Raw genomic sequence first — 51518 nt, 5'->3', positions numbered from 1 at the left:
CAGCAGTCGACTCGACTGCCCGCCCCCGGCGTCCGTGGTCTCGGTCGGCGTTGCGGCCCGACGGCTCAGAAGCCGCCGGTCTGCTCGTCCCGGCGGCGCTGCCAGCGCTGCTCGACCCGGTCCATCATCCCCGCCTTGCGGCGCGGAGCGGCGGCCTGTCGGGGCCCGGAGCCCTGGGACGCGGGCCCGCGGCGCCAGCCGGTCACGGCGAACACCGCGCACCCGAGCATCACCAGGAAGCCCACGACGCTGACCCAGATCTGGTCCGGAACGACCATGCCGCCCATCAGGAGGCCGATCCCCACCACGAAGCCGGCGACGGCGAGGTAGACCCGCCGACGGGTGAAAGTGCGCAGCCCGGTTCCCTCAAGCGCTGACGCGAATTTGGGATCTTCGGCATACAGCGCTCGCTCCATCTGGTCGAGCAGTCGCTGCTCGTGCTCCGAGAGCGGCACGGAGTCCTCCTACTCGTCGGTCGCGGGTGCGACCGGTCCGCCCACCCCGGTCGGGGAGGCAAGTCCAATCAGCCATGGGGCACACGGTCGGACGCCTGTGCGGGGGACCCGGCCCGTGTCGTCCATATGCCCCACGCATCCGGCTGTCATGCTTTCCGGCTTTACCCAGATCATACGGTCCGTGGGCCCGTTACGGGGTGGTCTGCGCCGCGTGGGACGGGCCACTTCGACCGGCCACCGCCGCACCGGTGTCAACGCGCCACGCCACGGACAAGTGCCCGAACGGATGGAATCGGTCCGGACCTGGGGAGCTTCGCCTCCGGTGCGCGGAAACCGGTCGGCCGACCGGGCCGGCGTACGGACGGCGTCCGGGCGGCGGCCGGAACGCGAACCGCCGCCGTACGGTGTGCGAACCGTACGGCGGCGAAAGGTCTCGCGACGGCTCCGCGACGGCCGCCGGCAGCTCAGCGACAGCTCCGTGACAAGCCCGCCGGCGGCTCCGCACGGGCCGGCTCAGGCCAGGGTGGCCAGCAGGTGCAGCTGGGTCGCCACGGCGTGGAAGGCGGGCTGCTCGGCGGCGGCCTCCTCCAGCCTCAGCAGCGCCTCCAGCGCGCCCGGCTCGGTGTCCACCAGCACGCCGGGGACCAGGTCGGCGAAGACCCGGACGCCGTGCACCGACTCCACCCGCAGGCCCGCGGCCTCGGCCAGCCGGCCCAGCTCGTCGCCCGTGAAGCGGCGCGGCATCGGGTCCTGCTCGCCCCAGCGGCCGTCGACGGCGGAGAGCACCGTCCGGGCCTCGTTGAAGTGGCCGGCCAGCGCACGGGCCAGCACGGCACCGTTGCGGTTGGCGGCCAGCAGGCTGACCAGGCCGCCCTCGCGCAGGGTGCCGGCCAGGCTGCCGAGCGCCTCGGCCGGGTCGTCCACGACCTCCAGCACGCCGTGGCAGAGCACCGCGTCCACGGTGCCGGGGGCGACCAGCTCGGGCAGCGTCTGGGTGTCGCCCTGGACGGCGCGCACCAGGTCCGTCACGCCGGCCTCGGCGGCCCGGCGCTCCAGGGCGAACAGCGCGTCCGGGCTCGGGTCGACCACGGTGACCCGGTGGCCGAGCCTGGCCACCGGCACGGCGAAGTTGCCGGTGCCGCCGCCGGTGTCGACCACGTCGAGCACCGGCTGGTCCAGCTCGGCCGCCCGCTTCTCCAGGGCTGCCCGAACCACCTCCCACACCACGGCGGTACGCAGGGCACTGCGGGGACGCGTCGGGTACACGGTGGGGCTCCTTGGCACGTGCAGTTCGATCAGGATGCCTCCACCTTAAGCCTGCGGGCCGGGCGGCTCGTCGCCGTCCAGTGGCAGCCGCGGCGCGGGCGGGACCACCCGCAGGCCCAGCAACCGCTCCACCAGGCGCAGGAACAGCGCGGAGTTGCGGATCAGGTCGTCGGCGTCGCGGGCCGAGGCCGCGCCCCGGATCCCCGCCTCCGCGGCGGCCCGGCGGCGGGCTCCGGCGCCGTAGTAGAGCGCCCACTCGGCCAGCTCCGGGGCGACCTCGGGCAGCACCTCCCAGGCACTGCGGATGGCCTTGCGGCGGCGCGGGTTCTTCTCCGGGCGGCCGCGCACCGCCAGGACGGCCGCCACCGTGCGCAGCGCGGCCAGGTGGGCGGTGGCGTAACGCTCCAGCGGGTCCTCCAGGGCGCGGGCCCGGGCGAGGGTGCGGTGGGCGTCGACGAGCAGGTCGAGAGCGGCCGGCGGCGCGCCGACCCGGCGCAGCACCGGGTGGACGTCCGAACCGGCGGGGCGGCCGGCGGCCGGCCCCGGGGGGTGCGGCAGGGCGGCGCAGTGGAGGCGGGCGGTGACGGGCTCAGGACGGCTGACGGTCATGGTCTCCCCCGTTCCGAGGCAGCGCGCGGACCGGGTGGTCCGTGCCCCTCCATCGTGAACGGCACCACTGACAATCCGGCCGCCACCGGAAAGGGCGGCCGGGAAATCCGGAAAGCAAAGCGGCGGCGGGCGCGGATCCTCCCCCGGTTCCGCGCCGCCGCCGTGTGCCGTCGCTCCGCCGTTCCCCCCACAGGCGGCGGTCGCGAACTTCCCCCGTGGCCGGTCTCCCCCCGGGCCCGCTCCGCCGCCCCGTGTCGGCGGTGCGGGGACCGTGACCAGCCCCGCGGCGGGTCCTCCTCCTCCGCCCCGGCCCTGACGGCCGGAGGGACGGAAGGATCCGCCTCCCGGGCGGGGCCTGCGCCCGACGCGCCGCCCTCCCGGTGCCACTACTCTCCCGTCTCCGCAGGTCGGAGACCATCCGCTGACGTACTCAACCGCGCGACTGAGTATCCGTACTCAGTCCCCGCCGCCCCGGAACCGGGGCGTGCGCCCGCGGCGTCCCGGGTCCCGGTACGGTACGGCGGGACCGGGCGGAACCGGCCCGGTCCGCAACGAGGGGGAGGCCATGACGATCCTGCCGCTGATCTTCACCAGCGGACTGGCCAGCGGCATCAACGCGTACGCGGTGGTGCTGCTGCTGGGACTGCTGGGCAGGTTCGCCGACGCGCAGTCGGTGCCGCACGCGCTGGAGCGCACGGACGTGCTGATCGCCGCCGCGGTGCTGTTCACCCTGGAGGCGGTGGCCGACAAGATCCCGTACGTGGACAGCGTCTGGGACGTCGTGCACACGGTGATCCGGCCGATCGCCGGTGCCACCGTCGGCGTGCTGATCGCGAGCAACGACCCCGGCTCGCTCAACGAGGTCGCGGCCGGCGCGATGGGCGGCACCACGGCGCTGGTCAGCCACCTGGTGAAGGCCTCGCTGCGGATGGCCGTCAACACCTCCCCCGAGCCGGCCAGCAACATCGCGGTCAGCATGGCGGAGGACCTCTCGGTGGCCGGCCTGGTCACCCTGGCGATCTTCCACCCCTGGCTGGCCGCCTCGATCGCCGCCGTGGTCCTGGCCGTCGGCCTGCTGCTGGTCTGGCTGGCGGTCAGCAGGATCCGCGCCTTCCGGGCCCGCCGCCGCGAGCGCAGGGCCGCCCGGGCCGCGCAGACCCCGGGCGCCGCCTACGCCCGCCCACCGGGGGCCTGAGGCCCGGACCCGGGCATCTAGGATCGGGTCCCATGGCACGGATCGTCATCATCGGCGCAGGAATGAGCGGGCTCGCGGCGGCCTCCCGGCTGGCGACCCTCGGCCACCGGGTGACGGTCTGCGAGGCGACCGGCACCTACGGGGGCATGGTCGGCCGGTACGAGCGCGACGGCTTCGCCTTCGACACCGGCCCCGGGCTGCTCGCCCTCCCGGCGGTCTACCGCGACCTCGCGCTGAAGACCGGCAAGGAGCCCCTGGAACAGCTGGTGGAGCTGGCCCCGGTCGACCCGGAGAGCCGGCACCTGTTCCCCGACGGCACCGCCGTCACCCTGCCCAACGCCTCCCGCGGCGGCGTCAGCCAGGCCCTGGACACGGCCTTCGGGGCCGGTTCCGGGGCCCGCTGGAGCGCCGTGATGAACGACGGCCGAACGGTCTGGGAGGCCACCCGCCGCCCGCTGCTGGAGGAGCCGCTCCCGGCCGACCGGGCCTTCCTGGGCACCGACCCGTACCCCGTCCCGCGGCGCACCGGCCTGGCCCGGCTGCGCCGCGCGGCCCCGTGGACGCTGCACGACGTGGCGGCCCGCCGGCTGGACGGCCACCCCGGCCTGACCGCCCTGCTGTTCGAGTCCGCGGTCCGGTACGGCTTCCTCCCGGGCCGGGCCCCCGCCGGGGCCACCGTGCTCCCGTACATGGAGCAGTCCTTCGGCGTCTGGTACGTCCGGGGCGGGCTGCGGGCCCTGGCGGAGGCGGTGCACCGGCGCTGCGAGCTGCGCAAGGCGGAGTTCCGCTTCGACACGCCCGTCACCCGGGTCGTGGTCGAGGACGGCCGGGCCCGCGGGGTGGAGACGGCGGACGGCCGGATCGACGCCGACCTGGTGCTCTCCTCGATGGACGCCGGCGCGCTGTTCGGCGGCGGCCTGGCCGAGTGGCCGGGCCGGCCGGCCGGGACCTGGCGGCCGTCCGGCGCGCCCGGCCGGTTCAGCGTGCTGCTCGCCCTGCGCGGCCCCCGGCCGGAGGGCACCGCGCACCGCACGGTGGTGCACGCGGCCGACCTCGCCGCCGAGGAGCGCGCCCTGGCCCTCGACGCCCCGCTCTGCGAGCGCCCCACCGTGCAGGTGCTGCGCCCGGACGACCCGGCGCTGCGGCCCGACGACGCGCACGAGAGCGTGGTGCTGACCGCGACCGTCCCGCCCCAGGGCGCCGTCGACTGGACCGCGCCCGGCGTCGCCGACCGCTACGCCGACGCGCTGCTCGCCCATGCCGACTCGGCCGGCCTGGGCCTGCGCGAGCGGCTGCTGTGGCGGGTCGTGCGCACTCCGGAGGACACCCGCCGGGAGACCGGTGCCCCGGGCGGCTCGGTCGCCCTGCCCGTGCTGGCGGGCGCCGACGGCGACTGGCTGAAGGCCGCCAACGAGTCGCCCGTCCCCGGCCTCTACCTGATCGGCGGCACGGCCCACCCCGGCGGCGGGCTCGCCCGCGTCGGCATGTCGGCCTGCATCGCCGCCAACCTGCTCGGCCCGGCGTAGCCCGAGGGCCCGGCACGGCCCGAGGACCCGGCACGGCCCGAGGACCCGGCACAGCCCGAGGGCCCGGGGCCGGGCGACGGCCCCCGGAGCGGGCGGGTCAGCCCTGGTGCCAGGTGTTCTGCTGCTGGTAGCCGTAGTTCTGGTCGTACACCGGCTGCTGCGGGATGCCCTGGGTCTGCGGGTCCGGCTGCGGCTGCCACTGCTGCTGGGCCTGCTGCGCCTGCTGGTGCTGGTGGGCCTGCTGCTCCTGGGCGTTCGGGTCCCAGGCCTGCTGGTGCTGGTGCTGCGGCTGCTGCTGGTAGCCCGCGTACGGGTCCTGCTGCTGCTGGCCCTGCTGCGGGTAGCCGTACGGGTCCTGGGCCTGCTGCTGGTAGCCGCCGTAGGACTGCTGCTGGTCGTAGGCGAAGGCGGGCTGCTGCTGGGTCTGCCACTGCTGCTGGTCGTAGCCGCCCTGGTAGGCGGCGGCGTACGGGTCCTGCGCCTGCTGCGGCTGCTGCTGCTCGTGCTGCTCGTAGTACGAGGGCGCGTAGACGCCGTCCTGGGCGAGCTCCTGCATCCGGAAGGCGGCGGTCTGCTCCACCTCCGGCAGCTCCTCGGGCTCCGGCCGGGCGGCCGGGGGCTCCTCGACGGGGCTGACCTCGCCGATCCGGTCCTCGGCGGCCGCGGCGGCCGCCACCGCGGCCGCGCCGCCGGTGAGGGCGCCGAGCAGCGGCACCTTGGCGAGCGGGCCGGGCAGGCTGCCGTCGGCGTTGCGCAGCGACCAGCCGCCGCGGTAGCCGCGCTTGACCGAGAGGGTGACGAAGGTCTGGCCGGCCGCGAACAGCACCGCGCCGGCCCCGATCACCACGACCGACTGGAGGCCCATCCCGACGGCCACGCCCAGGAAGCCGACCAGGGCCAGGGCCCGCCAGTGCAGCGGCGCCCGGTTCTGCAGCAGCACCTCGGCGACCAGCCAGAGTGCCACCACCGCCAACGCGGCGTACAGCAGCAGGTATCCGATGCCCATCCGCCCGCTACCTCCAGTCGCGTACCCGCGCGTCCACGCCGCGCGTGTGCGGCGACTGTACCGGTTCAACGGCCGGGGTACCGCATCGCGTTCCCGCCGCCCCGGCACCGGCCGCACACGACCGGGCCCGCCACCGCGGCTACGGTGGCGGGCCGGTGAACTGCCGCCGTCGGTACGGCGGTCGGTCCCGCCTCAGCGCTGGTGCAGTCCCAGGTTCTGGTAGATCTCCAGCGTCGCCGTCGAGTGGTTCAGCGTGATGAAGTGCAGACCGGGCGCGCCCTCGGCGAGGAGGCGCTCGGCCATCGCCGTGGCGTGCTCCATGCCGATGGCCCGCAGCGCGGCCGGGTCGTCGATGGCCCCCCGCAGGCGGGCCTCCAGGTCTGCGGGGAAGGCCGAGCCGCTGAGCTGCGGGAAGCGCTCCAACTGCTTGGCGTTGGTCACCGGCATGATCTCCGGGATGATCGGCGTCTCGCAGCCGGCGGCCGTCACCCGGTCACGCAGCCGCAGGTAGTCGTCCACCTCGAAGAACATCTGGGTGATCGCGTAGTCGGCCCCGGAGCGGATCTTCGCCACGAAGTGCCGGATGTCCTCGTCCCAGTCGGTCGAGCGCGGGTGCATGTTGGGCGAGGCCGCGACGCCGACGCAGAAGTCGCCGATGCCCTTGATCAGTTCCACCAGCTCGTAGGCGTAGGTGACGCCCTCGGGGTGGCTGACCCACTCGCCCAGCGGGTCGCCGGGCGGGTCGCCCCGGACCGCGAGGACGTTGCGCACGCCCTGGTCGGCGTACTGGCCGATGATGTTGCGCAGTTCCGCGATCGAGTGGTCGACGGCGGTCAGATGGGCGACCGGGGTCAACGTGGTCTCGGTGGCGATCCGGCCGACCATGTTGACGGTGCGCTCACGCGAGGAGCCGCCGGCGCCGTAGGTCATGCAGACGAAGTTCGGGTCGAGCGGTTCGAGGCGGCGGATGGCGTCCCAGAGCTTCTGCTCGCCGGCCTCGGTGCGCGGCGGCATGAACTCGAAGGAGAAGGAGCGCTTGCCGGCCGCCAGGAGTTCGCGGACCGTCAGTGCGCGATCCGTTCGCGTTGATGCGATACCGAGTGCCATGCTGGCAGGCTATCGGGCCTTCGTGGCGGCCGGACAACCGTGTTCCACGGATTGAGACAAGCGGTGGACGGCATTCCGCTTCGCCCCGCTCCGCCCGGGCGACCGGCGAAAACACCGCACCGATCGTGCGACGACCGCCCGGCACCGCCCCGGGGCGGTGTGCCGCCGGGGCCCGATCGCACGCCCGTTCCCAGTCGCCCCGCTACGCTTGCTGCACCCCAGACAACCAGCGGAGCCCCATCGTGACCTCGTCCAGCACCCGGCCTGCCAACCCCATTGACGTGGAGGACGTCCGCACACGCGTCAACACCGCGCTCGCCGCGTTCATGGACGGCCAGTGCGCACTGCTCGGCGCGATCTCGCCCCAGCTGGTCCCGGCCGCCGACGCCCTGCGCGACTTCCTGCTGGACGGCGGCAAGCGGCTGCGCCCGGCCTTCTGCTACTGGGGCTGGCGCGCCGCCGGCGGGCCGGCCGACGGCGAGGGGATCGCCAACGCGGCCGCCGCCCTGGAGCTGCTCCAGGCGAGCGCCCTGGTGCACGACGACCTGATGGACCGCAGCGACACCCGCCGCGGCCTGCCCTCGATCCACCGCCGCTTCGAGGCCCTGCACCGCGACAGCGGCTGGCGCGGCGACCGCGAGCAGTACGGCGCCTCGGCCGCGGTGCTGCTCGGCGACCTGCTGCTGATCTGGTGCGACGAGCTGTTCCTGCGCTCGGGCCTGGAGCCCGCCGCCGTCCTGGCCGCCAAGCCCGCGTTCGACCTGATGCGCACCGAGGTCATGCTCGGCCAGTACCTGGACGTGCTGGAGCCGGTGGCCGGCGACTCCGCGGACGAGGGCGCGCTGGACCGCGCGCAGACCGTGCTGCACTACAAGTCCGCCAAGTACACGATCGAGCGGCCGCTCCAGGTCGGCGCGCTGCTGGCCGGGGCCGGGCCGGAGCTGGTCCGGGCACTCGGGGCGTTCGGGCTGCCGCTGGGCGAGGCCTTCCAGCTGCGGGACGACCTGCTGGGCGTCTTCGGGGACCCTGCCGTCACCGGCAAGCCGGCCGGGGACGACCTGCGCGAGGGCAAGCGCACCCTGCTGGTCGCGCACGCGATGCGCGGCCTGCCCGCCGCCGACGCCCGGCACCTGGACCGGCGGCTCGGCGCGCCGGACCTGGCGCCCGAGGAGGTCGAAGGGCTGCGCGGGCTGGTCGCCCGCAGCGGCGCGCCCGAGCTGGTCGAGCACCGGATCGAGGAGCTGATGCGGCAGTCCCTGGCCGCGCTGGAGGCGGCGCCGCTCGCGGACGGGCAGGCCCGTGGGGTGCTGCTGGCACTGGCCGAGGCCGCCACCGTCCGCAAGTACTGAGGGACGGCGACGGCCTCGTGGGCAGTGCTCGCGGGCGGGGCCCGGGGTGTCCCTGAGGGCGGCCTCCGGGGCCGCCCCTGGGGAGGTCAGAGCGCCGCGCGCACCCGGCGGGACAGCTCGGCGGCGGCGGCCCGCGGGTCCGCCGCGGCGGTGAGGGCCCGGACCACGACGATCCGGCGGGCGCCGGCGGCCAGCACCTCGTCCAGGTTGCCGAGGTCGATCCCGCCGATGGCGAACCACGGCCGGTCGGTGGCCTGCTTCGCCGCGTACGAGACCAGGCCCAGGCCCGGCGCCGGGCGGCCCGGCTTGGTCGGGGTCGGCCAGACCGGGCCGGTGCAGAAGTAGTCCACCCCGGGCTCGGCGAGCGCCGCGTCCACCTCGGACTCGGCGTGGCAGGACCGGCCGATCAGGACGTCCTCGCCGAGGATCGCCCGGGCGGCCGGCACCGGCAGGTCGTCCTGGCCGAGGTGCAGCACGTCCGGCCGGGCCGCGTGGGCGACGTCGGCACGGTCGTTGACGGCCAGCAGCTTGCCGTGGCGGCGGCAGGCGTCCGCGAAGACCTCCAGGGCCGCCAGCTCCTGCTTGGCCTCCAGGCCCTTGTCACGCAGCTGGACGATGTCCACCCCGCCCGCCAGCGCCTCGTCGAGGAACTCGGCGAGGTCGCCCTGCTCCCGACGGGCGTCCGTGCACAGGTAGAGGCACGCGTCCGCCAGGCGGGCGCGCAGCGTGTCCGCCGCCATCAGATCAGCATCGCCTGGGCGCGGCGCTTGACCTCGGTGCCCCGGTTCTCCTGCAGCGCCTGGATCGGGCTGCCGGGCAGCGACGGGTCCTCGGTGAAGAGCCACTCCAGGATCTCCGCGTCGTTGTACCCGCAGTCGCGCAGCACGGTCAGGGTGCCGGACAGGTGCTTGACCAGGCCCGGACCGTCGATGAATGCCGCAGGGACCTGCAGCGACTTGTTCGGGCCCCGACGGACGGCGATCAGGCCGCCGCTCTTGACCAGGTCACGCACCTCGGTGACCCGCACCCCCCACTGCTCCGAGATGTCGGGGAGGTACATCCACTCGGTGACCAGGGCTTCAATCTTGCTTTCGATCTCGCTCACCCCACCAGACTGCCACCTCCGCGGCCCGCCGCGCACCAGACCTACCCCGCGACCGCCGACTTCAGCGGCACCGAGGGGTCCGCCGCCCGGGCCGGGTCCAGCGCCGTACCACTCCCGATCAGCTTCCGCCCCTGGGTGAGGTCGCGCGGCCGGTCCACGGTCAGCAGCGCGCTCGGCACCCCGTCGCGCAGCCACAGCACCGTCCAGGAGGCGTCCTGCGGGCCGCCGCGCCACAGCGGTTCGTCGCCCTCGGCGTGCCGGCCGGCGTACTGGACCATCCGCCCGAACTGCTCGGACCAGAAGTACGGCACCGGGTCGTACGCGGGGGCGTCCGCGCCGAGGACGGCGGCGGCCGCCGCCTCGCCGGACTGCAGCGCGTGATCCCAGTGCTGGACGGCCAGCCGGGCGCCGGAGCGGGCCGAGGGGTAGCCGACGCAGTCGCCGGCCGCGAACACCCCGGGCAGGCCGGTGCGCAGGTGCGCGTCCACCACGACGGCGCCGGTCCCGTCCAGCTCGACGCCGGAGCCGGCCAGCCAGCCGGTCGCGGGCCGGGCCCCGATGCCGACCACCACCTCGTCGGCGGGCAGGTGCGAGCCGTCCGCCAGCAGCACCGCGCCGGGCTCCACGGCGGCCACCCCGACCCCGCAGCGCAGGTCGACACCCGCCTCGGCGTACCAGGCGGCCATCGCCGAGCCGATCGCGGTCGGCAGCGCGCCGGGCAGCGGCGCCGGGCCCGCCTCGACCACGGTCACCTCGCAGCCCGCCTCGCGGGCCGCGGTGGACACCTCGGCGCCGATCCAGCCCGCGCCGACCAGCACCAGCCGCAGGCCCGGGCGCAGCAGGGCGCGCAGCGCCAGCGCGTCGTCCAGGGTGTGCAGCAGGTGGGCCCGCTCGGCGCCGGGCAGGGCGCGCGGGACGGCACCGGTGGCGATCACCAGCGAGCCGTACGGGAGGTCCCCGCCGTCGGTGTGCAGCACGCCGGGGGTGAGGCCGGTCGCGCGGCAGCCGGTGCGGACCTCGATGCCGAGGTGCCCGTAGTCGATGTCCAGGGTGGTGCTGTCGCTCTTGCCGAGCAGGACGTCCTTGGAGAGCGGCGGGCGGTCGTACGGCGCGTGCGGCTCCTCGCCGACCAGCACGATCCGCCCCCGCCAGCCGCCCTGCCGCAGCTTCAGGGCGCACTGCGCCCCGGCCAGCCCGGCTCCGACGACGACCACCTGATCCGTTGCGTTCAGCTCTGCCACGCCCGTCACTGTACTCAGCGCCGCCGGGCCGCCCGGGGGCCGTCCACCCCTCGTACCGCCCTCCTCCGCCGCCCCGCCCGCAGCGGGCGCCGCCCCTGCCCCGCCGCGCCCCCGGCCCTGCCCCGTCCACCCTTCGTACGGCCCTTCGGCCCCGCCGGGCCACGGCGTTATGGTGGGGGCACCATCACGGGAGCCCGGCGGACCGGGCTGAGAGGCGGGCTGGCACGGCCTGCGACCGTCCGAACCTGATCCGGGTCATACCGGCGAAGGGAGAAGAGCGGCTTTGACACGCTTGCTACCAGACGCCCGTGCCGACGTCCTGGTGATCGGCGGGGGCATCATCGGCCTCGCCGTCGCCTGGCGGACGGCGCAGCGCGGGCTGCGGACCGTCGTGGTCGACCCCTCCCCCGGCGACGGGGCGGGCCGGGTCGCGGCCGGGATGCTCGCCCCGGTCACCGAGCTCCAGTACGGCGAGGAGCCGCTGCTGCGCCTCGGCGTGGCCTCCAACCGGCGGTACGCGGACTTCGCCGCCGAGCTGGCCGAGGCGAGCGGCGGACTGGACACCGGCTACCGCGCCTGCGGCACGATCGCCGTCGCCCTGGACTCCGACGACCGCGCGGAACTGCGCGAACTGCACGCCTTCCACCTGCGGCTGGGCCTGGACTCGACCTGGCTGACCGGCCGGGAGGCCCGCAAGCTGGAGCCGATGCTGGCCCCCGGCGTCCGCGGCGGACTGCACGTCGCGGACGACCACCAGGTGGACCCGCGGCGGCTGCTGACCGCGCTGCTGCCGGCCGGCGAGCGCGCGGGCGTCACCGTCCGCCGGGCCGGGGCGGTGGAGCTGCTGGTCGAGGGCGGCCGCGCGGTCGGCGCCCGGCTGAGCACCGGGGAGTCCGTCGGCGCCGACCAGGTGGTCCTCGCCGCCGGCCCGCACAGCCACCGGCTGCCGGGCCTGCCCGAGGGCGTGCTGCCCGCGGTCCGCCCGGTCAAGGGGCAGGTGCTGCGGCTGCGCGTCCCCGATGCCTACCGGCCGTTCCTCTCCCGCAACGTCCGCGCCGTCGTGCGCGGCGGGCACCTCTACCTGGTGCCCCGGGAGAACGGTGAGCTGGTGATCGGCGCGACCACCGAGGAGCAGGGCTACGACACCACGGTCACCGCCGGCGGGGTCTACGAACTCCTGCGCGACGCCCATGAGTTGGTCCCGGGCATCACCGAGCTCCCGCTGCTGGAGACCTCGGCCGGCCTGCGCCCCGGCTCGCCCGACAACGCCCCGCTGCTCGGCCCGACCGCACTGCCCGGACTGGTCGCCGCCACCGGCCACTACCGCAACGGCGTGCTGCTCACCCCGGTCACCGCCGACCTGGTCTCCGAGTACCTCGCCACCGGCGAACTCCCGGAACTGGCGCAGCCGTTCAGCCCTACCCGGTTCTCCCCCGACTCCGCCCGCTCCACCACGAAGGCCCTGGCATGACCGAGACCGCACCGACCGAGCCCACACCCGCCGAGACCGCACCCGCCGCACAGACCGGGGCCGCGCCCGCCGCACCGGCCGGGATCGCGCTGACCGTCAACGGCGAACCCCGCACGCTGCCCGCCGCGACCACCCTCGCCGAGCTGGTGGCGACCGTGAGCCGGGCCAACACCGGCGTCGCCGCCGCCCTCAACGAGGCCGTGGTGCCCCGCAGTTCGTGGTCCGCGACACCGCTGGCCGGCGGCGACCGGGTCGAGATCCTCACCGCCGTACAGGGAGGCTGAGATGGCCGACGACCTGCTGACCATCGCCGGGACGACCTTCTCCTCCCGGCTGATCATGGGCACCGGCGGCGCGCCGAGCCTGGAGGTCCTGGAGCGCGCGCTGCTCGCCTCCGGCACCGAGCTGACCACGGTCGCGATGCGCCGGGTCGACGCCGGCACCCAGGGCTCCGTCCTGGACGTGCTGACCCGCAACGGCATCCGCGTCCTGCCCAACACGGCCGGCTGCTTCACCGCCGGCGAGGCCGTGCTCACCGCCCGCCTGGCCCGGGAGGCGCTCGGCACCGACTGGGTGAAGCTGGAGGTGATCGCCGACGAGCGCACCCTCCTGCCGGACCCGATCGAGCTGCTGGACGCCGCCGAGACCCTGGTCGACGACGGCTTCACGGTACTGCCGTACACCAACGACGACCCGGTGCTGGCCCGCAAACTGGAGGACGTCGGCTGCGCCGCGATCATGCCGCTGGGCTCGCCGATCGGCTCCGGCCTGGGCATCCGCAACCCGCACAACTTCCAGCTGATCGTGGAGGGCGCGGGCGTCCCGGTGGTCCTGGACGCGGGCGCCGGCACCGCCTCCGACGTCGCGCTGGCGATGGAGCTCGGCTGCTCCGCGGTGATGCTCGCCTCCGCGGTGACCCGGGCTCAGGACCCGGTGCTGATGGCCGAGGCGATGCGGCACGCCACCGAGGCCGGCCGGCTCGCCCACCGGGCCGGCCGCATCCCGCGCCGGTTCCACGCCGAGGCCTCCTCCGCGATGGCCGGCCGGGCCGACCTGGACACCCGGGAGCGGCCCGCGTTCTGACGCCCGCCCTCCGCGGCCCGGCCGTGCCCGGCGTGTCACAAGCCGGGCACAGCCGGGCCCGGCCCGGGGCCGTCCGGGTCCGGCCGCACGGCCCGGCACTAGACTCGCCCGGGTGGACATGGCACTGCACGACCCCCTGATCGGCGCCCTGCTCGACAACCGGTACCGGGTCGAGCAGCGCATCGCCACCGGCGGGATGTCCACCGTCTACAAGGGCACCGACACCCGGCTGGACCGGGTGGTCGCCCTCAAGGTGATGCACCCCGCGCTGGCCGGCGACGAGGGCTTCACCGCCCGATTCATCCGCGAGGCCAAGGCCGTCGCCAAGCTGGCCCACCCCAACGTGGTCAACGTCTTCGACCAGGGCGCGGACGGCGGGAACGTCTTCCTCGCCATGGAGTACGTGCCCGGCCGCACCCTGCGCGACCTGCTGCGCGACCGCGGCGCGCTGTCCGTCCGGGCCGCGCTGGACGTCCTGGAGCCGGTGCTCGCCGCCCTCGGCGCCGCCCACCGGGCCGGGCTGGTGCACCGCGACGTCAAGCCGGAGAACGTGCTGATCACCGAGGACGGCCTGGTCAAGGTCGCCGACTTCGGCCTGGTCCGGGTGCTCGGCACCGCCGACGGCGCGCCGACCTCGACCAGCACCGCCACCGGCGGCACGGTCATGGGCACCGTCTCCTACCTGGCCCCCGAGCAGATCCTCCCGGACGCCCCCACCGACCAGCGGGTCGACGTCTACGCGGCCGGCATCCTGCTGTACGAGATGCTCACCGGGCGCCGCCCGCACACCGGCGACAACCCCGTCCAGGTCATGTACAAGCACCTGCACGAGAACGTCCCCGCCCCCTCGCTGACCGCCCCCGCCGTCGGCCCCGAGCTGGACGCCATAGTGGCCGACGCCTGCGCCCGGGCCGCCGACGCCCGTCCGTACGACGCGGTCGAGCTGCTCGCCGTCCTCCAGCGGGTCCGCCGCACCCTCACCCCGGCCGAGCTGGACGCCGAGCCGCCGGCCTCCACCCGGCCCAGCCCGCGCTACCCGACCAGCGAGCCGACCTCGGTGATCCGGTCGCTGCCGCGGCCCGCCGACGCCCGGGAGCCGGAGCCCACCAGCGTGCTGGACGTGCCGCCGGAGCTGCTGGACCAGCTGCTCACCGAGCCGCGCCCGTACGACGAGCCGGCCCCGGTGCGCGAGCGCCGGCCCGGCCCGCTGCGCCGGATCCCCCGCAGGGCGCTGATCTGGGCCGCCGCGCTGACCGCGCTGCTGCTGGCGGTCGGCGGCGCGACCTACGGCCTGTCCGAGGGGCTGTACGGCTCGGTGCCCGGGGTGCTCGGCAAGGACCGGGCCGAGGCCCAGCGGATCCTGGACAAGGAGGGCCTGCACGGGAAGTTCGTCGACGCGTTCAGCGAGTCCGTACCGTCCGGGCAGGTGGTCTCCACCGACCCCGGGGTGGGCGCGCGCACCCGCCGCAGCGACAGCATCACCGTCACCGTCTCCAAGGGCCCCAAGCGGATCGCCGTCCCGGACCTCACCGGCAGGACCGCCGCCGACGCCGCCGCGGCCCTGGCCGGCGCCCAGCTGACCAAGGGCGGCGTCACCGAGACGTACGACGACGTGGTGCCGCAGGGCTCGGTGATCAGCAGCTCACCGGCGGCCGGGCAGCAGCTGCAGGAGAACTCCGCGGTGTCGCTGGTGGTCAGCAAGGGCATGGTGCCGGTGCCGGACGTCACCGGGCTGACCAAGGACGAAGCGCAGAAGGCGCTCCAGGCGGCGGGCTTCACGATGCAGACCACCGGCTGGGACGTGTTCGGCGCGGTCAAGGTGTCCGGCCAGTCCCCGGCGGCGGGCGAGCGGCGGCCGCAGCGCAGCGCCGTGACGGTCAGGTTCTCGCTCTTCTAGGACCGACCGGCCCGGGCGGGGCGGGGCGGGGCGGGGCGGGCGGGCTCTACCGCAGCGGCCCGTCGCCCGGTTCCTCCTGGTAGGAGTAGCGCTGTTCGCGCCAGGGGTCGGCGAGGTTGTGGTAGCCGCGCTCCTCCCAGAAGCCGCGCCGGTCGGCCCGCATGTACTCGACCGCGCGGACCCATTTGGGGCCCTTCCAGGCGTACAGCTGCGGCACGACCAGCCGGACCGGGAAGCCGTGCTCGGCGGTCAGCGCCTCGCCGTTGCGGTGGGTGGCGAGCAGGGTGCGCGGGTCGGCGAAGTCGGCCAGTCGGAGGTTGGCGCTGTAGCCGTACTCGGCCCAGACCATCACATGGGTGACGCCGGGGGCCGGGGGCACCAGGTCGAGCACGGCGGCGGCCGACACGCCGGTCCACTCGTTGCCGAGCACCGTGAATTTGGTGACGCAGTGCAGGTCCGCGACGACGCTGGTGCGCGGCAGGGCGCCGAAGGACTCGAAGTCCCAGCTGTGCTTCTCCGCCGAGGCGGTGGCGCCGAACACCTGGAGATCCCAGGTCAGCGGCTTGAAGCGGGGTACCGGACCGTAGTGCAGGGCGGGCCAGCCGCGCTGTACGCGCTGGCCCGGGGGGAGCCTCGGGTCAGACGACGGAAGTGGTTCGTGATTGGACTGACCCATGGATCCATGGTGACAGACGGCGGACAGGCCCCGGCGCGCGCCCCTTTGGCGCGCGTTCACGCCCCGCCCGTACGGGCCAACGGTCGATCGTGCACCCGTACAGTTCCGCCTAAATCGGGTATTCCGACACATGTCCTAGTGAGTGTGAACTTACTGGAAATTCTTCCCGTCACGGTGCCAGGATGCCCAGCGCAGGCCCCACCCCAGGACGAGCGCAGGAGGCACCACCATGCAGGGCGATCCCGAGGTCATCGAATTCCTCAACGAGCAGCTCACCGCCGAGCTGACCGCGATCAACCAGTACTTCCTGCACGCGAAGATGCAGGAGAACTTCGGCTGGACGAAGCTCGCCAAGTACACCCGGCACGAGTCCTTCGACGAGATGAAGCACGCCGAGACGCTCACCGACCGGATCCTGTTCCTGGACGGGCTGCCCAACTACCAGCGGCTGTTCCACGTCCGGATCGGCCAGACGGTCAAGGAGATGTTCGAGGCCGACCGCCAGGTCGAGGTCGAGGCGATCGACCGGCTCAAGCGCGGGATCGTGGTGATGCGGGCCAAGAACGACGTCACCTCGGCGAACATCTTCGAGGACATCCTGGCCGACGAGGAGCACCACATCGACTACCTCGACACCCAGCTGGAACTCCTGGAGAAGCTCGGCGAGGCGCTCTACCTCGCCCAGCTCATCGAGCAGCCGGAGTCCTGAGCCGCGCGGCGGCGGACCTCAGGCCACCCGCAGCGGGAGCACCGGGGCGATCGGCGCGACCGGTGCGGTCGGCGCCGCGACCGGGGCCGCCGCCTGGTCGGCGGCCGACCCGGGCTGCGGCTGGAGCTCGGGCTCGGCCAGGCCGAGCTTCGCGGCCAGCCGGGCGGTCGGGCAGGGCCGGGCGCCGTGCTCGCCGAGCAGCGCCTGGATCCGGCGCACGCAGGACCCGCAGTCGGTGCCGGCCTTGCAGCCCTTCGCTATCTGGCGGGGGGTGTCGGCACCCCCGTCGATCGCCTTCTTCACCTGGTCCTCGGTGACCGCATGGCACATGCACACGTACATCGCGGTATCTCCCGGGGTGAAGCGCGGAGTGGATCTTGACTAAGGCTTGCCTTAGTTCACTAAGCCTCACCTTACCCGGCGATCCGGGTACGAAAAAGCCCCTCCGGGTTCGGGGACCCCGAATCCGGAGGGGCTTTCGTCACATCAGGCCCGGCCCGAGGGCCGGCGGAGGCTCACTGCCCCCGGTACATCTCCGCGACCAGGAACGCGAGGTCCAGCGACTGGCTGCGGTTGAGCCGCGGGTCGCAGGCCGTCTCGTAGCGCTGGTGCAGGTCGTCCACCAGGACCTCGTCGCCGCCGCCGACGCACTCGGTGACGTCGTCACCGGTCAGCTCCACGTGGATGCCGCCCGGGTGGGTGCCGAGCGCGCGGTGCACCTCGAAGAAGCCCCTGACCTCGTCCAGGACGTCGTCGAAGCGGCGGGTCTTGTGCCCGCTGGAGGCCTCGAAGGTGTTGCCGTGCATCGGGTCGGAGATCCACACCGGCTTGGCGCCGGAGGCGGTGACCTTCTCCACCAGGGCGGGCAGGTGCTCGCGGATCTTGCCGGCGCCCATCCGGGTGATGAAGGTCAGCCGGCCGGGCTCGCGCTCCGGGTCCAGCTTCTCGATCAGGGCGAGCGCCTCGTCGACCGAGGTGGTCGGACCGAGCTTGACGCCGATCGGGTTGCGGACCTTCGAGGCGAACTCGATGTGCGCGTGGTCCAGCTGGCGGGTGCGCTCGCCGATCCACACCATGTGGCCGGAGACGTCGTACAGCTCGCCGGTGCGCGAGTCCACGCGGGTCAGCGCGGTCTCGTAGTCGAGGATCAGCGCCTCGTGCGAGGAGAAGAACTCGACCGCCTTGAACTCCTCCGGCACCACGCCGCAGGCGTTCATGAACGCCAGGGCGTTGTCGATCTCCCGGGCGAGCTGCTCGTAGCGCTGGCCGGCCGGCGAGTTCCGGACGAAGTCCTGGTTCCAGGCGTGCACCTGGCGCAGGTCGGCGTAGCCACCGGTGGTGAACGCGCGCACCAGGTTGAGCGTCGCGGCGGACGCGTTGTACATCCGCTTCAGGCGCTCGGGGTCCGGGAGCCGGGACTCGGGGGTGAAGTCGAAGCCGTTCACCGAGTCGCCCCGGTAGACCGGCAGGGTCACGCCGTCGCGGGTCTCGGTCGACTTGGAGCGCGGCTTGGAGTACTGGCCGGCGATCCGGCCGACCTTCACCACCGGCACCGAGGCGGCGTACGTGAGCACGGCCGCCATCTGCAGCAGGGTCTTCAGCTTGTTGCGGATGTGCTCCGCCGAGACACCGTCGAAGGCCTCGGCACAGTCACCACCCTGGAGGAGGAACGCCTCCCCGCGCGCCACGGCTCCGAGCCGGGCGCGCAGCTGGTCGCACTCACCGGCGAAGACGAGCGGCGGATACGAGGCGAGCTCGGCAAGGGTCTTGCGCAGAGCCTCTTGATCCGGCCATTCAGGCTGCTGCGCCGCGGGCAGGGACTGCCAGGAGTGGGCAGTCCTCGATGTCTCAGTCGTAGCGGTCACACCGCCAAGGCTACGGGGTGACACGGCCGCTCCGTGACCATTGCCCGATGGGTGAGACACATCTCGGACAAATGCGTGACCAGCCTCACCCGTCCCGCCTGATCCGCTACTCTCGAACCCATGCACGCGCACCACAACCACTCCTGGTGGTGGGCCTCCCCCGATGGCGGCCCACCGATCGCGCGTTCCTAAACGAACACGACGGCCGCCCCCCGGGGCGGCCGTCGGCGTCTGAGCAGACGGCCCTCCGGGAGCGGATCCTGCACCGCCCCCGCCATCCATCCGGAAGGAAGCCGTCCTCATGGCCACCGCCATCGACCTGCTCACCCGTCTCACCGCCCCCGGCGCCCCCGCCTTCGCCCTGCTGCACCGCCGCACCCCCCGGCTCGCCCCGGACACCGTCGAGGTCCTGCTGGGCAGCGTCGACAGCTACGAGCGCCTCGCCGACCTCCCGGTGCGCAGCGGTGTCCCAGCCGACGGCACACCGGTGCACGACCTGCTCGCGCTCGTCCCGTACCAACAGATCCGCGAGCGCGGCTTCGAGGCGCACGACGACGGCACACCGCTACAGGCCCTCTCGGTCGCCGAGCAGCACGTCCTCCCGTTGGCCGAATTCACCGCCGCCCTGCCGTACCTGCCGGTCGCACTCGCCGGCGGCGCGTTCGACGTGGACGACGACGCGTACGCCGCGATCGTCCGCCGGGTGATCAAGGACGAGATCGGCAACGGCGAAGGCGCCAACTTCGTGATCCGGCGCGACTTCCACGCCACGCTGGAGGACTACTCGCCCGCCCTCGCGCTGACCCTCTTCCGGCGGCTGCTGGAGCAGGAGCGCGGCGCCTACTGGACCTTCCTGGTGCACACCGGCGAGCGGGTGCTGGTCGGCGCCTCCCCCGAGGTGCACGTCCGGCAGAGCGGCGGCACCGTCGTGATGAACCCGATCTCCGGCACCTACCGCTATCCGGCGGGCGGCTCCGACCTCGACTCGCTGCTCCAGTTCCTCCAGGACCCGAAGGAGTTGGAGGAGCTCACCATGGTGGTGGACGAGGAGCTCAAGATGATGTGCACGGTCGGCGACCTCGGCGGCCAGGTGCTCGGGCCCCGGCTCAAGGAGATGGCCCACCTCGCCCACACCGAGTACGAACTGCGCGGGCGCACCTCGCTGGACGTCCGCGACGTGCTCCGCGAGACGATGTTCGCCGCCACCGTCACCGGCAGCCCGGTCGAGAACGCCACCCGGGTCATCAAGCGCTACGAGCCCACCGGGCGCGGCTACTACTCCGGCGCGCTCGCCCTGATCGGACGCTCCGCCAGCGGCGGGCAGCTGATGGACTCGCCGATCTGCATCCGCACCGCCGACATCGACCCGGCCACCGGCCGGCTGGTCGTCCGGGTCGGCGCCACCCTGGTGCGCCACTCCGTCCCGGAGTCCGAGGTCGCCGAGACCCACGCCAAGGCCGCCGGCGTGCTCACCGCGATCGGCGCCCGGCCCGCGCCCGCCCGGCTGCCCCACCCCATCGGCCCCCGGCTCGCCGACAACCACCGGGTCCAGGCCGCCCTCGACGCCCGCCGGGCCGGCCTCGCGCCGTTCTGGCTGCGGATGCAGCAGCCGTCCCCGGTCACCGAGGCCGAGCCGACCCTGGTCGTGGACGGCGAGGACACCTTCACCTCGATGCTGTCCCACCTGCTCGGCTCGCTCGGCCACCAGGTGACGGTCGCCCGCTACGACGAGCCCGGGCTGCGCGCCCGGGTCGCCGCGCACCGCGGCCCGCTGGTGCTCGGCCCCGGCCCCGGCGACCCGGCCCTCGCCGACGACCCCAAGATGGCCGTGCTGCGGCCGATCGTCGCGGACGCCCTGGCCGCCGCCCGCTCCGGCGCCCGCACCGCGCCGCTGCTCGCGGTCTGCCTGAGCCACCAGCTGCTCTCCGCCGAGCTCGGGCTGGCCCTGGGCCGCAAGCCCGTCCCGTACCAGGGGGCGCAGGAGACCATCGACCTGTTCGGCAGCAAGCAGACGGTCGGCTTCTACAACGCCTTCACCGCGCGCTGCTCGGAGGCCGACGCGGCCCGGCTCGCCGCCGAGGGCGTCGAGGTCGCCCGGGACGCCGCCACCGGCGACGTCCACGCCCTGCGCGGGCCCGGCTTCGCGGGCCTCCAGTTCCACCCCGAGTCGGTCCTCACCCACGAGGGCGTGGACATCGTGGCGGGCCTGCTGCGCGCGGCGGCGGCCGTGCGGCGCTGAGGACGCGGGACGCTGATCGACGGGCCCCGGGCGGCGCGAACCGCCCGGGGCCCCGTCAGATCCCGTCGTCCAGGCCCTGCTCGATCGCGTACCGGACCAGCTCCACCCGGTTGTGCAGCTGGAGCTTGCCGAGCGTGTTCTGCACGTGGTTCTGCACCGTGCGGTGCGACAGCACCAGCCGGTCCGCGATCTGCCGGTACGACAGGCCCTTGGCGACCAGCCGCAGCACCTCCGTCTCCCGGGCGGTCAGCTGCGGGGCCGCCGGGGCCGAGGCCGGGGCGGGCTCGGAGGCCAGCCGGCGGAACTCGCCGAGCACCAGGCCGGCCAGGCCCGGGGTGAACACGGCGTCGCCGACGGCCGTGCGCCGCACCGCGTCCAGCAGTTCGTCCCGCCCGGCCGACTTCACCAGGTAGCCGGTCGCGCCGGACTTCACCGCCTCCAGCACGTCCTGGTGCTCCCCGCTGGCCGACAGCACCAGCACCCGTACCGCCGGGTCCTGCGCGACCACCTGGCGGCACACCTCGGCACCGGACAGGCCGGGCAGGTTGAGGTCCAGCACGACGACCTGCGGCGAGCAGGCGCGGGCGCGGCGGACGGCCTCCTCGCCGTCGCCCGCCGTGGCCACGACGTCCAGCCCGGCCTCGGCGAGGTCGCGCGAGACGGCGTCCCGCCACATCGGGTGGTCGTCCACGACCATCACCCGCACCGGCCGGTCGGTGGTCGGCTGATCCGTCATCAGTGGCCCTTCCTCGGAACGCGCAGTTCGACCTCGACGCCGTCCCCGGGCGCCGAGTACAGCTCGGCCGTACCGCCGAGGTCCAGCAGCCGGCCGCGGATGGACTGGGAGACGCCGAGCCGGCCCGCCCGCTCCGCCTCGCCGAGCCGCGCCGGGGCGAAGCCGGGGCCGTCGTCACGGATGCTGACCGTGACGGCCTCCGGCTCGTCCTCGACCAGGATCCAGGCCCGGGCGTCCGGCCCGGCGTGCCGGCGGACGTTGTCGACGGCCGCGCCGACCGCGGCGGCGAGTTCGCCCGCCGCCGGGGCGGACAGCAGCACCGGGGTGCCGGGGGCGGAGAGCGTGATCCGCTCGTCGGCGTACGGGCGCAGCAGCACGGTGAGATCACGCGGCTCGGCGGCCTCGGGGCCCTGCTGCCGCTGGGCCGGGATCGGACCGCCGGTCATCAGCGTCCGCAGCGCCCGCTCCTGTTCACCGGCCAGGCGGCCCAGCTCGGCGAAGTCCGCGCCGCCACCGGCGCCCCCGCCCCCGGGTCCGCCCAGCTCGGCGCCGCGCCGCTGGACCAGGGCGAGCACCTGCAGCACGCCGTCGTGGATGTCCCGGGAGAGCCGCTCGCGCTCCCGTCCGGCCGCCTCGACCTGGAGCGCCCTGGTGAGCGTCGCCTCGCTGGCCCGGGCCAGCTCGATCACGTAGCCGATCGCGCACCCGGCGACCAGCAGCAGCACGATGTTGTGGATGTTGTCGCCGGTCGGCCCGCCGTGGCCGAGGATGTTGGCGACGCCGATCACCGAGCCCGAGGCCGCCGCCGGGCGCCAGCCGCCCTTCGCGGCGCAGCCGAGGACCGTGCCGGCCGCCCAGATGGTGGGCAGGGTGGGAGCGCCGTGGCTGATCCGGGCCGGGGCGTCGGTCAGGCCGCTCATCACGATGCCGGTGACGACGAGGGTGAGGTCGACGGCCAGCAGGGACCAGGTCAGGCGCTGCGGGTTGGCGAAGGCCCGGACGGTGGCGACGGTCCAGAGGGTGAGCGCGCCCATGAAGATCCACCCGGCGACCGGGTGCAGGAAGTGCAGGTACGAGTTGGCGTACCGCAGCAGCGCGTAGCACAGGGCCAGCACCCGGAAGTAGGAGATCGCCTTCCAGAGCGGCAGCTCGACGGACATGCCGCCCGCCGCCACCGTCCCGCCGACCGCGCCGGATCCGCCGCCGTCCGCCATCCGCCCCTCCCCCGGGCCCGTCCGGGCCGTCAGGCCGACCCGGTCTCCTTGTCCGCGTCGGCCGGCTTCCCGGCCTTCCCGTCCTTCTCGGCGTCGGCCGGCTTCCCGTCCTTCTCGGCCTTCTCGGCCTCGGCGGCTTCCGCGGCCTCGGCCTTCTCCGCCTTGGCCGCCGCCCGGCGCTCGGCGTCGGCCTTCTTCTTGTCGTCGGCGATCTGCCGCTTGGCGGCGGTCGCGTAGATGTCCACGTACTCCTGGCCGGAGAGCCGCATGATCTCGTACATCACCTCGTCCGTCACCGAACGGAGGATGAAGCGGTCGTTCTCCATGCCGTGGTAGCGGGAGAAGTCCAGCGGGCGGCCGATCCGGATGCCGGGGCGGGTGCCGAAGTTCGGCACCACCTGGCCGGGCGGCTGCACCTTCTCGGTGTCGATCATGGCGACCGGGATCACCGGGGCGCCGGTGGCCAGCGCGACGCGGGCCAGGCCGCCGACCTTGCCGCGGTACAGCTTGCCGTCGGGCGAGCGGGTGCCCTCGGGGTAGACACCGAACAGCTCGCCGCGGTCCAGCACCGCGATGGCGCTGCGGATCGCGGCCTCGCCGGCGCCGCGCACACCCGAACGGTCCACCGGCAGCTGGCCGACGCCCTTGAAGAACGCGGCGGTCAGCCGGCCCTTGAGGCCCGGGGTGTTGAAGTACTCGGCCTTCGCGATGAAGGTGACCCGGCGCTTGATCAGCGCGGGGAAGAAGAACGAGTCCGAGAAGGACAGGTGGTTGCTCGCGATGATCGCCGCACCCTCGGTGGGGATGTTCTCCTCACCTTCGATCCACGGCCGGAAGAAGATCCGAAGCAGTGGCGCGACGATCATCTTCATCAGTCGGTAGAACAACCCGGGCCTCCTGTTATGCGGACCGGTCGATCCTAATGCCCCGCGGCCGCCCGCTGCGCCCGGCCCCGCCGAAGGGGGTGTACGTCCCGGCGCGGCGCGTGGGACGATGCGGATTCCAGCAGCTCCCCCTCCCGCGTTCCTCCCCCAGCGCCATCAGCCCGCGAAGGAGTCCGCCATGCCGTTGCTGCCCGGTGCCGAACCGTACCGCCACCGCGGCGGGCCGATCGGGGTACTGCTCTGCCACGGCTTCACCGGGTCGCCCCAGTCGCTGCGGCCGTGGGCCGAGGACCTGGCCGCCGCCGGGTACACCGTCTCGCTGCCGCTGCTGCCCGGTCACGGCACCCGCTGGCAGGACATGCAGCTCACCCGCTGGGAGGACTGGTACGCCGAGGTCGAGCGCGAGCTGCTGGCCCTCGCCGACGAGTGCGAGCAGGTCTACGTCTGCGCGCTGTCGATGGGCGGCGGGCTGGCGCTGCGGCTCGCCGCGCTGCACGGCCCGACGGTGTCCGGGCTGGTACTGGTCAACCCGTCGGTGCGCTCGGACACCCCCGCGAGTGTGCTGCTCCCGGTGCTGCGCCACCTCGTCCCGAGCGTGCCCGGGATCGCGAACGACATCGCCAAGGCCGGGGCGGCCGAGGTCGGCTACGACCGCACCCCGCTGCACGCCGCCTGGTCCCTGAGCCGGCTCTGGCGGGAGGTCCAGCAGCGGCTGCCGGAGGTGACCCAGCCGGTGCTGCTCTTCCACAGCCCGCAGGACCACGTCGTCTCCCCGGCCAACTCGGAACTGGTGCTGGCCCGGATATCCTCGACCGACGTGACGGAGCGGCTGTGCCAGCGCAGCTTCCACGTCGCGACGCTGGACCACGACGCGACGGAAATATTCGCGGCCGGCCAGGACTTCATCCGACGGCTGGCTTCCGCGCACACGGCGGGCGTCACCCGGGTCGAATCCGACGATCACCATGGCTGAAGGGCCGGAAGTGCACGAGAGCAGCACGGCGGGCGGCGGGGACGAGGCTCCCCGCGAGGACGGCGCGACGAAGGACGGCAGGGCGACGGGCGGCGGGGCCGAGGAGGCCGCCGCCCCGGGCGGCGCGGGCCCGGTGACACCCCCGCCTGCGAAGGACGCCGCTCAGGAGGCCGCCCAGGGCGCCGCTCAGGACGCCGCCGGGCCCGAGGCCCCCACCGGCACCCCCGCCGAGCCCCGCCCGCGCCGCGCGCCCGAGCGCAGCCAGGCCGAGCAGGACGAGATCTTCGCCGCCCTGGTCGCCCAGTTCGACGACCCGGTCGACCTCAACAACCCCAACTGGCCCGAGGTCGAGAACCTCCGCGCCCAGAACGAGCTCAAGGGCGGCCTCAAGGACGCCGGCGGCGGCCGCACCGACCCGGACGGCCTCGCCGACCTCGCCCCGCAGCCCCGCCCCCGCGCCGGCGGGCCGGTGCTGCCCGCCGCCGCCCCGGGCCCGCGCGACTTCGAGCTCGCCGAGGAGACCGACGAGGGCCACTTCGTCCCGCCGGAGCCCCCGCCGCTGCCCGAGGCCGACGTGACGGCCAAGTTCGCCTGGCTCGCCGTGCTCGGCGGCCCCGCGCTACTGCTGATCGACGCGGTGGTCTGGCGGGAGATCTCCGGCTGGCCCGCCTGGGTCGGGGTCACCGCCTTCCTGGGCGGTTTCGTCACCCTGGTCGCCCGGATGCGGGACCGCGACGAGGACGAGCCGGAGGACCCTGACAACGGCGCGGTCGTCTAGGACCTCTGGCCGCGGTCGTCCGGCCCGGGCGTTTCGCGGTCCTCGGGGATCTCCAGCACCGCGAGCACCGGCAGGTGGTCGGTGGCGGCCCGGAGGTCGGCCCCGGTGACACCGGGCAGCCCGTGCGGCACCCCGCAGCCGAGGACGGTGATCCCGGGCGTGGCGAAGACGGCGTCGATCCGCTGGTAGGGGCGTTCGGGTACGGAGGTGAACTCGCCGCCCCAGGGGGCGGTCGGGTAGCCGTCCTGGAGCCGCGAGGCCAGCAGCTGCCACCCCGGCCCGTCCGGGTGCTCGTTGAAGTCCCCTGCCAGGATGCCGTGTTCGGCGATCCCGAGCTGGTCGAGCAGCAGCTCGAACTGCCCGTGGCGCTCGGCGGGGTCCAGGCTGAGGTGGCAGCTGGTGAGCGTGAACGGCGCCGTGCCGGGCAGCCGCAGCAGCGCGGTGGCGAAGCCCCGGGCGTGCAGGCCGCGGGTCTTGGGCAGCAACCGGTCGTGCACGCCCAGCAGTTGTGCCGCGCCGGGCCGGCCGAGCAGCAGCGGGCCGGCGGCGGTGCGGCCGCCGCCGGCCAGGACGACCGTCCCGGTGCTGCGGGCCAGCCATCCGGCCTGGCCCTCGGGCCGCCAGTAGCGCGGGGACTCCTGGACGCAGACCAGGTCGGGCGCGCAGGCCCGGATCACCCGGGCCAGCGCCCGCCGGTCGTCCCGCAGCGAGCGGATGTTGTAGCTGAGCAGCCGCAGGCGGCGCGGGCCCGGGGGCGGCGGCTCGACGGCCGTTCCCCCGGCCGCGGCCGCACCGGCCGGATCCGCGCCTGCGCTGCTCTGGTCTGCCCTGCTCTGGTCTGCCCTGCTCGCGGCGGTCATCGTCCTCCCCTGTCCGTCGTCACCGGGCGCGGCCTCAACGGGCGCGTCCTCACCGGCTCCGACCGTACGCGGCGGCGCCGGGACGTGCGACGGCGGCGGCGCGTCCGGGGTCGGTCGGGGCCCGGTCGCACCGCCGCCGGCGGGCTTGGAAGGGGTGTGACTGCTACGCGGGGGTGCGGGCCAGGTCCGCCGCGCCGACGATGCCGGCGGCGGAGCCCATCGAGGCCAGCACGACCTCGGCGCGCGGACGGTGCACGCCACCGGTCAGGTAGTGCTCGAAGCTCTTGGCGACCGGGTCGAGCAGCAGGCGGCCGGAGTCGGAGACACCGCCGCCGAGCACGAAGACGCCCGGGTCGAACAGCGCGGCGAGGTCGGCCATGCCGCGGCCCAGCCAGTCGGCCAGCTCGGCGTAGCACTCCAGGGCGAGCGGGTCGCCCGCCTCGGCCGCCTCGGTGATGTGGATGCCGCGGATGGTCTCGGCGACGCCGTCGTTGAGGTCCAGCATCCGCCGGCCGCGCACCGGGTCGGCCGCCGCCTTCTCCCGGCCGTAGCGGCGCAGCGCCCGCCCGGAGCCGTACTGCTCCCAGCAGCCCTTGCCGCCGCAGCCGCACTGGAGGCCGTCCGGGACCATGTTGAGGTGGCCGATCTCGCCGGCCACGCCGAAGCGGCCGCGGTGCAGTCGGCCTTCCAGGACGATGCCGCCGCCGATGCCGGTGCCGACGGTGATCAGCACCATGTCCTGGTGGTCGGCCGCCGCGCCGAAGCGGAACTCGGCCCAGGCCGCGCAGTTGGCGTCGTTCTCGACCACCGCGGACAGGCCGGTGAGCTCCTCGATCCGGCCCCGGAGCGGCTCGTTCTCCCAGTCGATGTTGGGCGCGAAGATCACCGTGGAGCGGTTGCTGTCGACGAAGCCGGGGGCTCCGACGCCGACCGAGGTGACGCCGGGGTGCTGCTCCTTGAGTTCGCGCACGGCCTGCGCGATGGCGTCGACCGCCCACTGCGGGTCGGCCGGGGTGGGCACTCGCGTCCGGGCCAGGATCGCGCCCGCCTCGTCGACCACGCCTGCCGCGATCTTGGTCCCGCCGACATCGACGCCGATGGTCAGAGCCATGTGTCCCTCAGCTATTCACTCGTTCCCGCTGGACGGAACGCTACCGCCCAACCCGGCCCCCGTACACAACCTCGCATACATTATCCGAAGACAATTCCGGGACAACCGGGCCGGGATGCTTCAAAACTCGTATCTAATCTCCTTCTTCGTGACGCACGAGAGCAACGCGATCACCCTCCGAAAGTTACGGTTTCACTGCTTGGTGGACGGCTCGTCAGGCCCGTCGAGGTCGATCTTCTCGGTGGGCGCGCCCTGCCCGGCGGTCCAGCGCTGCTCCTGCCCGGTCACGGCGGCGCGGTAGGCGGCCAGCAGCTCGGCGCCCGCGGCGGCGATCCCGGAGCCGGCGGCGGCGAGGTGGGTGTAGACCTCCGGCTGCTGGGTGCGCAGGCGGTCGGCCAGCCCGGAGAGGGTGATCAGGGTGGTGGCACTGGTCTCCTGGGCCTTCTCGCCGAGCGCGGAGGCGAACCGGCGGACCTCGTCCACCAGCGGGCCCAGGTCCGACCCGAACGGGTGGTCCTGACCCCCGGCCCGGGCACCGTCCGGCCCGTCCGCGCGCCCGTCCGGCCCGTCCGCGTGTCCGCCCGTCGGCCCCTCGGTGGACGCGGCGGTCGGCCCGGTCCGGTCGCCGACGGGGTCGGTGCGGTCGTCGGTGCTGGTCATCGCGGGCGCCTCCTCAGCCGTGGCCGCACCCCGCGGCCCTCCGGCCCGACGCTACCCGACCGCCGTCCGGCCCCGGCCCCGCCGTCCGCCCCCGGGCCCCGGAGGGCCTGTCAGCCCTGCGGCCAGAGGGCCGGGTCGGGCGCGAACCGCACCGAGAGCACCCCGTCCTGGAGCCCCGCGCCGGCCACCGTGCAGCGGCGCAGCGCGGAGGGCAGGGTGAGCACCCGGCGGTGGGTGCCGAGGCCGACCACCAGGTCGTCGCCCCGGCGGACCAGGTCCAGTTCGGCGCGCTCGGCGCCCGGCAGGTCGAGGTGCCAGACCAGCAGGCCGTCCTCGGCGAGCAGGTCCTCGACGGTCCACGGCACCGGCGCGAGCCGCTCCGGCCCGGGGCCGTCCCCGTACAGGCGGTCGGCGACGGCCTCCAGGGTCGCGTCGGCCAGGCCGGTGACCAGGACGGGGGCGTCCGTCTCGGCGGCGAGCCCGGCCAGCTCCTCCTGCCGGCGGCGGGCCAGTGCGGCCAGCCAGGGGTCGGGCGAGGCCGCGGCCTCCTCGGGCAGCACACCGTGCACGACCACGGCGTCCGGCCGGTACCCGTACAGCGCGAGCCCGGCCCGGATCCGGCGCAACTCCCGGTACGGGTGACCGTCGGCGGGGACGACCAGGCGGACGCTGGTACCGGGGTCGGTGAGCGCGGCGAGGGACTCGGCGAGCGCCGCGGCGGCCTTGCCCCGCCCCTCGTACAGCCACTCGGCGGGCATCGGGACGCCGGCCAGTCCGGCCAGCAGCGGGCGCAGCGCCCGGGCCGCCTGCCGCTGCTCGGGGACGAGCCGGTCCAGGTAGCGCGCCAGCTGCTCGGGCAGGGCGAGGGTGCCGATCAGCTCGGCGGGCGCCGGGGCGAGCACGACCAGGACGTCCTGGTCGGCGGCGGGCAGGGCGCGCAGCAGGGCGAGCCGGGCGATGCCGGGGAGGGCGGTGAGCTCCTCGGGGTCGAGCTGTTCGGCGCCGAGCAGGTCGAGGGCGGGCTTGAGCCGGCCGGTGAGCTCGCCGACGGCGTAGCGGAAGGCCGCCTGCTCGTCGATCCGGGAGACGGTCAGGCCCGGTGCGTAGCTCAGCGGTTCGGGCTCCAGCCGGGTCCCGAGGACGGAGTCCAGCGCGCGGTGCGGGTCGTCGGCCGCCAGCAGCCAGGTGCGGTGGCCGCGCTTGGCGGCGTGCAGGGCGGTGGCGGCGGCCACCGCGGGCGCGCCCGCGTCGCCGCTGACCAGGATGGTGCGTGTCGCCGTCATGCCGTCGGCCCCCGTTCCGCTGTGCTCAGCCCTCGACGCGCTTCTTCAGCCCGGCCAGGGCGCGGTCGATGATGACCTTCTCGGCCTTGCGCTTGATCATGCCGAGCATCGGGATCTTGACGTCCACGGCGAGCTGGTAGGTCACCTCGGTGCGGCCGCCGGAGAGCGGGGCGAGGGTGTACGAGCCGTCCAGCGAGCGGAGCATCTGGCTGCGGACGAGGGTCCAGCGGACCTCGCGGTCGCCGTCCCAGGTGTAGGCGAGGACGTGGTCGTCGCGGATCGCGCCGGCGTCCAGCAGCAGTCGGACCTGGGTGGCGCGGCCGTCCTCGCCCGTCTCCAGGGTCTCGATCTCCTTGACCTCCCCGGTCCACGCCGGGTAGGCGGCGAAGTCGGCGATCACGGCCATGACCGTGGCCGGGGTGGCGTCGATGGTGATGCTCGACCTGGTGTGCTCCGCCATGGAATGGCCCTCCGCGTCGTCCCTCTGCCTGCCGGTCCGGCCGGGGCGCGCTCGGCCCGGTCCGCCCGGAGCAGGCTATCGCGACCGGCGATCGACCCGACGGCGCGGGCGGCACCCGTCAACACCGGATCGGAACCCCGGAGGCGAGCGGGCGGGCCGCAGCCCCGAGCCGAAGGGGCGCGCCGGCACCGAAAGGGAGAGCGCGAGGGAGCGACGAAGGAGCGAGGGAGCGCCGACCGTCGGCACCGGACGAGAAGCGCCCCGGAGGCGAGCGGGCGAGCAACAGCGCATGCTACCGGCCGGTCACCACACCGCTGCCGTAGGGTGCCATTCGAACGACCCGGTCACGGCCTGGTCGGACCCGGCCGGGTGTGACACTTCGAACACCGGGGCCGACCCCTCTGGTCGAAGCTGCCTACCGGGCAGTAACGTCCTGCCGTCCCGCAGCGTCGCGAACGAGGAGCAGTCTTGCTCGACTTCAGCCTTCCGGCCCTCTACCAGGTACCGAGCGGCGGTAACCTCTCCGACCTCGTGCACCAGAACGCCGAGCGGCACCCGGACGTCGTGGTCCTCAGCCGCAAGGTGGACGGCCAGTGGCAGGAGTTGACCGCCGCCCAGTTCCTGGTCGAGGTGCTCGCCGCCGCCAAGGGCCTGATCGCCGCCGGCATCCGCCCGGGCGACCGGGTGGGCATCATGTCCCGGACCCGCTACGAGTGGACGCTGCTGGACTTCGCGATCTGGTCGGCCGGTGCCGTCACGGTGCCGGTGTACGAGACCTCCTCCCCCGAGCAGGTGGAGTGGATCCTCGGCGACTCCGGCGCGGTCGCCGTCCTGACCGAGACGGACCAGCACCGCGCGGTGGTCGAGGAGGTCCGGGGCCGGCTCCCGGAGTTGAAGCACACCTGGCAGATCGAGCAGGGTGCGATCGCCGCGCTGGCCGAGGCCGGCCGCGAGGTCGCCGACGGGACCGTCGCCGAGTACCGCGCGACCGCCGACTCCGACTCGATCGCGACCATCGTCTACACCTCGGGCACCACCGGCCGCCCGAAGGGCTGTCAGCTGACGCACGGCAACTTCATGGCCGAGTGCGGGAACGTGGTCGAGCGCCTGGCCCCGCTGTTCCGCACCGGTGAGAGCTCCGTCCTGCTCTTCCTGCCGCTGGCGCACGTGCTCGGCCGGATCGCCGAGATCGCCCCGGCGATGGCCCCGATCAAGCTGGGCCACGTCTCGGACATCAAGGACGTCACCGCCGAGCTGGCCGCGTTCAAGCCGACCCTGATCCTGGGCGTGCCCAGAGTCTTCGAGAAGGTCTACAACACCGCCCGCGCCAAGGCCCAGGCCGACGGCAAGGGCAAGATCTTCGACAAGGCCGCCGAGACCGCCATCGCCTACAGCCGGGCGCTGGACGCCGGCGGCGCGGGCCTGGTCCTGCGGCTCAAGCACGCGGTCTTCGACAAGCTGGTCTACAGCAAGCTGCGCGCCGCGCTCGGCGGCCGGGCCACCCACGCCATCTCCGGCGGCGCCCCGCTGGGCGAGCGGCTGGGCCACTTCTACCGGGGCATCGGCTTCACCGTCCTGGAGGGCTACGGCCTGACGGAGACCTGCGCGGCCACCGCCTTCAACCCGTGGGACAAGCCGAAGATCGGTACGGTCGGCCAGCCGGTGCCCGGCGCCTCGGTCCGGATCGCCGAGGACGGCGAGGTCTTCTTCAAGGGCCCGCACGTGTTCACCGGCTACTGGAACAACCCGCAGGCCACCGCCGACACCCTCAAGGACGGCTGGATGGCCACCGGCGACCTCGGTTCGCTGGACTCCGAGGGCTACCTGACCATCACCGGCCGCAAGAAGGAGATCATCGTCACGGCCGGCGGCAAGAACGTCGCCCCGGCCGTGATCGAGGACCGGATCCGGGCCCACGCCCTGGTCGGCGAGGTCATGGTGGTCGGCGACCGCAAGCCCTTCATCGCCTGCCTGATCACCGTCGACCCGGACTTCTTCCCGAAGTGGAAGGAGCTCAACGGCAAGCCGGCCACCGCCACGGTCGCCGAGCTCGCCCAGGACCCGGAGCTGCTGGCCGCCCTGCAGTCCGCCGTGGACGACGGCAACGCGGCCGTCTCGCACGCCGAGGCGGTCAAGAAGTTCCGCCTGCTGGACACCGAGTTCTCCGAGGAGAGCGGCCACCTGACGCCCTCGCTGAAGCTCAAGCGCAACGTCGTCCTGAAGGAGTACGCGGCCGACATCGAGGCCCTGTACAAGAAGTAGCCGGTATACGGCGTGGGGCCCGTCTCCTTCCCGAGGAGACGGGCCCCACGCGGTGGAGACGGCCCCACGCCGTCCCAGGGGCGCTCCTAGCCCGCCAGCAGCGAGGTCAGCCGCCCGGCCAGCAGGTCCCAGCGCCAGGAGCGCTCCACCCAGCGCCGTCCGGCCTCGCCCATCCGCCGCCGCAGCTCCTCGTCGCGCAGCAGCCGGACGATCCGCTCCGCCGACGCGGAGGCCGAGCCGCCGGGCACCACGTAGCCGGTCTCGCCCTCCAACACCGCGTCCGGGGCGCCCCCGGAGTCCCCGGCGACCACCGGCAGGCCGGTGGCGGAGGCCTCCAGGTAGACAATGCCCAGGCCCTCGACGTCCAGGCCCCCGCGTCGGGTCCGGCAGGGCATCGCGAAGACGTCCCCGGCCCCGTAGTGGGCGGGCAGCTCCTCCCACGGCACCGAGCCGGTGAAGCGCACCGAGTCCCGTACGCCGGTGGCGTCCGCGAGCTTCTCCAGGTCCGCCCGGTACGGGCCACCGCCGACGATCAGCAGCACCGCGTCCGGCACGTCGGCCAGGATCTGCGGCATCGCCTCGATCAGGGTGTCCTGGCCCTTGCGCGGCACCAGCCGGGAGACGCAGACCACCACCGGCCGGTCCGCCAGCCCGAGCCGGCGGCGGACCTCGGCGCCGCCGGAGCCCGGGTGGAAGGTCGTCTCGTCCACGCCCGGAGGCAGCTGCACCATCCGGGCCGCGGCCTGCGGTCCGACCGCGGCGGCGATCCGGGAGCGGGTGTACTCGCCCAGGTAGGTCAGCACGTCGGTGCCGGTGCCGATCCGGCGCAGCAGCTGCCGGGAGACCGGCAGCTGGGCCCAGGCGGCCTCGTGGCCGTGGGTCATGCCGAGCAGCCGTCCGGCCCCGGCCCGGCGCAGCGCGGGCGCCATCAGGCCGAGCGGGGCGGCCGCGCCGAACCAGACCGAGTCGCACTTCTCGGCGCGCAGGATCTCGGCGGCCCGCCGGGTGACCCGGGGTGTGGGAACCATCACCTTCGTCCGGTCCCGGATCACCGGGAACGGCTGCTCGGCGTCGAAGCGCCGCACCTCGCTGCCGTCCCGCCAGGTCGAGGCGTACACCACGATGCTTCCAGCGGGCTGACGGACGGCCATGTTGTGCACGAAGGCCTGGATGCCTCCCGGGCGGGGCGGGAAGTCATTGGTGACGATCAAGGTTCTGTGCATCAGGCCATGGCTCGCTCGGTCGGGGGGTGCGCGGTGTACCGCTGGGTGATCCGTACGATAGGTCAACACCATCACCCGCCGGGAACGGAACCGCGCACGGCAACCGTTTGACCCCCGGGTCAGTCCTAGTACCTAGGCCGCCGTCCGGCGCGCGGCCCGGGCGTCCGTCGGTACGACGCCTCCGGTGGGGACGTCCGAGACGAACGAACGAGGGAGAGCAGTGGAATTGGCCCCGGCCACCGAGCCCGGTTCTCCGCGCGGCCGCCTCGGCCGCCCGCTCGGGGCGCTCGCCGCGCTCGGCGCGACCTGGGTGGCCACCCGCACCGTGCTGGTGCTGCTGATCACCGGTGTACTGAAGTCGCCGGGCGGTGACGTCACGGCCGACGTGTGGATGATCTACCACGCCTGGTACGGCGTGCTGCAGACCGGCACCTTCCCGTTCGACGACGTGACCTGGCAGTACCCGCCGGGCGCCGCCCTGGTGATCCTGCTGCCGGGCCTGCTGCCCTGGTCGTACCTGGTCTCCTTCTGGGTCATCTGCGGGATCGCCGACGCCGCCGCGGCCGCCCTGCTGGTGCGGACCGGCCTGCGCCGGGGCCGGGCGCTGAGCGGCGCCTGGATGTGGGTGGTGGGCGTCCCGCTGCTCGGCCCGATGATCTACAACCGCTTCGACCTCGTCGTCACCGCCGTCGCCTTGGCCGGCCTGCTGGCGCTGATCCGCCGCCCGGCCGTCGGCGGGCTGCTGCTGGGCCTGGGCGGCATCGTCAAGGTCTGGCCGCTGCTCGGCCTGATCGGCACCCCGTCCGGCCGCCGTACCCGCCGCTCCTGGACGCTGGCGGGGGCGACCGCCGTCTCGATCGGCTTCCTGCTCGCCGCCGGGATGAACGGCGCCTTCGACTTCCTGGCCTTCCAGAAGGACCGCGGCATCGAGGTGGAGTCGGTCGGCGCGCTGCCGCTGCACTTCGCCCGGCTCGCCGGGGCCTGGGACGGCAAGGTCACCATGAACTACGGCTCGCCGGAGATGCTCGGGCCGTGGGTCCCGGTGATCAGCAAGGTGATGATGGCCGGCACCGTGCTGGGATTCCTCTGGCTGCTGCTGTGGCGCTTCACCTCCAAGCGCCGCAACGCGGCCACCATGTACGACGCCGCGCTGTGCGCGCTGCTGATCTTCGTGGTGACCAGCCGGGTGATCAGCCCGCAGTACCTGGTCTGGCTGGTCGGCGTCGCGGCGGTCTGCCTGACCGTGCGCGGCACCAGCCAGCGGCCGGTGGCGCTGCTGATCCTGATCGCCTGCCCACTGACACTGGTCGAGTTCCCGACGATGTTCACCCAGGTCCTGGCCAGTGAGCCGGTCGCGGTGACCGTCCTGGCCCTGCGCAACCTGCTGCTGGTGGCCGCCACCGTGCTGGCCTGCGTCCGGCTGTGGCGCTCCACCCGCGGCGAGGCGCCGCTGCCGGCGACCCTGGTGCTGGACCGCGAGCCCGCCGCGCTGCCGTCCTCGGGCTACCCGGTGCGCCCGGGCATCGCGTACGAGCAGGACCTGCTGGACGGGATCGACCGCCCGGGCGCGCCGGCCGAGCAGCGGCGCTGAGCGGTCCTCGCGGGGGCGGGGGCGCGGTCAGTCCTTCAGCGCCGCGACCTCGTCCAGCCAGAGCCGGGTGAATCCGTCCAGGCCGATGCCCAGTTCGCCGCGCAGCAGCCGGTCCGTCCGCCGCTCCCGGTCCTCGCCCTGCCCGTCGGCCGCGCCGACGGCCCGGTAGAAGGCCACCAGCCGCTGCGGCCCGTAGCTGCGGGCGATCAGCTCGCAGGCCAGCCAGGACTGCTCGTAGGCCTGGGCGATGCCGGTGGCGCCGGCCGCGAAGTCCCGGTCGGCGGGCAGTGCGGCGGGCAGCCGCCCGGCGGCGACGTCGCGGGCCAGCTCGGGGGCGATCTGCCGCGGGGTGCGGCCGGAGTCGCGGTAGGCGGTCCAGTCGGCGACGCCCTCGGAGAGCCACAGCGGCGTCCAGGCCCGGGTGTCGGCCCGGGTCGCGACATGGGTGGCCTCGTGCGTGACGACCACCTGCCGGCCGAAGCCGCTGAGCCGCCCGTACGCCTCGGGGTTGACCAGCACCCGGTCCGCCGGGGTGTGCCGGGGCGCGCCGGGGGCGGCCACGGTGACCGCCGCCATGCCCGCCCAGCCGGCCGGGTCGCCCTCCAGCAGCCGGGCGAACTGCTCTTCGGTGGCGGCCAGTTCGAGCAGCAGCCGGCCGGGCCAGGCGGTGCCCCAGACCGCCTCGACGGCGGGCACCGCGCGGTCCCCCACCAGGGCCAGTCCGGCCGGGTCGGGCCCGTCCGCGAGGGCGAGCACCAGGCAGTGCGCGCCCGGCGCCGACCGGGTCGGTCCGAGGTCCCAGAGGGCCGGCGGCCCGCTCGCGCTCTCCTCGCTCTCGACCCGCCAGCCGTCCGCGGCCCGGGCCAGCCCGATCCGGCGCGGGTACACCACGGGGTACTCGTCGTACCCGGCGATCCGCACCGCCAGGTCGGCCGCGGCGGTCAGCCGGTCCGGCCCGCCGCCCGCCGCGAGCACCAGGTTGCGGTACACCGCCTCGGCCACCGGCAGTCCCGACCGGGCGGGCAGCGAGCGCGCCCGCTCCGCCAGCACCGCGGCCGCCTCGGCGGTCCGGTCGGCGGCCGGCCGGGCCGGGGCGGCGGGGGCGGCCGGCGGCAGCGACAGCTGGGCCAGCCCGCCGGCCGCGAGCAGCAGCGCGCCGCGGCGGGACAGCGCCCGGCCGGGTATGTGGACCGGGCCGTGGTCGGCGGGGCCCGGCGGCGGCGTGCTCAGAGCCGGACCACCCCGGACACCGGCATGGCGTTGACGCTCTCGTAGCGGACCTTGGCGCCCGGGTACGGGGCGTGCACGATCACCCCGCCGCCGGCGTACATGCCGACGTGGTGCATGTCCCGGTAGAAGATCACCAGGTCTCCCGGTCGCGCTTCGGAGAGGTTGACCCGCTGCCCGGCGGACGCCTGGGCCTGCGAGGTGCGCGGCAGGGTCACTCCGGCCTGCCGCCAGCTGTAGTACATCAGACCCGAGCAGTCGAACGCGCGGGGCCCGGTGGCCCCGTAGACGTACGGCGAGCCGATCATCCGCACCGCCGCGGCCAGCGCGGCCGCCCCGCGCTCGGAGGCGGGCGGGGCGGTGCCCAGGTCGAGCCGGTCGGTGCCGCGGGTGGCCCGCTGCTCGGCGTCCCGGGCGTCCTGGGCGGCCATCCTGGTCCGCTCGGTGACGCCCAGGCCGTTGAGCAGCTTCTGTGCCTTGGCCAGCCGCTGCTGGATCTGCTGCTTGTTGTCGGCGAGCGCGTGGCGGGCCTGGTCGAGTTCGGCGAGCTTGCCGGCCGTCTCGGTGCGCCGCTGGTCGAGCCGGCGCTGGCGGGTGACCAACTCGTGCAGCGTCTCCTGCTGGCGTTCCGAGGCCTGGCCCATGGTGCGGGCGCGGGCGAGGTAGCCCTCCGGGTCGGGGGACAGCATCAGCTGGGCGGTCTGGGTCATGCCGCCGTCGCGGTACTCGGCCCCGGCCACCGTCGCCAGGTCGCCGCGCAGCTGGTTGAGCTGGTCCTGCGCGAGGGCGATCTCGCCCTGGAGGATCGTGGTCTCGCCCTGGAGCCGGTGCTGCGCCTCCTGCGCCGCGTTGAACTTCTCCGACGCCTGCTCGGCCTCGTCGTAGAGCTGTTCCACCTGGGCCTTGACGTCCTTGCGGTCGCCCGGGTCGGGGCTGCCGGGGGCGGCCTGGGCGCTTCCCCCGGTCGCGACGCCCAGCGCGGTGGTCGCGGCCGCCGTCAGCACCAGCGCACGGGCGAGCAGTTGGGAACGGCGGTGCACGGGCATGGCGGCAGCGGCTCCAATCCTGCGGTGCGGACCCACCGCCGCCGCACTGCGGGCGGCCGTCGAGCGGGAGTCCGGTGGCAGACGTTAGCGAGTCCGGGCAAGCGAGTCCAAACCCTTCCGGACCCGAATATTTGACCCGTAATCGGACATCAGCCCGATCCGCCGACAAAGCCGCAGGCCCGGCCTTCCGTGGTGGAAGGCCGGGCCTGGAAGTACCGCGTGGGGTCAGACCCGCACGATGGCGGACAGCGGCATGTTGCTGACGGCCTCGTAGCGGACCGAGGCGCCCGGCTTGGGCGCGTGCAGCACCTGGCCGTTGCCGGCGTAGATGCCGACGTGGTGGGCGTCCCCGTAGAAGATCAGCACGTCGCCGGGCTGGGCCTGGGACAGGTCGGTGCCGATCCGGGTCCCGGCGTGGGCCTGCTCCTGCGAGGTGCGCGGGAGCGAGACGCCGACCTGGTTGAACGCCCAGACCATCAGGCCGGAGCAGTCGAACGAGCTCGGGCCGCTGGCGCCCCACACGTACGGGCTGCCGACCTTGGAGGCGGCGGCGGACAGCGCGGCCGCGCCGCGCGAGCTGCCCGGGGCGACGGGGGCGGGGGCGGCCGGCTTGGCGGCGGCCGCGGAGGAGCCGCCGGACAGGTCGGTGCGGCTGTTGTCGCGCGAGGCGCGGTCGGCGGCCTGCTGCTGGGCCTTCGCGGCGTCGGCCTGGGCCTTGGCGTCGGCGGCGGCCTTCTCCTCGGCCGCGCGCAGCGCCTGGCGCTCCTGCTCGGTCAGGGTGTTGAGCAGGTCCTGCGCGGCCTTGAGCTTCGTCTGGACGTCGTCCTTGGAGGCCTTGAGCTGCTGGGTGGTGGCCTCCAGCTCGGCGAGCTTGCCCTGGGCCTCGGTGCGGTCCTGGTCGAGCTTGCGCTGCTGCTCCTGGAGCTGCTTCAGCTGGTTCTTCTGGGTGTCACCGGCCTGGTTGAGCGCACCGGCCTGGTTGAGGAAGCTGTCCGGGCTGGACGAGAACATCAGCTGGACGGTCGGGGATATGCCGCCGTTGCGGTACTGCTCCCCGGCGATCTCGGCGAGGCCGCCCTGGAGGTCGGTCACCTGGGACTGCTGCCGGGCCACCTGGTCCTGCAGTCCGGAGACCTGCTTCTCCAGGGTCTGCTGCTTCTCCTGGGCGGCGTTGTACTGCTCGGTCGCCACCTCGGCCTGCTCGTTGAGCTGGTCGACCTGCTCCTTGACCTGGTCCTTGGTCGGCTGCGGGTCGGCGTGGGCGCCGGACTGCGCGGAGAGGGCGACGGCAGCGGCGGCGACGCCGGTCATGATGGAGACGCGGGCGCGGCCTGCTGGCTTGGGACGACGATGGGACGCCACGAAGGCGGACTCCTTCTTCCTACGTCCGCCTACCGGGTGAGCTGACGGGTTCGGGCCGGAAGCATGCCCTACGACGCCTCACGGCCGTCGAGACGGCCGACCTGGCGCCGATTCACCCCGGAGGAACGTGGTTCCCCGGCTCCGCTGCGCAGCGCCCCCGACTGCTGGGCTCCCCTGTCGGGCAGTCGCTTCGACCTGCCCCGCTGCCTCACGAACTCGGCGGTAACCACCGCCGCCACCCAGGCTGGGTGATCGACTGTGCGGTGGCTCGGACCACGACCCTAGTAACTGAACCGTGATCGGTTCAAATCCTTGTCAGAAAAAAGACGGAAGATTACCCAAGTTCTTTTGTGAAAATGACCGATCGTGACCACGGTCCTACGCAAGGCTGATCAGGTCTCACGAAGTGGTCGCGAAACACTCGAAAACCCGAACACCACCCCCCAGGGCGGAGGGTGGCGCGGATCACAGGACCGGTCGGCCCCTGCGGCGTGTCGGGCCGTCAGACCCGGCGGATGGTGTTGATCGGCATCGCGTCGGCCTTCATCACCTTCACCACGTCACCGGTGTGCGGCGCGTGGACCACCATGCCGTTGCCGATGTACATCCCGACGTGGTGCATGTCGCCGCCGTAGACCACCAGGTCGCCCGGCTGGGCCGTGGCCAGCGTCACCGCGGTGCCGTAGTGGCCCTGCTCCTGCGAGGTGCGCGGCAGCGAGACGCCCGCCTGGCCGTACGCCCAGACCATCAGGCCCGAGCAGTCGAAGGTGTTCTGCCCGGTGGCGCCCCACACGTACGGCGAGCCCTGCTTGCTCATCGCCTTGGCCACGGCCGTGGCCGCGTAGCCGCTGGCCGGCGGCAGGTTGCCCAGGTCGACCCGGTCGCTGCCGCGCGAGGCGCGGTCGTCCTGCGCCTGCTGGGCCTTCAGCGCGTTGCGGTCGGCGCTGCTGAGCGAGTTCAGCAGGTCCTGGGCGGCCTTCAGCTTGGTGTTGACGTCCGCCTTGGACTGGTTCAGGTCCTTGGTGGTGGTGTCGAGCGAGGCCAGCACGGTGGCGGCCTCGGTCTTCTCCTGGTCCAGCCGGCGCTGCTGGTCCAGCAGCGACTTGAGCGCCTCGGCCTGCGTGGTGCTGGCCTGCTGGACGGTGGAGGCCTTGTCCAGGTAGCCGGACGGGTCGGAGGAGAGCATCAGCTGGACGGACGGGTCGATGCCGCCGGAGCGGTACTGGTCCCCCGCCACCTCGGCCAGGCCGACCTGCAGCTGGGTCATCTGCTCCTGGCCGCGGGCCACCTGGTCCTGGAGCTGGTCGGCCTGCTTGCGCAGCTGGTCCGCCCGCTCCTTGGCGCCGTTGTACTTCTCCGCCGCCTGCTCCTGCTCCTCCTGGAGCTGGTCGATCTGCGCCTTGACGTCGGTCTTGTTCGGCTGCGGCGCGGCGTGCGCGGCCACCTGGGCGGAGAGGGCGACCGCGGTCGCAGCGGCCGCGGTGAGCACGGAGACCCGCGCGCGGCTCGGCTGCTTGGGACGGCGGTGGGATGCCAAGGGACCGGCTCCTTCTTCCAACGGACTCACCCGATCGGATGACATTCCGGAATATAGGTTTGACGCCAGACCCTAGTGAAGATCTATCCGTTTTGCTACTCCCCGAAGGCGTGAACCCGGTTTCCCCCACCGGCTTCACCGGACCCGCACAATGCCGCCGAACCGCCTCTGAGCAGGCGTCATTCCACCCGGCCGACCCTCAGGGCCGGGCCAGCCGGTTCAGCAGCAGCACCGAGGCCACCGGGCGCGCGCCCGCCTTCCGCACGCCCTCCGCGACCTCCCGGTCGGTGGACACGACCACCACCGGACGGCCCTGCGGCTCGGCCCGCACCAGACGGCGGATCAGCTCGTCCGCCGTCTCCCCGGTCCGACTGAACCGTACCCGCACCCCGCGCGGCGGCGCCATCATCACCGGCACGTCCAGGTCCTGCCCGTCGAACACACAGGTGACCTCCGCCTGCGTGCGCTGGGCCAGCATCGCCAGCCCGCCCAGCAGCCGGATCCGCTGCTGCTCCAGCGGCAGCGCCGGATAGCCGGTCTTGGTCACGTTGTAGCCGTCCACCACCAGGTGCACCTGCGGGATCGCCAGCAGCTGGTCCAGCAGCGCCGGATCGTCCTCGGCCAGCCCGCGCCGCGCCACGTCGTGCGGCGAGGCCGCCCCCGGCACCACCGCCTCCACCAGGTCCGCCGGGCGGATCTGCGAGACCGGCAGCGCCAGCTCCCGCTGCAGGCCCTGCGCCGACTGCAGGACGGTGTCCAGCAGCAGCCGCAGCCGCATGTCCTCGACGCTGCGCCCCTCACGGGCCGACCGGCGGCCCTGCTCGGCGGCCGTCTCCAGCTCGGAGACCCGGTGCCTGAGCCGCCGCGCCTCGACCTCGGCCGCGCCGCGCTCGGCCGCGCCCTGGGCCTTCAGCGCCTCCAGCTCGCCGGCCACCCGGCGCGTCTCGGCCTGCGCGCGGCGGGTGTCGCTCTCCAGCGAACGCACCTTCTTGCGCAGCGACTCGGCCTCCCGCCGGACGCTCTCCGACTCCGTGCGCTGCCGCTCCAGGTCCGCCCGGGCGGCGGCCCGGACCTCGGCCAGCTCCGACTGGAGCTTCTCCACCAGCCGGGTCGCCTCCGCGGCCGCGTCCTCGGCGCCGGCCCGCTCGGCCTCCTCGCCCGCCTCGGCGACCAGCCGGCTCCAGCCCGTCGAGCGCACCAGGTAGGCGGCGGCCGCGACATCCATCGGATCGGCGGCGCCCGGGACGCTGCCCGACTCCAGCGCCCGCACCAGGTCGGGCTGCCCCAGCCGCAGCCGCTCCGCTATCCGCACCCGGAAGGCCGGCTCGGCCTCCAGCGCCGCCGCCAGCGCGGTGGCCGCGTACTTGGCCCGCCGCGCGGGGGTGAACTTGACGTACTGGCGCAGGCTCTGCGGGAGCTCGCCCGGCGGCAGCCCTCCCAGCGCGTCCGAGGCCAGCCCGACCACGCGCCGGCGCACCCCTTCGGGCAGCGGCCGGTCCAGCTTCTCCACGGCGCGCTCAGGTGCGGACCCCTCGGCGTCGGAGGAGGGGTCGGACGGTGCGGCCGACGCCTCGACCGCTCCCGGGCCGGCGCTCCCCGCCGGGTCCGTCCCGGCCTCCGGCGCCTGCGCAGCGGGCCGAAGTCCCTGCGCTTCGCCGGGCTCCTTCGCTGCGTCCACCACGTCCTCGGCTCCGATCCTGGTTCAGCGGGGTACGGCCGCGACTTCCCCCAGTCGTCACGCCCCGTGCGTCTTGTCTGCGTATCGATTGTCCCGTGCGGCGGACGGGCGCGCCGCGCACCGCCCGCCGCACCGGCGGGGTCAGCCCTGGCCGGTCGGGGCCTCGGCGTCCTCGGCCCCCGGACGGGCCACCAGCTCGACCTGGTCCACCGCGTTGCACCAGCGGCAGCGCACCGACTCGACGGTCTCGCTGAGCACCTCGGTCTCCTCGACCTTGGAGTCGCCGGCCAGGTCGAAGTGCAGGAACTCGGTCACCCGGGCGGTGCGGGTCACGTCGAAGCGGGTCAGGTTGCCGCACAGGGTGCAGCGCCAGCGCGTCTCGGCGGTCAGGGCGGGGACGGTCATCGGGGGTCCTCTCGGGTGGTCCCTGTGTGGGCCAGGCGCTCCCCCCGGAGCCCCGGCGTCGGCGGCGGGAGGCGGGAATGCCCGCCCCAAGCCTATTGCCTGGGGCAACCGCCGCGACCACCGGTCAGCGGAATACCAGGGCTAGTCCACCTGCCGTAAACCGCCGTGTCACCTGCGGCGCCCGGAGGGATGCTTGGCCGCATGGCGCTCGCGGCCCCCGACCACACTGCCGCGCGGGGCGGCCGGCCGCAGGTGCCCGCCCCGGCGGTCACCTACGCCCTGATCGCGGTCAACACCCTGGTGTTCCTGCTCGGCCCGGCCGCCGGGCTCAACCCGCTGTACGGCACCGGGCAGGCCCGGGTCTGCGCGGAGCAGCGGTACGAGCAGCGCTGGGGCGCCGTCCCGGCCGAGCTGCTGGCCGGACGGCCGCTGACCGCCGGACAGCTGGCCGAGGCCCCCGACCCCGTCCCGGGCTGCCCGGCCGCCCCGACCCCGGGCAAGCACCCGGCGCTGTCCGTCCTCACCGGCCTCTTCCTGCACGCCGGCTGGCTGCACCTGCTGGGCAACCTGCTCTTCCTCCACGTCTTCGGCCCCACCGTCGAACGGCGGCTCGGCCGGGCCAGGTACGCCCTCTTCTACCTGGCCGCCGGCAGCCTGGCCACGTACGGCTTCGCGCTCGCCGAGGCGCACTCGCCGGATTCCACCCGGGTGCTCATCGGAGCCTCCGGCGCGATCTCCGCCGTCCTGGGCGCCTACCTGCGCTTCCACCCGCGCTCGCGGGTGACGACGCTCGTCCCGCTGCTGTTCTTCCTGCCGCTGCGCTTCCCGGCCTGGCTGGTGCTCGGCCTCTGGTTCGCGCTCCAGTGGTGGTCGGTGCACTCGGCGGGCCCGGGGGTGGCCTACCTGGTCCACGTGATCGGCTTCTCGGCCGGCTTCCTGTTCGGCTGCACCGTCGTCCGCCACCCCTCGCGACGCCCGGCCTGACGCCCGATACGCTGGCGGCACCCCACAAAGGAGCCCGAAAAGTGATCACCGCCATCGTCCTGATCAAGACCAGTGTCGACCGCATCCCGGAGATCGCCGAGGCCATCGCCGCCATCGAGGGCGTCAGTGAGGTGTACTCGGTGACCGGCGGCTACGACCTGGTGGCGATGGTCCGGGTGCGCCGTCACGACGACCTGGCCGACGTCATCCCGGGCCGGCTCAACAAGGTCCCGGGCGTGGCCCACACCGAGACCCAGATCGCCTTCCGCACCTACTCCCAGCACGACCTGGAAGCCGCCTTCGCGCTCGGCCTGGACGAGTAGCGCGACGCCCGGGCGTCAGCCCTCCCGACGGCTGTCGGCGACGCAACGCCCGCCCTCGTTGCGGTAGTTCCAGGCCGCACCGTCCGTGACCAGCTCGCGGACGGCGGTCAGGAAGCGGTCGATGTGCTCGTCCGGCGTGCCGGCGCCGAAGCTCACCCGGATCGCGTTCAGGCTGCGCTCGCCGGGCAGCGAGGGCTCCGGGGCACCGCACTCGGACGGTGCGACATCCTCGTCCCCGAGCAGGGTGCGCACCAGCGGGTGGGCGCAGAAGAGGCCGTCGCGCACCCCGATGCCGTACTCGGCGGACAGCGCGGCCGAGAAGTGCGAGCTGTTCCAGCCCTGGACGACGAAGGACAGCACGCCCACCCGCGCGGAACCGGCGCCGAACAGGTTCAGCACCTTGACCTGCGGGATCCCGGCGAGCCCCGCCGTCAGCCGGTCGACCAGCTGCCGCTCCCGGGCCTCCAGCGCGTCGAAGCCGGCCTCGCTCAGCGCCCGGCAGGCCGAGGCGATCGCGTAGGCGCCGATCACGTTCGGCGAGCCGGCCTCGTGCCGGGCCGGGCCGGTGTGCCACTGCACGGCCACCGAGCCGTCCGTCTCCCGGGCGACCGTCCGGGTCGCCCCGCCGCCGGCCAGGTACGGCTCGGCGGCGTCCAGCCAGTCCGCGCGGCCGGCCAGCACCCCGGCGCCGAACGGCGCGTAGATCTTGTGGCCGGAGAAGGCGATCCAGTCGACGTCCAGCTCGCGCACCGAGACCCGGTGGTGCGGGGCCAGCTGGGCGGCGTCCAGCACCACCCGGGCGCCGTGCCGGTGCGCGGCCCCGGTCAGCTCGGCGATCGGCCACAGCTCGCCGGTCACGTTGGAGGCGCCGGTGACGCAGAGCAGCTTGGGGCCCTCCGGCGCCTCGGCGAGCGCGGCCTCCAGGGCGGCCACCGCCTCGGCCCGCGAGCGCGGTGCCCGCAGGTAGGTGACGTCCAGTCCGGCGTGCGCCCAGGGCAGCAACGAGGCGTGGTGCTCGGTCTCGAAGGCGAACACCCGGGTGCCGGCCGGGACGGCGGCGGCCAGCAGGTTGAGCGAGTCGGTGGTGGCCCGGGTGAAGACCACCTGGTCGCCCTCGCGCAGGTCGAGGAACTCGGCGACGGTGCGGCGGCTCTGCTCGAACAGGTCGGTGGACAGCTGCGAGAGGTACCCGGCCCCGCGGTGCACGCTGCCGTAGTACGGCGCGTAGGCGGCGACGTCGTCCCAGACCCGCTGCAGCGCGGGCGCGCTGGCCGCGTAGTCGAGCGCCGCGTAGCCGACCTTGGCACCGCTGGCGAGCGGGACCCGGACGTCGGCGCCGAGGACGGCGAGCGGGGCGAGGGGGGTGCGGATCTCGGTGGCGACAGACATGGGGGTGCACTCCTTCGGGGTACAGGGACCCCGAGAGTGCTGGTCGTCGGGTGTCCGCGCTTGTCGCACGGACGGTTTGCCGTGGCGACCCGGTCCTCACCCAGGGCACCCCGCCACGGACGGAGGGTTGCCGGACAGCAAGCTGGGGCTTCGCGCTGTCACTCATGACCTGGCGATGACTCTAGGTCCCGTCCATCGGGCGGTCAAACGGACATCCACCATCCGGACAGCCCGAGAGCCCGCGCCGGCGGACCGGCACGGGCTCCCAACTACCGCTTCAGATCCGGCTGGTGGCCTCCGACCAGCGCCGCAGCAGGTCCTGCGCCGCGCCGGAGTCGATGGCCGCCTCGGCCCGCGCCATGCCCGCCGCGAGCTGCTCGGCCAGCGGCGCGTCGCCCAGGTCGAGGGCGACCAGCGCCGCCGCCGTGTTCAGCAGGACGGCGTCCCGCACCGGCCCGCGCTCGCCCGCCAGCAGCCGGCGCGCGACCTCGGCGTTGTAGGAGGCGTCCGCCCCGCGCAGCGCCTCGATGCCGACCAGCTCGATGCCGACGTCCCGCGGGTCGAAGGTGGTCTCGGTGACCACCCCGTCCTGCACCACCCACACCTGCGAGGTGGTGGTGATGGTCAGTTCGTCCAGCCCGTCGTCGCCGCGGAAGACCAGCGCCGTCGAGCCGCGCCGGGCGAGCACCCCGGCGATCAGCCCGGCCAGCCGGGTGTCGAAACAGCCGATGGCGTGCGCGGTGACCTTGGCCGGGTTGGTCAGCGGGCCGAGGATGTTGAAGGCGGTCGGCACCCCGAGGTCGCGCCGCGCGGTGCTGGCGTGCCGCATCGAGGGGTGGAACTTCGCCGCGAAGCAGAAGGTGAGGCCGACCTCCTCGGCCACCTCGGCCACCCGCCGGGCGGACAGGTCCAGCGCCACCCCGAGCTTCTCCAGCACGTCCGAGGAGCCGCTGGTGGAGGAGGCCGAGCGGTTGCCGTGCTTGACGACCTTGGCGCCGGCGGCCGCCGCGACGATCGCCGACATGGTGGAGATGTTGACGGTCTTCGCCCGGTCGCCGCCGGTGCCGACGATGTCCACCGCCGGACCGGGGATCTCCAGCGGCTCGGCGTGCTCGTACATCGCGTCGACCAGGCCGGTGACCTCGTCGACCGACTCGCCCTTGGCCCGCAGCGCGATCATGAACCCGGCCACCTGGACGGGGGACGCCTCGCCGCTCATGATCCGGTCCATCGCCCACGCGGTGGACTCCCGGTCGAGGTCCTCCCCCTTCAACAGCGCCGCCAGGAGGTCCGGCCAGGAGCGGACCACCTGCGCGGGGTCGCTACCGCCGTTCGCAGGGTTCACGTTCACCATGGCTGACTCCAGCTGTTGTCGGTTCCCCCGCTCCGGGGGGACGTCCGTACGGATGGAGCCAGCCTATCGAGCGGCGGCGCGCCTGGGGCCTGTCTTCTCCAGTAGTGAGACGGCACCGCTCAGCGGGCGGCCGGGGCCCGCTTCGCCAGCCGGGCCCGCAGCAGGGTGGCGACCGCCCCGGCCAGCGCCACCGGGTCCACCGGGCGGGAGATCGCGGCGTCCGCCCGGCTCCAGGCGGCGAGCCAGGAGTCCTGCGGCCGGCCGATCAGCACCAGCACCGGCGGGCAGCCGTAGATCTCGTCCTTCAGCTGGCGCCCGAGCCCCAGCCCGCCGGCCGGAACGGCCTCGCCGTCCAGCACGCAGAGGTCCACGCCGCCCTTCTCCAGTGCCTTGAGCACCGCGGGGGTGGTCGCGCACTCCAGGTAGGACAGCTCCGGAAGATCCTCGGCGGGCCGGCGGCCGAGCGCCGTCAGCACCTGCTCGCGGGTGTTGCGGTCGTCGCTGTAGACGAGGACGGTGAGCGTCTCATCGGTCGTGTACGCCATGGACCCTGCTCCCTCAAGTGTGATCCGGACCACGTTCGCCTGATCCGGATGCTACTCCCGATCACCGCCCGCCGAGTGCCCCTCGCGCACGTTCCTCCCGGAGCGGCCGCGGCCCCCGGCTCACCCGCCCGGAGGACGGCCCGTCACCCGGAGGGACCCGGTCCACCCGTACGGCCGACCCGGAGCCTCCTCCCCTACCTCCCGGCACTACGCCGACCGTGCAACGACGCGCCGGGCAACGGGGTCACGGGCCGCTCCGAGGAACCGTCAGAAAAGGGACACGCCGCTGCTCAGCCCCCGTCCGGACCGTCCGGCACCCTCCAGGGGGGCATACCGCACGCACCGGACACTCCGAGGGACACCCCCCGACGTGAAGACGGAATAAGGGACCGACATAATGTCCGTCGTGGCGACAGCAACAGCAGTAGAAACCGGGCACGCGCACGGATCGGTCAACCGGCCGAACATGGTCAGCGTCGGAACGATCGTCTGGCTCAGTTCCGAGTTGATGTTCTTCGCGGCCCTCTTCGCGATGTACTTCACGCTCCGCTCCGTCAAGGGAGCCGAGTTCTGGACCGAGAAGGCCCACGCCCTCAACGTGCCGTTCTCCTCGGTCAACACCACTGTCCTGGTGCTCTCCTCGCTCACCTGCCAGCTCGGCGTGTTCGCCGCCGAGCGCGGTGACGTGAAGAAGCTCCGCATGTGGTTCATCATCACGTTCATGATGGGCGCGGTCTTCATCGGCGGCCAGGTCTACGAGTACACCGAGCTGGTCAAGAAGGACGGCCTGTCGCTGTCCTCCGACCCGTACGGCACCGTGTTCTACCTGACCACCGGCTTCCACGGCCTGCACGTGACGGGTGGTCTGATCGCCTTCCTGCTGGTCCTGGGACGGACGTACGCCGCCAAGCGCTTCACGCACGAGCAGGCCACCGCCGCGATCGTCGTGTCGTACTACTGGCACTTCGTCGACGTCGTGTGGATCGGCCTGTTCGCGACCATCTACCTGATCAAGTAACCAGCTGATCAGGTCGCTGGCCACCGGCTGCGGCCCCCGCCCTCACCGGCGACGGGCCGCTTCTGCCGGTGCCGACGCTCCCACCGACCGACCGCGCGCGCAGCCCTAGACAGGCAGCCTCGTGCCGGCCAGACCGGCCGCCGGGTGCACCCACCAGTCGACCAGATCCTGACACCGGGGTTATTCCGTGAAAAAGCTCTCCGCACGACGGCGCCACCCATTGGCGGCGCTGGTCGTCCTACTTCTCGCCCTGGCGGCAACCGGGGGGCTGTACGCCGCGTTCGCTCCCGCCGGCAAGGCGCAGGCCGACGTCGCCGCGCAGTCGCTCGCGATCGATGAGGGCAAGAAGCTCTTCGCCGTCGGTTGCTCCTCCTGTCACGGCCTGAACGGCCAGGGCAGCAGTGACGGTCCGAGCCTGGTCGGCGTCGGCTCCGCCTCCGTCGACTTCCAGGTCGGTACCGGCCGCATGCCGGCCCAGCAGCCCGGCGCCCAGGTGCCGCGCAAGACGAACATCTACTCGCAGGCCGAGATCGACCAGCTCGCCGCCTTCGTCTCCTCGCTCGGTCCCGGCCCGGTGACCCCCAAGGAGGAGCAGTACACCTCGACCAACCCGGACGACATCTCCAAGGGTGGCGAGCTGTTCCGCACCAACTGCGCCCAGTGCCACAACTTCGCCGGCCAGGGCGGTGCCCTGACCAAGGGCAAGTACGCCCCGTCGCTGGAGGGCGTGGACGCCAAGCACATCTACGAGGCCATGCAGACCGGCCCGCAGAACATGCCGTCGTTCCCGGACACCACCATGCCCGAGGAGCAGAAGAAGCAGATCGTGGCCTTCGTCCGCCACACCACCTCCGATGAGCCGAACCCCGGCGGTCTCACGCTCGGCAGCCTCGGTCCGGTGACCGAGGGCCTGTTCGGCTGGATCTTCGGCCTCGGCACGCTCATCGCGGTCGCGATCTGGGTCGCCGCCCACACCACCAAGGCCAAGAAGTCATGAGCCACGACATGTCAGAAGAGAAGCTCCCGGAGTCGCACGGCTCCGCCGGCGAGGTGGCCGAACACGGCAACCCCTTCGCCGACCCGGGCCTGCCGGCCCACGAGCCCCGGCGCACCGACATCGACGAGCGGGCCGCCCAGCGCGCCGAGCGCCAGGTCTCGCTGATGTTCGTGATCTCGATGCTCGCCACCGTCGGCTTCATCGCCTCGTACGTGGCCATCGACCCGGACAAGATCGTCTACATCTTCCCGCTGGGTCACGTCAGCGCGCTGAACTTCGCGCTGGGCCTGACCCTGGGCGTCGCCCTCTTCATGATCGGCGCGGGCGCGGTCCACTGGGCCCGCACCCTGATGTCGGACGTCGAGCTGCCGGCCGAGCGCCACGCGATCGAGGCCGACGACGAGGTCCGCGCGGACGTCATCGAGCAGTTCAAGACCGGTGCCGCCGAGTCCGGCTTCGGTCGTCGCAAGATGATCCGCAACACCCTCATCGGTTCGATGGCGCTGGTCCCGCTCTCCGGCGTGGTCCTGCTCCGCGACCTCGGCCCGCTCCCGGAGAAGAAGCTCCACGAGACCGGCTGGAAGGAGGCGACCGAGGCCAAGCCGCTGCCGCTCGTCAACATGAGCACCATGCAGCCGATGAAGCCCGAGGACATCATCATCGGCTCGCTGACCTTCGCCATGCCGGAGGGGCTGTCCACGCACAGCGAGGACTTCCAGCAGCGGATCGCCAAGGACGCCCTGATGCTGGTCCGCATCGCGCCGGACGACATCAAGGACGACAAGTCCAAGGAGCTGGGTTTCGAGGGCATCCTCGCCTACTCCAAGATCTGCACGCACGTCGGCTGCCCGATCAGCCTCTACGAGCAGCAGACCCACCACGCGCTCTGCCCCTGCCACCAGTCGACCTTCGACCTGGCGGACGGCGCGCGCGTCATCTTCGGCCCGGCCGGCCACCCCCTGCCGCAGCTGAAGATCACCACTGACGACAAGGGCAACCTGGTCGCCACCGGCGACTTCGCGGAGCCCGTCGGCCCGAGCTTCTGGGAGCGTGCTCGATGAGTAACACGAGCAGCACCACGACCGGTGCCGCCAAGCCCTCCAGTACGCGTGCCAAGCCCGCCAACAAGTGGGAAGCCGCGGCTGACTGGACGGACGGCCGGCTGGGGATCTACTCCCTCGCCAAGGCCAACCTGCGCAAGATCTTCCCGGACCACTGGTCCTTCATGCTGGGCGAGATCTGCCTCTACACCTTCGTCATCATCATCCTGACCGGCGTCTACCTGACGCTGTTCTTCAAGCCGTCGATGGCCGAGGTCGTCTACAACGGCTCGTACGTGCCGCTCAAGGGCATCGGGATGTCGGAGGCCTACGCCTCCACGGTCGACATCAGCTTCGAGATCCGCGGCGGTCTGCTGATCCGCCAGATCCACCACTGGGCCGCCCTGGTCTTCGTGGCGGCGATGCTCGTCCACATGATGCGCGTGTTCTTCACCGGCGCGTTCCGCAAGCCGCGTGAGATCAACTGGGTCTTCGGCTTCCTGCTGCTGATCCTGGGCATGTTCGACGGCTTCTTCGGCTACTCGCTGCCGGACGACCTGCTGTCGGGTACCGGTATCCGCTTCATGGAAGGCGCGATCCTCGCCGTCCCGCTGGTGGGCACCTACGTCCAGATGTTCCTGTTCGGGGGCGAGTTCCCCGGCCACGACATCGTGCCGCGCTTCTTCACCATCCACGTGCTGCTGATCCCGGGCATCATGCTCGGCCTGCTGGTGGCGCACCTGATCCTGGTCTTCTACCACAAGCACACCCAGTGGGCGGGCCCGGGCAAGACCGAGAAGAACGTCGTCGGCATGCCGCTGATGCCGGTCTACATGGCCAAGGCCGGTGGCTTCTTCTTCCTGGTCTTCGGCATCATCGCCGCCATCTCGGCGATCGCCACGATCAACCCGATCTGGGCCTACGGCCCGTACCGCCCCGACCAGGTGTCCACCGACGCCCAGCCGGACTGGTACATGGGCTTCTCCGAGGGCCTGATCCGTGTCATGCCGGGCTGGGAGATCAGCCTCTGGGGCCACACCCTGAACCTGGGTGTGTTCATCCCGCTGATGATCTTCCCGCTGGTCCTGGTCTCGATCGCGGTCTACCCGTTCATCGAGGGCTGGATCACCGGCGACAAGCGCGAGCACCACATCCTGGACCGCCCGCGCAACGCCCCGGTCCGCACCGCCCTGGGTGCCGCCTGGATCTCGCTGTACCTGGTGCTGCTGGTCGGCGGTGGCAACGACCTGTTCGCCACCCACCTGCACCTGTCGATCAACTCGATCACCTACTTCGTCCGCGTCGGCTTCTTCGCGGTCCCGGTGATCACCTTCATCATCACCAAGCGCTGGTGCCTCGGCCTCCAGCGCCGTGACAAGGAGAAGGTGCTGCACGGCCGCGAGACCGGCGTCATCAAGCGCCTGCCGCACGGCGAGTTCGTCGAGATCCACGCCCAGCTGCCGCAGAAGGACCTGCACACGCTCACGGCGCACGAGCAGAACCAGCCGGTCGAGCTGCCGGCCCAGACGGACGAGAACGGCGTGGCCCGCAAGGCCGGCGTCCTCACCCGCACCCGGGCCAAGCTCTCCCGCGGCTTCTACGGCGAGGGCAGCCAGATCCCCAAGCCGACCTCCGAGGAGCACCACGAGATCACCAGCGGCCACGGCCACCACTGATCCCGTACGCACCCCGCGTCACCCCGAGGGGGGGGGGGGCGCCGGCGGCAGGGGGGGGGGCCCCCCGGGGGGGCCCGGCCCGCCCCCCCCGGCAGTAAGAAAA

At 73.6% G+C, this 51518-nt stretch carries 48 protein-coding genes and 3 riboswitches; of the genes, 19 read left to right on the top strand and 29 right to left on the bottom strand.

The window, feature by feature from the left end:
• Window positions 1-65: 65 nt before the first annotated feature.
• From ACFQ6N_RS24310 to ACFQ6N_RS24300, 3 genes are all read right to left on the bottom strand, one after another.
• The gene (locus tag ACFQ6N_RS24310; RefSeq protein WP_380652664.1) at window positions 66-455 is read right to left on the bottom strand and encodes a DUF3040 domain-containing protein; all 390 of its coding nucleotides are present in this window, start codon (window positions 453-455) and stop codon (window positions 66-68) included.
• A 513-nt stretch (window positions 456-968) separates the two neighbouring features.
• The gene (locus tag ACFQ6N_RS24305; RefSeq protein ID WP_380652661.1) at window positions 969-1721 is read right to left on the bottom strand and encodes a methyltransferase domain-containing protein; all 753 of its coding nucleotides are present in this window, start codon (window positions 1719-1721) and stop codon (window positions 969-971) included.
• Between the two features lie 45 nt (window positions 1722-1766).
• Entirely contained in the window at window positions 1767-2330 is a 564-nt protein-coding gene (locus ACFQ6N_RS24300) for an SAV_6107 family HEPN domain-containing protein (RefSeq protein WP_380652658.1), read from the bottom strand.
• Window positions 2331-2895: 565 nt separating this feature from the next.
• Here ACFQ6N_RS24300 and ACFQ6N_RS24295 point away from each other — a divergent pair.
• Entirely contained in the window at window positions 2896-3525 is a 630-nt protein-coding gene (locus ACFQ6N_RS24295) for a DUF4126 domain-containing protein (protein WP_380652655.1), read from the top strand.
• A gap of 32 nt (window positions 3526-3557) precedes the next feature.
• Window positions 3558-5051, top strand: a complete 1494-nt coding sequence (locus tag ACFQ6N_RS24290) for a phytoene desaturase family protein (RefSeq protein WP_380652652.1) — start codon at window positions 3558-3560, stop codon at window positions 5049-5051.
• Window positions 5052-5148: 97 nt separating this feature from the next.
• Here ACFQ6N_RS24290 and ACFQ6N_RS24285 read toward each other — a convergent pair whose 3' ends face one another.
• Both ACFQ6N_RS24285 and metF read right to left on the bottom strand, forming a co-directional pair.
• The gene (locus ACFQ6N_RS24285) at window positions 5149-6057 is read right to left on the bottom strand and encodes a hypothetical protein (RefSeq protein ID WP_380652649.1); all 909 of its coding nucleotides are present in this window, start codon (window positions 6055-6057) and stop codon (window positions 5149-5151) included.
• A 192-nt stretch (window positions 6058-6249) separates the two neighbouring features.
• Window positions 6250-7164 (bottom strand): methylenetetrahydrofolate reductase [NAD(P)H], encoded by a 915-nt coding sequence (gene metF, locus ACFQ6N_RS24280; protein WP_380652647.1) that lies wholly within the window; start codon window positions 7162-7164, stop codon window positions 6250-6252.
• Window positions 7165-7406: 242 nt separating this feature from the next.
• Between metF and ACFQ6N_RS24275 the strand changes: the two genes are divergently transcribed.
• Window positions 7407-8513, top strand: a complete 1107-nt coding sequence (locus ACFQ6N_RS24275) for a polyprenyl synthetase family protein (RefSeq protein WP_380652644.1) — start codon at window positions 7407-7409, stop codon at window positions 8511-8513.
• 86 nt (window positions 8514-8599) lie between these two features.
• On the opposite strand, the gene thiE is transcribed toward ACFQ6N_RS24275, so the two are convergent.
• From thiE to ACFQ6N_RS24260, 3 genes are read right to left on the bottom strand one after another with little or no spacing between them, the layout of a single operon-like run.
• Entirely contained in the window at window positions 8600-9253 is a 654-nt protein-coding gene (gene thiE, locus ACFQ6N_RS24270) for a thiamine phosphate synthase (protein WP_380652642.1), read from the bottom strand.
• On the bottom strand, window positions 9253-9618 hold the full coding sequence (locus tag ACFQ6N_RS24265) for an Rv2175c family DNA-binding protein (RefSeq protein WP_380652639.1): 366 nt from the start codon (window positions 9616-9618) through the stop codon (window positions 9253-9255). Before ACFQ6N_RS24265 ends, thiE begins: the two co-directional genes overlap by 1 nt.
• Window positions 9619-9659: 41 nt before the next feature.
• Entirely contained in the window at window positions 9660-10868 is a 1209-nt protein-coding gene (locus tag ACFQ6N_RS24260) for an NAD(P)/FAD-dependent oxidoreductase (protein WP_380652636.1), read from the bottom strand.
• Window positions 10869-11035: 167 nt separating this feature from the next.
• Window positions 11036-11148: riboswitch (TPP riboswitch) on the top strand.
• Between ACFQ6N_RS24260 and thiO the strand changes: the two genes are divergently transcribed.
• The 4 genes from thiO to pknB all read left to right on the top strand — a co-directional run bounded on the left by thiO (window position 11143) and on the right by pknB (window position 15310).
• Window positions 11143-12330: a glycine oxidase ThiO gene (gene thiO, locus ACFQ6N_RS24255; protein WP_380652633.1), complete on the top strand. Its 1188-nt coding sequence runs from the start codon at window positions 11143-11145 to the stop codon at window positions 12328-12330. Its footprint overlaps the riboswitch before it by 6 nt.
• On the top strand, window positions 12327-12614 hold the full coding sequence (gene thiS / locus ACFQ6N_RS24250; RefSeq protein ID WP_380652631.1) for a sulfur carrier protein ThiS: 288 nt from the start codon (window positions 12327-12329) through the stop codon (window positions 12612-12614). The genes thiO and thiS overlap by 4 nt, the downstream gene beginning before the upstream one ends.
• A gap of 1 nt (window position 12615) precedes the next feature.
• Entirely contained in the window at window positions 12616-13413 is a 798-nt protein-coding gene (locus ACFQ6N_RS24245) for a thiazole synthase (protein WP_380652628.1), read from the top strand.
• 118 nt (window positions 13414-13531) lie between these two features.
• A complete protein-coding gene (gene pknB / locus ACFQ6N_RS24240; protein ID WP_380652680.1) occupies window positions 13532-15310 on the top strand; it encodes a Stk1 family PASTA domain-containing Ser/Thr kinase in 1779 nt (592 codons plus the stop codon).
• A 46-nt stretch (window positions 15311-15356) separates the two neighbouring features.
• Here the strand turns inward: pknB and ACFQ6N_RS24235 are convergent, their stop codons facing one another.
• A complete protein-coding gene (locus tag ACFQ6N_RS24235; RefSeq protein WP_380652625.1) occupies window positions 15357-15986 on the bottom strand; it encodes a sulfite oxidase-like oxidoreductase in 630 nt (209 codons plus the stop codon).
• 229 nt (window positions 15987-16215) lie between these two features.
• Here ACFQ6N_RS24235 and bfr point away from each other — a divergent pair, with 229 nt between their 5' ends.
• Complete coding sequence (bfr, locus tag ACFQ6N_RS24230) at window positions 16216-16695, top strand: bacterioferritin (RefSeq protein WP_030239990.1); 480 nt, start codon at window positions 16216-16218, stop codon at window positions 16693-16695.
• A gap of 18 nt (window positions 16696-16713) precedes the next feature.
• On the opposite strand, the gene ACFQ6N_RS24225 is transcribed toward bfr, so the two are convergent.
• Both ACFQ6N_RS24225 and ACFQ6N_RS24220 read right to left on the bottom strand, forming a co-directional pair.
• On the bottom strand, window positions 16714-17037 hold the full coding sequence (locus ACFQ6N_RS24225) for a bacterioferritin-associated ferredoxin (protein ID WP_380652622.1): 324 nt from the start codon (window positions 17035-17037) through the stop codon (window positions 16714-16716).
• A 173-nt stretch (window positions 17038-17210) separates the two neighbouring features.
• A complete protein-coding gene (locus ACFQ6N_RS24220) occupies window positions 17211-18560 on the bottom strand; it encodes a class II 3-deoxy-7-phosphoheptulonate synthase (RefSeq protein ID WP_380652619.1) in 1350 nt (449 codons plus the stop codon).
• Window positions 18561-18861: 301 nt separating this feature from the next.
• On the opposite strand from ACFQ6N_RS24220, the gene ACFQ6N_RS24215 reads away from it, so the two are divergent.
• Window positions 18862-20799: an anthranilate synthase family protein gene (locus tag ACFQ6N_RS24215; RefSeq protein ID WP_380652617.1), complete on the top strand. Its 1938-nt coding sequence runs from the start codon at window positions 18862-18864 to the stop codon at window positions 20797-20799.
• Between the two features lie 55 nt (window positions 20800-20854).
• Here ACFQ6N_RS24215 and ACFQ6N_RS24210 read toward each other — a convergent pair whose 3' ends face one another.
• The 3 genes from ACFQ6N_RS24210 to ACFQ6N_RS24200 are packed head-to-tail and all read right to left on the bottom strand — an operon-like array spanning window position 20855 to window position 23621.
• Window positions 20855-21535: a response regulator gene (locus tag ACFQ6N_RS24210; protein ID WP_380652614.1), complete on the bottom strand. Its 681-nt coding sequence runs from the start codon at window positions 21533-21535 to the stop codon at window positions 20855-20857.
• Window positions 21535-22749: a MacS family sensor histidine kinase gene (gene macS, locus ACFQ6N_RS24205; protein WP_380652612.1), complete on the bottom strand. Its 1215-nt coding sequence runs from the start codon at window positions 22747-22749 to the stop codon at window positions 21535-21537. The genes ACFQ6N_RS24210 and macS overlap by 1 nt, the downstream gene beginning before the upstream one ends.
• Before the next feature lie 29 nt (window positions 22750-22778).
• Window positions 22779-23621, bottom strand: coding sequence for a lysophospholipid acyltransferase family protein (locus ACFQ6N_RS24200; protein ID WP_380652676.1), 843 nt, complete (start codon window positions 23619-23621; stop codon window positions 22779-22781).
• 190 nt (window positions 23622-23811) lie between these two features.
• On the opposite strand from ACFQ6N_RS24200, the gene ACFQ6N_RS24195 reads away from it, so the two are divergent.
• Window positions 23812-24606: an alpha/beta hydrolase gene (locus tag ACFQ6N_RS24195; protein ID WP_380652609.1), complete on the top strand. Its 795-nt coding sequence runs from the start codon at window positions 23812-23814 to the stop codon at window positions 24604-24606.
• A 10-nt stretch (window positions 24607-24616) separates the two neighbouring features.
• Entirely contained in the window at window positions 24617-25384 is a 768-nt protein-coding gene (locus ACFQ6N_RS24190; protein ID WP_380652607.1) for a hypothetical protein, read from the top strand.
• Here the strand turns inward: ACFQ6N_RS24190 and ACFQ6N_RS24185 are convergent.
• The 5 genes from ACFQ6N_RS24185 to ACFQ6N_RS24165 form a co-directional block, all read right to left on the bottom strand.
• Window positions 25381-26244 (bottom strand): endonuclease/exonuclease/phosphatase family protein, encoded by an 864-nt coding sequence (locus tag ACFQ6N_RS24185; protein ID WP_380652604.1) that lies wholly within the window; start codon window positions 26242-26244, stop codon window positions 25381-25383. The genes ACFQ6N_RS24190 and ACFQ6N_RS24185 overlap by 4 nt on opposite strands.
• Window positions 26245-26407: 163 nt before the next feature.
• Window positions 26408-27355 carry an ROK family glucokinase gene (locus ACFQ6N_RS24180; protein WP_380652601.1) on the bottom strand — a complete coding sequence of 316 codons (948 nt, stop codon included), beginning with the start codon at window positions 27353-27355 and terminating at the stop codon, window positions 26408-26410.
• 192 nt (window positions 27356-27547) lie between these two features.
• Window positions 27548-28015, bottom strand: coding sequence for a DUF5304 family protein (locus ACFQ6N_RS24175; protein ID WP_380652598.1), 468 nt, complete (start codon window positions 28013-28015; stop codon window positions 27548-27550).
• A 110-nt stretch (window positions 28016-28125) separates the two neighbouring features.
• A complete protein-coding gene (locus tag ACFQ6N_RS24170) occupies window positions 28126-29298 on the bottom strand; it encodes an ArsA family ATPase (RefSeq protein WP_380652596.1) in 1173 nt (390 codons plus the stop codon).
• Window positions 29299-29323: 25 nt separating this feature from the next.
• Entirely contained in the window at window positions 29324-29758 is a 435-nt protein-coding gene (locus ACFQ6N_RS24165) for an SRPBCC family protein (protein ID WP_380652594.1), read from the bottom strand.
• A 468-nt stretch (window positions 29759-30226) separates the two neighbouring features.
• On the opposite strand from ACFQ6N_RS24165, the gene ACFQ6N_RS24160 reads away from it, so the two are divergent.
• Window positions 30227-32020 (top strand): AMP-dependent synthetase/ligase, encoded by a 1794-nt coding sequence (locus ACFQ6N_RS24160; RefSeq protein WP_380652592.1) that lies wholly within the window; start codon window positions 30227-30229, stop codon window positions 32018-32020.
• Window positions 32021-32106: 86 nt separating this feature from the next.
• On the opposite strand, the gene ACFQ6N_RS24155 is transcribed toward ACFQ6N_RS24160, so the two are convergent.
• Window positions 32107-33243 (bottom strand): glycosyltransferase family 4 protein, encoded by a 1137-nt coding sequence (locus tag ACFQ6N_RS24155; RefSeq protein WP_380652590.1) that lies wholly within the window; start codon window positions 33241-33243, stop codon window positions 32107-32109.
• A gap of 220 nt (window positions 33244-33463) precedes the next feature.
• Between ACFQ6N_RS24155 and ACFQ6N_RS24150 the strand changes: the two genes are divergently transcribed.
• Window positions 33464-34834 carry a glycosyltransferase 87 family protein gene (locus tag ACFQ6N_RS24150; RefSeq protein ID WP_380652588.1) on the top strand — a complete coding sequence of 457 codons (1371 nt, stop codon included), beginning with the start codon at window positions 33464-33466 and terminating at the stop codon, window positions 34832-34834.
• A 27-nt stretch (window positions 34835-34861) separates the two neighbouring features.
• Here the strand turns inward: ACFQ6N_RS24150 and ACFQ6N_RS24145 are convergent, their stop codons facing one another.
• The 6 genes from ACFQ6N_RS24145 to ACFQ6N_RS24120 all read right to left on the bottom strand — a co-directional run bounded on the left by ACFQ6N_RS24145 (window position 34862) and on the right by ACFQ6N_RS24120 (window position 42089).
• Window positions 34862-35884: a hypothetical protein gene (locus ACFQ6N_RS24145; RefSeq protein WP_380652585.1), complete on the bottom strand. Its 1023-nt coding sequence runs from the start codon at window positions 35882-35884 to the stop codon at window positions 34862-34864.
• Between the two features lie 176 nt (window positions 35885-36060).
• The gene (locus ACFQ6N_RS24140; protein WP_380652582.1) at window positions 36061-37107 is read right to left on the bottom strand and encodes an NlpC/P60 family protein; all 1047 of its coding nucleotides are present in this window, start codon (window positions 37105-37107) and stop codon (window positions 36061-36063) included.
• A gap of 225 nt (window positions 37108-37332) precedes the next feature.
• Entirely contained in the window at window positions 37333-38469 is a 1137-nt protein-coding gene (locus tag ACFQ6N_RS24135; RefSeq protein ID WP_380652579.1) for an NlpC/P60 family protein, read from the bottom strand.
• Window positions 38470-38479: 10 nt separating this feature from the next.
• A riboswitch (cyclic di-AMP (ydaO/yuaA leader) is annotated at window positions 38480-38633 on the bottom strand.
• Between the two features lie 338 nt (window positions 38634-38971).
• Entirely contained in the window at window positions 38972-40006 is a 1035-nt protein-coding gene (locus ACFQ6N_RS24130; protein ID WP_380652576.1) for an NlpC/P60 family protein, read from the bottom strand.
• A gap of 199 nt (window positions 40007-40205) precedes the next feature.
• The gene (locus ACFQ6N_RS24125) at window positions 40206-41516 is read right to left on the bottom strand and encodes an NYN domain-containing protein (RefSeq protein WP_380652673.1); all 1311 of its coding nucleotides are present in this window, start codon (window positions 41514-41516) and stop codon (window positions 40206-40208) included.
• A 309-nt stretch (window positions 41517-41825) separates the two neighbouring features.
• Window positions 41826-42089: a hypothetical protein gene (locus ACFQ6N_RS24120; RefSeq protein WP_380652574.1), complete on the bottom strand. Its 264-nt coding sequence runs from the start codon at window positions 42087-42089 to the stop codon at window positions 41826-41828.
• A gap of 201 nt (window positions 42090-42290) precedes the next feature.
• Between ACFQ6N_RS24120 and ACFQ6N_RS24115 the strand changes: the two genes are divergently transcribed.
• Window positions 42291-43073, top strand: a complete 783-nt coding sequence (locus ACFQ6N_RS24115) for a rhomboid family intramembrane serine protease (RefSeq protein WP_380652572.1) — start codon at window positions 42291-42293, stop codon at window positions 43071-43073.
• Between the two features lie 41 nt (window positions 43074-43114).
• A complete protein-coding gene (locus tag ACFQ6N_RS24110) occupies window positions 43115-43396 on the top strand; it encodes an Lrp/AsnC ligand binding domain-containing protein (protein WP_030060206.1) in 282 nt (93 codons plus the stop codon).
• Window positions 43397-43411: 15 nt separating this feature from the next.
• On the opposite strand, the gene ACFQ6N_RS24105 is transcribed toward ACFQ6N_RS24110, so the two are convergent.
• The 3 genes from ACFQ6N_RS24105 to ACFQ6N_RS24095 all read right to left on the bottom strand — a co-directional run bounded on the left by ACFQ6N_RS24105 (window position 43412) and on the right by ACFQ6N_RS24095 (window position 46684).
• The gene (locus ACFQ6N_RS24105; RefSeq protein ID WP_380652570.1) at window positions 43412-44785 is read right to left on the bottom strand and encodes an aminotransferase class V-fold PLP-dependent enzyme; all 1374 of its coding nucleotides are present in this window, start codon (window positions 44783-44785) and stop codon (window positions 43412-43414) included.
• 51 nt (window positions 44786-44836) lie between these two features.
• A riboswitch (SAM riboswitch) is annotated at window positions 44837-44955 on the bottom strand.
• A gap of 107 nt (window positions 44956-45062) precedes the next feature.
• Window positions 45063-46139, bottom strand: coding sequence for an anthranilate phosphoribosyltransferase (gene trpD / locus ACFQ6N_RS24100; RefSeq protein WP_380652567.1), 1077 nt, complete (start codon window positions 46137-46139; stop codon window positions 45063-45065).
• Between the two features lie 119 nt (window positions 46140-46258).
• Window positions 46259-46684 (bottom strand): hypothetical protein, encoded by a 426-nt coding sequence (locus ACFQ6N_RS24095; protein ID WP_380652564.1) that lies wholly within the window; start codon window positions 46682-46684, stop codon window positions 46259-46261.
• A gap of 397 nt (window positions 46685-47081) precedes the next feature.
• On the opposite strand from ACFQ6N_RS24095, the gene ACFQ6N_RS24090 reads away from it, so the two are divergent.
• The 4 genes from ACFQ6N_RS24090 (at window position 47082) to ACFQ6N_RS24075 (ending at window position 51415) form a co-directional block, all read left to right on the top strand.
• Window positions 47082-47702 carry a heme-copper oxidase subunit III gene (locus tag ACFQ6N_RS24090; RefSeq protein WP_030240071.1) on the top strand — a complete coding sequence of 207 codons (621 nt, stop codon included), beginning with the start codon at window positions 47082-47084 and terminating at the stop codon, window positions 47700-47702.
• 187 nt (window positions 47703-47889) lie between these two features.
• Window positions 47890-48699, top strand: coding sequence for a c-type cytochrome (locus ACFQ6N_RS24085; protein WP_380652560.1), 810 nt, complete (start codon window positions 47890-47892; stop codon window positions 48697-48699).
• A gap of 8 nt (window positions 48700-48707) precedes the next feature.
• Complete coding sequence (locus ACFQ6N_RS24080) at window positions 48708-49760, top strand: Rieske 2Fe-2S domain-containing protein (protein WP_380652557.1); 1053 nt, start codon at window positions 48708-48710, stop codon at window positions 49758-49760.
• Window positions 49757-51415, top strand: coding sequence for a cytochrome bc complex cytochrome b subunit (locus ACFQ6N_RS24075; RefSeq protein WP_380652554.1), 1659 nt, complete (start codon window positions 49757-49759; stop codon window positions 51413-51415). The genes ACFQ6N_RS24080 and ACFQ6N_RS24075 overlap by 4 nt, the downstream gene beginning before the upstream one ends.
• Window positions 51416-51518: the final 103 nt, after the last annotated feature.

This window comes from Kitasatospora sp. NPDC056446 (genome assembly GCF_042796115.1).
Lineage (GTDB): Bacteria > Actinomycetota > Actinomycetes > Streptomycetales > Streptomycetaceae > Kitasatospora.
Note: the sequence above shows the minus strand (reverse complement) of the source record. Positions and strands in the feature narration are given on the sequence as shown.

Coding starts and splice junctions, on each gene's coding strand:
- ACFQ6N_RS24300 (WP_380652658.1), bottom strand. CDS start 2,330: ATGACCGTCAGCCGTCCTGAGCCCGTCACCGCCCGCCTCCACTGCGCC.
- ACFQ6N_RS24295 (WP_380652655.1), top strand. CDS start 2,896: ATGACGATCCTGCCGCTGATCTTCACCAGCGGACTGGCCAGCGGCATC.
- ACFQ6N_RS24290 (WP_380652652.1), top strand. CDS start 3,558: ATGGCACGGATCGTCATCATCGGCGCAGGAATGAGCGGGCTCGCGGCG.
- ACFQ6N_RS24285 (WP_380652649.1), bottom strand. CDS start 6,057: ATGGGCATCGGATACCTGCTGCTGTACGCCGCGTTGGCGGTGGTGGCA.
- metF (WP_380652647.1), bottom strand. CDS start 7,164: ATGGCACTCGGTATCGCATCAACGCGAACGGATCGCGCACTGACGGTC.
- thiE (WP_380652642.1), bottom strand. CDS start 9,253: ATGGCGGCGGACACGCTGCGCGCCCGCCTGGCGGACGCGTGCCTCTAC.
- thiS (WP_380652631.1), top strand. CDS start 12,327: ATGACCGAGACCGCACCGACCGAGCCCACACCCGCCGAGACCGCACCC.
- ACFQ6N_RS24245 (WP_380652628.1), top strand. CDS start 12,616: ATGGCCGACGACCTGCTGACCATCGCCGGGACGACCTTCTCCTCCCGG.
- pknB (WP_380652680.1), top strand. CDS start 13,532: ATGGCACTGCACGACCCCCTGATCGGCGCCCTGCTCGACAACCGGTAC.
- ACFQ6N_RS24235 (WP_380652625.1), bottom strand. CDS start 15,986: ATGGGTCAGTCCAATCACGAACCACTTCCGTCGTCTGACCCGAGGCTC.
- bfr (WP_030239990.1), top strand. CDS start 16,216: ATGCAGGGCGATCCCGAGGTCATCGAATTCCTCAACGAGCAGCTCACC.
- ACFQ6N_RS24225 (WP_380652622.1), bottom strand. CDS start 17,037: ATGTACGTGTGCATGTGCCATGCGGTCACCGAGGACCAGGTGAAGAAG.
- ACFQ6N_RS24215 (WP_380652617.1), top strand. CDS start 18,862: ATGGCCACCGCCATCGACCTGCTCACCCGTCTCACCGCCCCCGGCGCC.
- ACFQ6N_RS24210 (WP_380652614.1), bottom strand. CDS start 21,535: ATGACGGATCAGCCGACCACCGACCGGCCGGTGCGGGTGATGGTCGTG.
- macS (WP_380652612.1), bottom strand. CDS start 22,749: ATGGCGGACGGCGGCGGATCCGGCGCGGTCGGCGGGACGGTGGCGGCG.
- ACFQ6N_RS24200 (WP_380652676.1), bottom strand. CDS start 23,621: ATGAAGATGATCGTCGCGCCACTGCTTCGGATCTTCTTCCGGCCGTGG.
- ACFQ6N_RS24195 (WP_380652609.1), top strand. CDS start 23,812: ATGCCGTTGCTGCCCGGTGCCGAACCGTACCGCCACCGCGGCGGGCCG.
- ACFQ6N_RS24185 (WP_380652604.1), bottom strand. CDS start 26,244: ATGACCGCCGCGAGCAGGGCAGACCAGAGCAGGGCAGACCAGAGCAGC.
- ACFQ6N_RS24180 (WP_380652601.1), bottom strand. CDS start 27,355: ATGGCTCTGACCATCGGCGTCGATGTCGGCGGGACCAAGATCGCGGCA.
- ACFQ6N_RS24175 (WP_380652598.1), bottom strand. CDS start 28,015: ATGACCAGCACCGACGACCGCACCGACCCCGTCGGCGACCGGACCGGG.
- ACFQ6N_RS24170 (WP_380652596.1), bottom strand. CDS start 29,298: ATGACGGCGACACGCACCATCCTGGTCAGCGGCGACGCGGGCGCGCCC.
- ACFQ6N_RS24165 (WP_380652594.1), bottom strand. CDS start 29,758: ATGGCGGAGCACACCAGGTCGAGCATCACCATCGACGCCACCCCGGCC.
- ACFQ6N_RS24155 (WP_380652590.1), bottom strand. CDS start 33,243: ATGCACAGAACCTTGATCGTCACCAATGACTTCCCGCCCCGCCCGGGA.
- ACFQ6N_RS24140 (WP_380652582.1), bottom strand. CDS start 37,107: ATGCCCGTGCACCGCCGTTCCCAACTGCTCGCCCGTGCGCTGGTGCTG.
- ACFQ6N_RS24120 (WP_380652574.1), bottom strand. CDS start 42,089: ATGACCGTCCCCGCCCTGACCGCCGAGACGCGCTGGCGCTGCACCCTG.
- ACFQ6N_RS24115 (WP_380652572.1), top strand. CDS start 42,291: ATGGCGCTCGCGGCCCCCGACCACACTGCCGCGCGGGGCGGCCGGCCG.
- ACFQ6N_RS24105 (WP_380652570.1), bottom strand. CDS start 44,785: ATGTCTGTCGCCACCGAGATCCGCACCCCCCTCGCCCCGCTCGCCGTC.
- trpD (WP_380652567.1), bottom strand. CDS start 46,139: ATGGTGAACGTGAACCCTGCGAACGGCGGTAGCGACCCCGCGCAGGTG.
- ACFQ6N_RS24095 (WP_380652564.1), bottom strand. CDS start 46,684: ATGGCGTACACGACCGATGAGACGCTCACCGTCCTCGTCTACAGCGAC.
- ACFQ6N_RS24090 (WP_030240071.1), top strand. CDS start 47,082: ATGTCCGTCGTGGCGACAGCAACAGCAGTAGAAACCGGGCACGCGCAC.
- ACFQ6N_RS24080 (WP_380652557.1), top strand. CDS start 48,708: ATGTCAGAAGAGAAGCTCCCGGAGTCGCACGGCTCCGCCGGCGAGGTG.
- ACFQ6N_RS24075 (WP_380652554.1), top strand. CDS start 49,757: ATGAGTAACACGAGCAGCACCACGACCGGTGCCGCCAAGCCCTCCAGT.